Origin of the sequence: Actinomyces sp., from assembly GCF_030524025.1 — a bacterium.
GTDB lineage: Bacteria > Actinomycetota > Actinomycetes > Actinomycetales > Actinomycetaceae > Actinomyces.
Genome location: NZ_JAUNHI010000005.1, coordinates 57672 through 114639, shown reverse-complemented (window position 1 = coordinate 114639; position 56968 = coordinate 57672). Strand labels below are relative to the sequence as shown.

Genomic DNA, 56968 nt, shown 5'->3' with positions numbered 1-56968 from the left:
GGCCGGCCCACACATCGACTCCTCCAACGACCCGGGCGGGCCCCCCGGCCCGGGCGGGGGGGGCTGGCCCCCGCCACCCCCCCCCCGCCCCCCCCCGCGGCCGGGTCACGGACCCTCGGCCTGTAGCAGTGCGTCAGGCTCGTGCTGCTGGCTCTGCGCCACAACCTGACCCAGGCGCTGCTGGCCGAGACCCTCAACGTCTCCCAGCCCACCGTCTCACGGGCCATCAGCACCTACACCCCCCTGGTCGCCCAGGCCCTGGAGACCAGCGTCCCCACCGTCGAGGACCTCGACCCATCCACCACCCTGGTCATCGCCTCCACCGTCCTGGCCTGCTGGGACTGAAAGGCCCACCCCGGGCTGTGGTCGAGCAAGAACCGCAGGGCCGGCCTGAACGTCCAGGTCACCTGCACCCTGTCCGGGCCCCTGGCCTGGGTGTGAGACCCCCTGCCCGGCAGCCTCCACGACGCCACCCCCATCACAGCCGTTCTCGGACTCATATTCACTACACCCCATGAATAACCCTCAGGATATATGGTGTGGCCGAGTCGACTACTATCGCTGCAGATGCTCCGTCCGCCACTTCTGCGCCCTCGCAGCCTGTGCGAACTCTGGAACGCCGCAGCGAGAAAGGCCGCTGAGCAACTCATCGAGGGCCCACGCCGGTTTGTGTGCCGAACGGGCCTGGCGACTCAGCGCGGTCATCACATTGGCCGGATCCAGATCGAGTTGATGAAGGAGGAAGACGTCAGGGCTTTGGACTTCAAGGTCGTATTGTGCGAGCACGTCTGCAGGATAGTCCTTGAGATTTGCAGTGACAACCACGTCAGCACGTCCAGTCACTGCCGCCTCGACAACGTGCCGGTCGCCAAGATCGGGAAGATCAATAGCGGCCATCAGGTACTCCCACCCACTGACGGACGCGTCGGGAAAAGCTTCGTCCATTGCTGCGACGCGACGTCGGGCAGCTCCGGTCGGCAGGTCAGGATGAACCGCCTCGATCGCGTGAGCCACCTCGGTAAGAATCTGCGCACTCCATAGAGGACGATAAAGACCGGCTTCAGCTATTCTCAGCAGAGTCTCGGCAAGGGTCACTGGGACGAGTACGCATGCATCCAGAATAGCGGAGAAGCGCGTCATGTTCAGTCACCCTTGCGCGCGCGACGCAAGGCCACTGTGTAATCCACGGACGGGTCGTCGTACAGTCCGAGGTCGACCGACTCGCGCGTCATCGCATCCAGTGCGTCACTGCGCTCTTGAGCGGACTGCTGCTGATACGCGACGATATCAGCGAGTCGAACCCTGCGGTGCCTGCTCGCCGCGGGACGCTCGAAGGGGATTCGCCCGAATTCCAGGAGTTTGACCAGGGTCGGGCGGCTGATGCCAAGGAAGTCCGCAGCCTCCTGGGTGGTCAGCACTTGATCCACTGGCGCTACCGTGATGGCCCTGCCCTGCGACATAGCATGCACAACGTCGATGAGCACCCGGTACGCCTCCGCGGGGAGCCCGACGGTCTGGCCGTCCGGCCCGACGAGCGCAGCCGGTTCCGCGACCTGTTCCAGGAAGCGCGACAGGTCCAACATCGGCTCAAGGTCCTCGGGGGGCAGTGTCGTCTGCATCTGAGATGCCTTCGTTGCCATGCCCCAAGCGTAGCAGAACTTCGAAAAAATCGAAACTTGTCATCGAGTGGGGGACGAGATGATGCGCGTCACCTCGCACCGACCGTCGGACCTACCACTCATGCGCTCGCCGCGGCCGGTCAGAACCGTCAGCCTAGCGACGTCAGCGTCGGCCGGTCGCAGATGACCCCATCCTTGCGGTACGCGATGCCGATGACGGCGTTGGTGGTGGGGTTCCGACCACTACCGGTTCATGAGCACTTCGAGCCACCCGAGCCTCCTCATCACCATCCTGAAAGCCGTGCTGCGCTGCCTGCTCCAGATCGCGTGCACCCACTTCCTGGGACCGGTAGGCGGTCCGCTGACCACAGCAGTCCTCTGGGAGGCCTCCCAACATCGCACCATGAGACGCCGCTACGCACGCATCCTGGACGCGCTCACTAGCTGTGTCTATAGTCCTCCGCACGCCGCCGGACGCCGGCCCCGACAGCGACGTCCTGGTGGACCTCCTCCGCCCGTGCACCGGAAGGCTGAGCGAGGGACTGCGTCGCGCCTTGGGGAGGAAGCCGGACGCCGTCCTGCTCGAGCATCCTCTCCGCGGCCCCGCGCCGCGTTCACTCCTCCCCCGGGCGGGACGCCGGCCCCAGCGCCGCCGCGACCTGGTCGAAGTAGGCATACCGCGACCAGGCGGCGCGGTCGCCGATGATGTACAGGCGCCTTTTGGCGCGGCTCACGGCGACGTTGACAAGGTTGACGGTCTGCGAGGCCCAGGTCTTGGCCCCGGGCTTGTCCGGCGCCCCTCCCAGGACCAGGAACACGACGTCGGCCTCCCGCCCCTGAGCCGTGTGGATCGTGCCTGCGCGCATGCCGGGGTACTTGCGCTCCAAAAAGCGCAGTTCATCGGCAACCGCGCGGAACGGCGAGATCGCGATGATCTCCGACATGTCCAGCCCCTGCTCCCTCCACCACTCGATCCCGCTACACAGCCGGTCCACCTGCGCTCGCTGCAGATGGGTGCCGCTGTCAGTGGCCGGCGTATCGAGCCACTGGCTCCGAAGGAGACGGGGCCCGTCGGGCCCATCGAAGAAGTCGGGATGCTCGGGGTCGTTGACGCGACGCTGGACGCCGCTGACCATCATGCCCCCGTAGGCGAGCTCATTGCACAGCCCGAACATCGGCTCATCACACCGGCGATGGACCGTCAGCGGCGCACTGACCCACACCCGCCGCTCGCCCTGAACCAGGGAGGTGCCGTAGTGCGCGGTGCGGTCGGCCAGGCTCTGCGCCGAGGCCCGCGGCGGGATCCACTCCGCCGACACGCCGAAGGCCGTGGCGATGTCGAGCCGGGCCTTGCTCGGCATCGTCACCACCGGCTGAAGCTGGAGCGGGTCGCCGACGGCGACAACCCGTTGGGCACGCCAGATCGCCCCGACCGCGTACTGCGGGGGCGCTTGCCCCGCCTCGTCGATGAGCAGCCAGCCGAGGACCTGCGGGCCGAGGCCCGCGAACATGCGGCTGACCGAGGCGAAGGTCGTTGAGACCAGCGGGACCACAAGGAAGAAGGTCTGCCAGGCGGCACGGATCTTCTCCGGCGTCAGGTCCCGCGGACAACGACCGGCGACGACGTCGATGGCTGCGCGAAGCCCGTCAAGCATCTTCTCGGCGGCATTGGCCACGAAGTCCTCGTGCAGGCGCAGCGCCGCGATGAACAGCTCGGACCGGGCCTGATCGAGCTCGGCGTCGAGCCACGGGGCCCGCATCTCACGCGCCAACCTCGTCGGACTGTCGTCCGGATAGGCGGCTCCAAGAGCCTCCCGGTCAGCATCGACCCGTCGGCGCAGCTCGGTGATCTCCGCCGCCGTGTGCGCACGCCTGCGGTCAACACCCGCCGCCCGCACAGACAGCTCGTGCACCCTGCGCTCGAGGCACTGGGCCTCGGCGCGCGCCTCCTGGTAGCGCTCCTCGGCCGCCCAGAGCCTTTGCTCCATCGGTGTCAGCCGCGCCCTCCAATCGCGCATGGCGCGCCCCCAGGACAGGAGTGTCTCGAGCACACCGGGCTTGGTCTCGACCTGCCGGTCCCGCAGCCTGCTCGCCTCGGAGCGCTCAGCAGCCGCGCGCTCGAGGGCGGCCGTGGCGGTGCGGTGCACATCCGTGATGGCGGCGGTCTCGGCCACGAGGCGCTGAGCCAGCTGAGCCAACTCATCGCTCTGCCGGCGCGACACCTCCAGCTGCTCCCTGCGATTCTGCGCATCCGCCCGCAGAGCGATGAGCGTGTCGACGCGCTTGTGCGCCCGCCAGAAGTCCGCACAGGCCTCCACCCAGTTGGCAGGCCGCACCACCCCGTCCTTCCACTGCTTGAGGCGCGTCTGCATCCCGCACGACCGTGCTCCCGTCGACCTGTCGTCGTAGTCGAACCAGAACCTCCTGCGGAACGCGTCCCGGTTCCCTCTGTTGCCCAGACGCGCCGCCACGAGCCCCCAGGCCGCGGGCGAGGCTCCCTCCTCGTTCCCGTCGTCCTCGACCTGCGAGACCGCCAGGGTCGCGGAGGCGATATCGGCGAAGTAGTCGACCTTCTGCCTCCACCTTTCGGCGATGGCGTCGCGGGCCGGGACCTCGAGGGTGATGTTCTCGACGGCGGCGTTGTTCGCCGAGGCGACGACCATCTCGAAGCCGGTCAGTTCCTGGCGCAGCTGATGAATGACGCGGCAGTAGCCATCACCGGACCTCCACGTGTACGGAGTACCCACGAAGGCATCGTCGGCGCTGCGCAACGAGGCGAGGCGCCGTGCACGCTCGACGACATTGCCCGCCAGGACATCGCGCAGCATCGTCGTCTTCCCCGTGCCCGGCGGTCCGTTGACACCCATGAGACCACGCGTGCCGGACAGGTCGGTCAACGCCTGGTTAACGGCGAACTGCTGGCGCAGTGCCAGCGTGTGCTCAGGCTTGGAGGGCCATCGCCCCCTGGGCAGTCTCTCGATCCGAACACCGGCATCAGCCGCGGCGTGATCCGTCATGACGTCCGAACGTCGGTCCTTCCGAAGGTCGGCGTCGGGAGCGAGGTAGGCCGCCAGCGCCGGCGGACAGCCGTGGCGCGTCAGGTCTGCCTGCACGGCAGCGAGATCGTCCAGGAAGAAGCTGTTGAGGAAGTCCGTGTCCGCAGCGAGGTCGTCGGCCGGATTCTCGGGGACGATCCTGGACTCGATGACAATGCGCCCGCCGGCAAGCCGGGGATGCCCGGCGATTCCGGAGACCTCATGGGCGATCTGGACGAGTCGTCGCAGGGATGCCTCGTCATGGGCGGGAACCCTCTCGGCATGAGCGGCCTCGCGGCGGTGACCTTCGTCGATATCGATCGCCCACGCGAAGGCCTTATAGGCGATGGAGAACGCAGACGCCCACTGTGGGTCCGGAGTCCTGCCGGTGGCTCTGATCCGTGCGACGGCCCACAGGGCGGAGGACAGCACGGCCGAGCCGGGTATGAGACGCCCGTCGCTGTCGAGCTGGACAGCCGCGCAGGCGCTGCGACCGGCGGGACGCTCGTCGTAGGCATCGGGGTCCTCGGCGAAGGCGCGGTGCAGGTACTGGTAGACCTCCTCAAGCTCGTAGATGCCGAGGTACGCCGTGTGTCGCCAGGTCCAACGTCTTTTTCCTCTCGGCTGCGGCGGACGCAGGACAGTCCATGGGAGGGCCTCCCCCGGCCTCCAGGCGATGACCCGGCGCCCTTCTGACGCCGCCGACCGGCCCGTCAGCGCCGGGACTTTCTGCGGACTGAACAGTTCCAGTGCCCACCAGTACTGCAAGATCCGCTCGCGACTGTCGCTCCGCATGCTCCGAGTCTGCCCTGGTGGGCTCAAGCGCGTGGCGGAATCGAGGAGGTCCGCCGAAGGGGCTCACCTGACCGACGTCCTGGCCGCACGGGCCGGCGGAGGTGTCTTGCACACTATTGTCCTGTGGCACTGGGGGTGAATCCTTGAGATCACACCATTATGATCGTTTTGTACCAGCCGGCGCACGGTCAGAGCCGGTCAGGCCGACGCACCCCATCCCGGCACCAGAGCACCGCACCGCACTGGCCCGCGTGACCGACCAGCCGCGTCACCGCACTGCGGCACACTGGCCCTCGTGACCGAACAGCCGCCCCGCTCCGCCGAGCGCGCGCCCACCGGGCAGCCCGCCCCCGTCGGGCCGCGCACCCCCGCGGCGCATCACCCGGCCGCCGGCCGCGACCTCACCGGTCTCCTGGAGTCCATCGGCGCGCGAGACGGCCGCCTGGTCCACCTCGAGCGCAGCCCCGCCCGCCCCGGCGCCCACGCCCCCTGGCCGACCTGGGCCGACCCCGACCTCGTGAGCGCCTACGGCCGCCTGGGGATCACGGCGCCCTGGACCCACCAGGCCACCGCCGCCGACTCCCTCCACCACGGGCACCACACGGTCCTGGCCACCGGCACCGGCTCAGGCAAGTCGCTGGCCGCCTGGCTGCCGGCTCTCACCGATGTCCTGGCCGCCCAGGCCGACACCGGCGACCGCCGGCGCATCTCGCGCCACGGACGGCGCCCGACGACCCTGTACCTGTCCCCCACCAAGGCCCTGGCCGCCGACCAGGCCGCCGCCCTGAGCCGCCTCATCGACGAGCTCGACTCCGTCCAGCGCGACGCGGGCCTCCCCGCCGGCTCGCGCCGCACCGTACGGGCCGGGACCTGCGACGGGGACACTCCCCTGCCCGAGCGCGACTGGGTGCGCGCGCACGCCGACCTCGTACTGACCAACCCCGACTTCCTCCACTTCTCCCTGCTCCCCGGTCACGAGCGGTGGACGCGCCTCCTGCGCTCGCTGCGCTACGTCGTGGTCGACGAGTGCCACGCCTACCGGGGCGTGCTCGGCGCGCATGTCGCCCTCGTCATCCGCCGCCTGCTGCGCCTGGCACGCCGCCTGCGCCCCGAGGGCCCTGGACCGGTGGTCCTGTGCGCCTCGGCCACCGCGGCCGAGCCGGCGCTGACAGCCGCCCGCCTCATCGGGGTGGAGGCCGATGAGGTCGTAGCGGTCACCGAGGACGGCGCCCCCGCCGGGGAGCGGACCCTCGCGCTGTGGCAGCCCGCCCTGCGCGACCCCTGGGCCGCGCCCGTGCCGCGCGAGCCCGTCGATGACGCGGGCGGCTCGCCCGCCGGCGCACCGCCACCCGGCCCGGACACCGACGACCCGACCGAGGACCCGGCGGCGCGCCGCTCGGCGGTGGTCGAGGCGGCCGAGCTGCTCGTCGACCTGCTCAGCGTGGGCGCCCGGGCGCTCGTCTTCGTGCGCTCCCGGCGCAGCGCCGAGATCGTGGCCGAGCGCGCCCGGCACACCCTGAGCATGTCCCTGCCCGAGCTGGTCGACACGGTGGCCGCCTACCGGGGCGGCTACCTGCCCGAGGAGCGCCGCGCCCTGGAGTCCGACCTGCGCCGCGGCCGCCTGCGCGCCCTGGCCACAACCAACGCCCTCGAGCTCGGCATCGACGTCACGGGCCTGGACGCCGTCGTCATCGCCGGGTGGCCGGGCACCCGGGTGAGCCTGGGCCAGCAGGCCGGGCGCGCCGGACGGGCGGGAAGCCGTGGGGTGGCGGTGCTCATCGCCAGCGACAACCCGCTGGACTCCTACCTCGTCCACCACCCCGAGGAGGTCTTCGCCGCCCCTGAGGCCACCGTCTTCGACCCGGCCAACCCCTACGTCCTGGCCCCGCACCTGTGCGCGGCGGCCGCCGAGTCCCCGCTGCGCGCCGAGGACCTGGGGCTCTTCGGCCTGCCCGACGACTCCCTCCTGGCCGAGCTGGCGTCCCGTGGCGCGCTGCGTCGGCGACCCACCGGCTGGTACTGGAACGCGGCCCTGCCCGGGCGCCCCCAGGACCTGACCTCCCCGCGCGGCGACGGCCCGCCCGACCTGCCGGTCGTCGAGGCGACGACCGGCACGGTGGTCGGGACCGTCAGCGGCGCGGCCGTCGACTCCACCGTCCACGCCGGGGCTGTCTACGTCCACCAGGGCCGGGTCTACCTCGTCGAGGAGCTGACCGAGGAGGCGGCGGTCGTCACCCTGCGGTCGGCCGTCGGCTACCGCACCCGGGCACGGGAGCACACGAGCGTGCGGATCGTCTCGCAGCGTGCCCGCCAGGAGTGGGGCTCAGGCGTGACCTGGTCCTTCGGGTCGGTGGAGGTCACGAGCCAGGTCACCGGCTTCATGAGGATGACGGTGCCGGGCATGGAGGTCGTCTCCCAGCACCCCCTGGACATGCCCGAGCACGTCCTGCCCACGGCCGCCGTGTGGTGGACGGTCCCGGCCTCGGCCTGCCAGGAGGCGGGGGTGACGACGGCGGAGCTGCCCGGTGCGCTGCACGCCGCCGAGCACGCCTCGATCGGGATGCTCCCGCTGCTGGCCACCTGCGACCGGTGGGACATCGGCGGGCTGTCGACGGCCGTCCACCCCCAGACGGGCGGGCCCACCGTCTTCGTCCACGACGGCCACGCCGGCGGGGCGGGGTTCGCCGAGCGGGGGTTCCGGGCCGGCCGGCAGTGGCTGGCGGCGACGCTGGCAGTCATCGAGGGCTGCGACTGCGCCCGCGGTTGCCCGGGCTGCGTGCAGTCGCCCAAGTGCGGCAACAACAACGAGCCGCTGGACAAGGCGGGGGCCGCGGCCGTCCTGCGCCTCCTGCTGACCGCCGCCCCGCAGTAAGCCCGGCCCGGGCTCGGGGCGCCTCGGGCGGGGCCCCCGGGCCACAGCACCGGGCCGCTGCCGCAGCACCGGCCGACGGCGGCGCCGGCCCCGCCCGGCCCCGTCGGGACCCGGCCCCGTTGGGCGCCGCCCCCGTTGCAGGCCGGGCCGGGTACCGGCACCCGCTCCTCCGCGAGCCCCGGCGCCCGGCCCGGGCGGCATCAGACGATCCCCAGCGGCGCCCCGGGGGTGAACCCGGGGAAGACCGTGCCGAGGCCGGCGCCGTCGCCGAGCCTGGCGGACACGACCTCCGACAGGGCCTGGCGGTAGTCCAGCGTGATCGGCACGTCCCCCAGGGACAGGTTGGCCGCCTCGAGGCTCGGCACGGTCCCCAGGACGCGCCCGCCGCGAACACCGCCCCCCATGACGAACATCGTGTTGCCCTGCCCGTGGTCGAGGCCGCCACCGCCGTTCTCAGCGACCCGACGCCCGAACTCACTCATCGTCACCACCGTCGTCGAGGACCACAGTCCCCCCAGGTCCCGGCGGAAGGCCGCCAGCCCCTCGGCGAAGTCACGAGCTCGCCGGGCGAACCACGCCTGGTCGTCGGTGGCCGCCCCCAGGCCCACATGCATGTCCCAGTCGCCGATGTCGATGCAGGCGACCTCGATACCCACGCCCGACTTGGCCATCCGGGCGATCTCGGCCAGGCCCCTGCCCCAGGTCGAGTCGGGGTATCCCGGTCCGGCACTGGGCTGGGAGGCCCTGACCAGCTGGAGCTGCTCGGCGGCATCGAACGTGGCGGCGGCCGTTGCCTGGACCTCGCCCCCCGCACCGCGGTACATCTCGTCAATGGCGGTGCGCACGTGTCCGCGCAGCCGCTCCGAGCCCCACACGGTCAGGTCGAAGGTGTCGATGCTCGAGACGGCCACCGTGTCCAAGACGTTGGTCGTCAGAGAGAACACCGTCGAGCTGCCCACGCTCACGCCCCGGAAGGTGCCGGTGTCGGCCGAGGCCGCCTGGAGGTAGCGCCCCAGCCAGCCGCTGCGCACCGAGGCGGGGGCGGCGCGCTCGACAGCCACCTGGTCGGTGAAGTGCGAGCGGGAGACGTCCGGGGAGCCCGCCCCCTGGATGATGGCGAGCTCGCCGGCGTCCCACAGGGGTTTGAGGGCGCGCATGTGGGTACTCAGCCCCCACGTGCCGTCCAGGGCCAGGGTGCGGCCCGCCGGCACGGCGATCGTCTTGCGGGCCGCGTAGTAGGCGGGGTCGTTGACGGGCACGACAGCCGACAGCCCGTCGAAGCCCCCGCGCATGAACACGCACACGAGCAGCCCCTGCGGGCTCCCGGCGGCCGGCGCGGCGAAGGCGTAGCGCGGCATGGCCGTGGCGGTCAGCAGGGCGCCGAAGCCGGCCGCCGCCCCGGCCAGGACGTGGCGGCGCTTGACGAAGCGAGGGCCGCCGTCGACGTGCTCGACCTCGGTCAGCTCGGGCAGGTCGTACCTCTGGGTGACGTAGGAGTCGGCCTCGCAGCCGCTCATGTGCCGGGTGGTGCCGTCGACGTCGACGAGCATGGCGTCCTGGGCCTCGTCATGGTGGTGGACCGGGGTGACGAGATCCTCGTGGAGGAGGGCCGAGCCCCGGGTGAACCGGGTCTTGGGCGGCCGGGCGCCACCGGTCGAGGCGCGGGTCGAGGCACGGGTCGAGGTGCGGTTGGAGGTGGTGGAAGGGATGGAGGGGTTCATGATCGTTGCTGCTTCTATCGGAGGGAGCCGTAGGGGCTGGCGTAGGTGAGGCGCACGGCCTGCTCGACGTATCCGGACAGGTGGTTGCTCACGACCTTCCAGTCCGCCAGGCCGCCCGACATGGGCATGCCGGCGAGGATGCGGGCGATGGACTCGAGGTGGGAGTCGTCCCACACGTAGCCGGTCAGGTGCCAGGTGATGCGCTCGGCCGTGGTCTTGGCGGAGTCGCCGGCGGTGATGGACAGGGCACGCACCCAGTCGGTGCGGCCCGACTCCTTGGTGTCCCCGGGGACGGCCCGTTGGACCGCGTTCCACATCGTCATCATCCGGCTCGTCGACATCCAGTACTCGGCCGTGTCCGGATAGCCGTCGACGCTCGTGTACATCCGCGGCTGGTGGCCCGCGTCGCGCACGAGCCAGCCGTAGGCGCCCAGGTTCCACACGTCGTTCGCCGAGGCCCTCCCGGGCGGCAGGACCGACTCGACGCCGGCGGCGCGGGCGATCGACATGATGACCTCGGTGGGGCGCTTCCACTTCTTGCCCACCGACTGGTGGAACTCCTTGTGGGTCAGGGCCACCCTGACCGCCGGCGCGATACGGGTGCCGTTGTCCAGGTAGGCCCGGGCGATCGCCGCGATGACCGCGTCGCTGGGGTTGTCGGAGATGAACCGCCGCGCGATGCGCGTGGCGATCCGGGTGGCGGTCGCCTGGTGGGCGCACAGGTACTCGACGCAGCGCTTGAGCAGGTCGGGCCCCTGGGCGGCATCGGTGTTGGGGTCGGAGAACCCCAGGATCTTGACGGTGCCGGTGGCGTGGAGCTTCGGGCTGTACAGGTAGGTGCGGGTCGTCCAGTCCACACCGTGGCCGGTGAGCATGATGGTCGCGCCCTTGACGTCGTCCTCGGTGTAGGCGTCCCGGCCCACCGTGTAGAGCTCGAGGAGCTCACGGCCCAGGTTCTCGTTGGGGGAGTTCTTCGTCGACACGGTGTTGTCGAGCTCGCGCAGGAGCGCCGGATCGGTCAGCGCCGCCAGGAGCAGGTCGGCGTAGCGGCCCAGGGAACGGGTGCGCAGGATCGTGTCCAGTCCGGTCACCATCGACTGGGCCTTGCCCAGCAGGGGGACATAGACCATGTCGGCCATCATCTCGGCCACCGCATCGGCCAGGACCCTGTTGCCGAAGCGGGCCCGCATGAAGATCGAGTTGGCGATCATCGGCGGCGCGAGGTAGGGCTTGCCCCCGGTGGCTGTGGTCAGCGCGGGTCCGGAGACGGCCGCCCAGGGGAAGTGGGTGGCGATGATCTGCTCGGCGCGCGAGTCGTTGACCCGGGAGGGGTTGAGCTGCCAGTCGATCCAGGCGGTCGTGCCCCGGGCCTCGATCTCGGCGGCGATCTCGGCGGTCGCGGCCGTCGAGGCGCGCCGGGCCAGGTGCCAGGCGGGGGTGGTGCGCAGGGTCAGGCCGGGGGCCAGCTCACTGACCGCGGTGACCGTCGCCTGCGGACGCGCCCGGCGGTAGACCGCCAGGGCCCGCGTGGCCGCGAAGCCCGTGGTCGTCGCCTGGCTCACCACGGCCTGACCGCCCAGGCCCAGGGGCGCGACGGCGGCGGCCTCGGGCGTGGACGCGACGGCGGCGCCAAGCCCGGCGGCCGGTGCGAAGGCGGTGCCGTCACCGGCGTCCCATGCCGTGGACGACACGACCGCGGGCACCGACCCGGTGCTCGTCGAGGGGCTCGTCACGGGGCTCGTCGTCGAGCCGTCGGACACGACGGGGGCCTCGGATGGCGCGGTCCCGGTGGTTCCGGGGGCACCCGGGTCGGAGCCTGCCGGCGCCTCCGCGCCCCGGGTGTCGGCGGGGTCAGTGGTGTCAGCGGGGTCGGGGGTGCCGGGGGTAGCGGCGGGGGTATCGGCGGCGGCGTCCATAGACCGCTCCTCCTCGGCGCTCAACACCTCGGAGGCGTCGAGGGCCGCCACCCAGGCCGCACCCTCGGCGTCGAGGACGGCGCCGAGGTCCGGGGCGGTGTCATCGACGTCGCCCTCCTGGGCGCCGGCGACCACCTGTGCGCGCCACGGGGCGACGACGGGTGCCGCACCGGGTGAGTCCGACGGCGCCGCACCGGTCGCCGTGCTCGTCGGCGCCGTCGTGCCCGGTGCGGAGGGCAATGGGTTGGCCGAGGTGGGGCCACCGGGCGCCGAGGCGGTCGGGGTCGGCGCTCCCGGCGCGCCCGATCGTGGCGCGACCGAGCCCCGAGGGCCGTTGCCACCGCGGCGCAACAGCGTCGTGGCGGCGCCGACGGCGCCCAGGCCCAGTGCGAGCAGCGTGGCGCGGCGAGCGCCGAGTGTCGTGGGGACCAGGGGGCGTCCCCGGTCCACCGCGGAGTCCTCGTTGACTCCCTGGTCAGCCGGGTCGATCCCGCCCGGCTCCTCGTCCCATCGCTCGTCGTTGAGCGACCTCGGGACCTGCGAGTTGACAGGCATAGTATCTCCTTATGATCACGGCACACTGTGCAGAGCGAGCCGAGGCTCGCGGTGCCGGCCCGCACGTTAGCGAACGAATCCATGAATTCGCCCCCTTTAATCACTTTGATACGAAATCGGCTCTGACCTGCGAGGATCTCACCTCTCGCGCCCACCTTGCCTTGGACGATGAGGAAATCGGGGGTCATTCTTGCCCCTCGCTCCGGGAGTGAATGTCTTCCGCAGGAAATCTGCTTTCCTGGAATGCCCTGCCCGCCCGCTGTCGTCAGCGATGCTCGCAATCGCTGTTCCCGGCACCACCGTCCCCGCCTCCGGGGTCGGGTGGGGCCGCGGGGCGGAGCCGGGATCAGAGGCGGGGCGGGGCAGGGGTCGAGGCCGGGGCAGGCAGGGGACAGCCTCGACCCTGAGGTCGACGCCCCCTCCCCTCCGCCTCCGGGGCCGGTGGTGCTGGGCCCAGATGCGGGGCCAGGGCCAGCGCCGGCGGTGCTGGGGCTAGGTCCGGGGCCGGTGGTGCTGGGCCTGGAGGCGGGATGGTGACCGCCACCCGCTCCACCCTCCGTTTCCCGGGGTGGCGCGCTCAGCCGGCGCCCGGCACGGCGGCGTCGACCGGGCCAGCCCGGGCCTGGGCACGGGCCTGACGCGGGAAGCCGAGGACCTCCGCCTCGACCGAGACCGCGACGACGACGTCCTCGCCGCGGAAGGTGCAGGCCTCCAGGGCGGCGCCGTTGGCGCGGGCGACGCGGGCGGCCGTCGCGCACGGGTCGGCGGGGGCCAGGACGGAGTGGAGGGCGGTGGCGCCGGCCAGCGCCGCCAGGTCGGCCGCGCTGCGCGCCCGACCCGCGGCCGCCTGGGCCTGGATGATTGCGGCGACCGCGAGCGCCAGGGCGACCAGCACCCCGATGAGCCCCAGGGCGAGGACCGTTCCCGAGCCCCGTTCAGCCTCGGGGTGCCGGGACCCTGCCGCGGCTCGCCTCCCGCCGTCGGCGGTCACGGGCCCGGCTCCGTGTAGGCGCATGCGCGGCTGCGCGCGGTCAGCCCCAGTCCTCCCAACGGACCGGGGACGCGGCGGGAGACGGTCACACAGGTCAGCTCGCCACGCTCGACGCTGACACTGACTCCGGGACTGACGCGCCGGGCAGCGCTTGAGGCCTCGACCGACCCGAGGGCCGCCTGGCGGGCGGCCACCCGGGCGGCGTCGGCGACCCGTAGCTGGGTAATGCCGGCCGACACGGCGGCCAGGACGAGGACGAGGACGAGCACCACCGCCGGCATCGCCACCGCGAGCTCGGCCGTGACCATCCCCTCCTGGGAGGAGCACAGCGTGTGCCGGACTCTGGCACTGCGCTCCCGCCAGGGGTGGGGCGCTCCACGGCACGCGCGCCGGTCGGGGGCGCCTCGCAGCGGCCGGCGGGCTTCGGGCTGACGGGACAGGTGTGTGCACATCGGACCGCCTCAGCCCACGGACAGGGCGGCCTCGATGATGCTCTGCAGCGCCCCGGTCAGGCTGCCCGAGCGGATGATGGCGAGCAGCAGCCCGGCGAAGGCGGCCGCCGCCAGCGTGCCGATCGCGTACTCCGCCGTGGCCATCCCGGCCTCGTCGTCGCGCTGGTGCTCGGCGGACGCGCCGGGCTCCTGAGCACCGGGGCGGGCCAGCGACAGGGCCGTGCGCACGGTGAGCAAGGTGTTCTTCATGGTGTCCTCCTCAGGTGTGGAGGGGCGGCACGGCGTCTTCGCCAGGACCGCCCCGCGGGCACCGTGCCCGCCTGGCCAGGGTGGCCGCGCCGTCGGTTGCCGTGCACCCGGGCCCATCGAGCCCTGTGGATGAGGGGTGCACGAAACGTCTCTGTGGGCAACTTCGGTGTCCTGGTTGCCCCACGCCTCCGCGGGCTGGAGGGATCCGGCCTCTAGACTCGGCAGCCACGCACTCTCCCGCGAGGAAGGACATACTCATGGCACGCAGGCTCGTCGCTGCTCTCTTCTACTCCGTCGACGGGGTGGCCTCTGACCCCTACCTCTTCCAGCACGACTCCTTCGACGACGACCTCGGGCAGTTCATGACCGACACCATCGGGACGATCGACGAGGCGGTCATGGGGCGGGTCACCTACACCGAGTGGGCCTCCTACTGGCCCGGCCACGACGGGCCGGACAAGGGATTCGCCGACTTCATCAACGGTCTGCGCAAGCACGTCGCGTCCCGGACGCTCACGCCCGCTGAGATCACGTGGTCCAACGCCTCTCTTATCGAGGGGGACCTCATCGAGCATGTGCGCGCCCTCAAGGCCGGCGAGGGCGGCGACATCGCCGTCCAGGGCTCGCTCAGCGTCGTGCGCCAGCTCGTCGAGGCCGGGCTGCTCGACGCCCTCACCCTCATCATCCACCCGGCCGTGGCCGGCACGGGTCGGCGCCTGTTCGACGACGCGCAGCCGACTCGTTTGCGGCTCATCGAGGCGACGACGACCGCCAAGGGCAACCTCGTCGTCACCTACGGCCCCTTCGAGGACTGACCGGGCACCGGCGGCGGGTTAGGGAGTCTCACTCTCGGCCCGCTCCAGCGCTGCCACGAGTGCGTCCCGCACGCCCCGGGCGCTCAGCTTCCGCTTCTTGGCGCTCAGGCGACGCAGCGCGCGCTCGCACAGCTCCTCAGCCGAGCACCACTCGGGTGAGACCGCGCGAACATCGGCCATGAGGGCGGTCAGCTCCTCGGGATGAATCTCGGCGATGGAGTCGACGTGGTCCAAGGCGTGGCGACGGTAGGGAGGCGCAACAGCACGGTCATCCATGCTCCGCCACACGAAGTCGTGCTGATCGACGTAGGCGAAGGCCTCACCCAGCACCTCGCGCACGGCCCTCTCCCGGTTGGCCGTCGTGCGTGAGACCCCGAAGGCGCGGCAGACCTTGACGATGAGCCTGCGCCGGGCGATGGGGGACTCGAGCTCGCACACCTCGCGGGCGACCTTGATGACCTGACGGCGAGCCTCCTCGTCGGTCGAGGCCCGGTTGAGCACGTCGGTGGGGTGCACGCCACCGGGCATCCATGGGTTGTAGTCGACCGGTCCCGCCCGGAGCTCCGCTCCGGGGACGGTGGACTGGTCTGCGGCGCCTCCTGGGGCGCTGGCTAGCGGCGTTGCCGGGGCGCTCTCCTCCGACCCTGGCTCCCCGTCCGGCTCGGGCCCACCGACCGCAACCGTCGGCATCGTCTTGCCCTTGGACGCGGCCTTCTGGCCATCGGTCGCTGCCTCCTCGACGGTGGAACCGTTCGGTGAGGCGACCGCTTGGCCGCCGGGGAGGGGCTGTCCTCCGACCGCACGGATGATGCGGTCGAGGACGGCTTGTTCCTGCTGGATCCACTCGGGCATCCAGATGCGTTCGACGCGCCGCCACCCCATAGTCCGCAGGACGTCCACGGGCAGGAGGTCTCGGTCGGTGGCGGTCGGCCGCCGGCTCCACCCCGGACCGTCGAGCAGGACGGCCACACCGGTGTGCTCGGCGGCGCCCTGGAGCGCGACGACGAGGTCGATTGCGAACGAGGAGTGGCCGACTCCGATCCGGACGGTCATCCCGGCGTCGCGCAGCCGCTCGGCGATCTCGTTGCGGTGGAGGTCAACCTCCTCCCAGCGGTTGCGGCGGGCTCGGGGCGGCCTGCCCTTGCGTGCGTGCTCGATGTAGGCGCGTAGGTCCTTGACCCCCTGGTGGGCCGAGCGTTCGGCGTGGAGCTGCTCGGGGTCGAAGCTGGTGAAGACGACGACCTGTTGGCGCGCCCTCGTGATGGCGACGTTGAGCCGCCTCTCTCCGCCGACCCGGTTGAGCGAACCGATGTTGAGTGGAACATCCCCGCGCTCGTTGGCTGAGAAGACGACGGAGAACAGGATGGTGTCCCGCTCCTCACCCTGAACGTTCTCCAGGTTGCGCACGAACAACCCATCGCGGGCCTCCAGTGCCTCACGCACACGCCTCCCGCCGTCGCGGCGCAACAAGGACTCGATGAGCTCGCGCTGCCGGGTGTTCATCGTGATGACCCCCAGGGAGGGTGCCGCCTGCGGGGAGGCCTCGAAGCGTCTCATGACCTCCTTGACGACCTGGTGGGCCTCGACGGGATTGGTCCCCGACCGGAGCCGTGGGTGCTTGGCGCGCTTCTCCGAACCGACGTAGTGGCCCTCGACCCGCCTCAGGCAGATGCCGTGGCCCCCGGGTCCGTCCTGCCCGGGCCCGGACACGGTCAGCGGACTGGGGAAGGACATGAGGGCGCCCTCGTAGTAGTGAGCGTTGGAGAAGGCGATAAGGGCCTCGCTCTGGCTGCGGTAGTGCCAGCTCAGGCGACGACTCCTCACCCCGATCTCCAGGCACCGGTCGAGGATCGAGTCCTGATCACCGGCCCCGGCCGCCTCGATGTCGGCACCGCGGGCCGCAGCAGTGCCCGGGGCCGCGGCGGGCGGCATCTGCTTGGGGTCACCGATGACGACGACCGAGCGTCCGCGTCCCATGGGACCCACTGCTCCGGCCACCGTGATCTGGGAGGCCTCGTCGAAGACGACGATGTCGACGTACTGGCGGTCGGGCGGGAAGTAACGTGCCACCGAGTCCGGGGAGACCAGGAGGCAGGGGGTGTAGGCGGTGATGAGGTCGCCGTAGCGCCCCATGAGTTCCCTGACCGACAGACCCCTGCTGCGACGGCGCAATTCATGTTGAAGCTCCTCGGCCCGGGGGCCGGCGGCGTGGAGCACACGGGCTCGGCGTGCCTGGACGGTCTTGCGGAGCTCGACGGGCAGCGCCTGGCGCAGGCGCTCCTGGGCGCATCGGTAGCCCTCGAGGAGAGCCTCGTGATCGGCGGCGTCGAACTCGTTGAGCCCGCCGACCCGCATGGCGGTCTCCCAGGCGGACCGCGCCTGCGCCTGTGCCGGCCCCCGCTCGTCTTGGTGGGCCAGGAGGGCCTGGCGCGCGCCGTACAACGATCGGCCGTCTGGCCCGGGGTGGTGCAGCGCGCGGCGGTAGTCCTCGAGGCGTTCTCGAAGGGCAGCGAGCTCATCTCGCAGCCCGTCGGGGTTCTCGACCTCAGGGGTCCCAGCCGTGCTCACGACGGGGCACAGCTGGTCGCGGACCTCGGCCGGCCTCATGCCGTTGTCGTGGAGGTCGAGGAGGAGGTCGCCGATGCCCGCGTCCTGAAGGCGGTGGGCGACGACATCGAGCGCCGAGCGCTTCTCTGCGACGAACATGACGGTGCTGCCTGTGGCCAACGCACGGAAGATGAGGTTGGCGACGGTCTGGGACTTGCCGGTTCCCGGCGGTCCTTCAACGACGAGTGTGCGGCCTGCGACGGCGTCGGCAACGACCTGTGCCTGCGTGGCGTCCGCGGGGAGGGGCAGGCTCTCGACAAGGGCGTCGAGGTCTGTCCCCTGCCCCGGGCTGTCCTGCCGGTCTGGCGTGCGGCCCGGGATCTCCGCCGGAGCAGGCGGTGCGCCGCCCGCCTCGGAGGCCTGGTCGCCCATGAGGCGCTCCACCAGGGGGTTGCTCGTGATCGTCTGCCAGGACTCCTCCAGGTCCTGCCACATGCGGAAGGTGGAGAAACGGAACATGCCGAGGTGAACGCTCGGTTCGACGACCGCGTCATGGCCCGAGTTCCGGAGCTGGTCGCGGATGCGCTCGATGGTGGCCTCGATGTCGATGCCGTGCTCGTCGGGCGTGGGCTCGCGCAGTCCGGCGAGCACGATGCCGGTGTCCGCGCTGAAACGCCTGAGCAGCGAGTGGTTGGGCGCCGAGGCGCCCATCTCGTCGAGTCGGAGGCTGTAGTGCTCGCCGGAGGGCTCCAGGGTGACGGGAATGAGGATGAGCGGGGAGTTCAGGCAGCGGCCATTCGTGCGCCACACGAGGGTGCCGACGGTGAGGTAGAGGTTGTTGGCGCCGGTGTTCTCGACCGCGATGCGGGCATCGGCGGCCATGTGCTCCAGGGTCCGCTCGCTTGTCTGGCCGGTTCGGGCCACGCGCACGATCCGGTGTTCAGTCAGGTCTCGGGCGGCGGACTCCGCTCCACCGGGTTCGTCCGATGCGAGCGGCGCCCCCTCCTCGGGGCGCAGCGAGATGAGTTGCCGGTCGTTGACGATGTCCTCGAGCATGCCGACGCACGCCGGCGGAACGCGAAGGACGACGGCATGGCGCGCGGTGCAGTCGATGAGGGGGTTGCGCAAAGACAGGTCGAGCAGGCTCGTTTTCCAGGCCTCGACCGCCCCTGGGACGGTCCGGACCGGCTCATGACTCAGGGACGAGGTGTCGGCCTCCTCACCGGCGGGCCGCGGCGCGCCGGCGGGTTCGTGCCTGAGGTCGTCAAGTGCGCTGGCGGTGAGGGGTCCATGAGGAGATCCCTCCTCGGCGGCCGCAGGCCGGTTGGGGCTCACGGGTCGGGAGGCTCGCCGGTCCTCAGACACTCCGGAACCCGCGGAGGCAATCGCCTCAGGGCCGCGGGGCGGGGTGGGATCAGCTTCGATAACGATGTCGTCGAGGTCGCGTGCCAGAGCCGGCTGGGGCACGACGCCTGCGGACCGTGCATCGATGATCGGCACGACGAGGGACAGCTCGGCCAGGGCGGGCAGGACCAGGTCGCGGACCCGATCCGTAGGTCGCGGGTGCACGGCGCCGGTGGAGCGCGCCGCGATAAGCGGGTCGATGAGCCCCATCTCCCCGTGCTCAACAAGAGCGGTGACCTCGGCAGTGGTGCGTGGAGCGACGGTGGCCGGAGTGCGCAGGTATCCCAGGAAGACGGTGTCGGGGTTGAGCAGGAGCACGGGCGCGGCGCCCAGGCGCTCGAGGAGCCCGGCCAGCAGGACGGCAATGTCCAGGGGGCCCGCCCGACGCTCATCGAGTACCCGGCTCGCCGTGCGCACCAACTGGGCCCGCACCCACGGCTCGCCGGCCTCGATGGTGATCCCACACCGCCGCAGGACCCCGCACGCCGCTTGTGCCACGGCGTCGGCCCGGGCCTTGGGACCGGAGCGACTCACCTTCGGGCGAGCGCCGGCCTGGGCCAGGAGGTCCTCAACCGATTCCTGCCCGGGTTGAACGAAGGTCGCCAGCGCGGCTCCCGCAGAGGCGCGGTTGTCATGGAGCCGCCAGTGACGCGGGGGCAGGACGGTGGGTCCCGGTACCGGAGACAACGAGTGCGTGCCTCGGAGGCCGTGCAGTTCGATCCGCACATGGCTGGGGCCGGTCTGCTCGACCTGCAGCAGGCCCGCGCGGTCGAACTCGAGCTCGGCCGTCACGGCCAGTTCCCGCACCCCAGTGCCGGAGGGCTCCCAGGTGGTGGTCCAGGGGACCGTGATCTCCCGGCCGCCACCATCCTCGACGATGACCACCGTGACGTCGACGGCGCCCACAGGCCTCGCCTCGGAGCCGGGCACCGCATGCGAGGCGTCCCACTCGACTCCTGGCGACTCGGGCGTCCGCAGACGCAGGGCCACGGAAACCGTACCGCCTACCACAGCATCGGCATACCCGAGCACCTCGGGGCATCGCACCTGGACCGACACCGCCCCGAGCGGGTCACGATCAGCGCCCCGACGGGTGTCGAGGGCGTCGATCAGGGGACGTACCTCGGCACGAGCCTCAGGAGCGCCGATGAGTCGAAGCGTCTCGTTGACCGCGACAAGTGCGGCCAACGCATGGTCCGTGTCGAAGGTCCGTCCGTGAACCGCTTCGTTGCGGAAGCGCCGCACCTCGTGCAACTTGCCCACCAAGCCCGGGGGCAGGGGCAGCAGGTACCTCCCGTCGTCACCGCGCTGGGTGAGGATCCGGATCTGGGTCGACAGGTCGGCCAGGTCCGGGATGTCCGGGCACAGGTCGAGCCTGCCTCGCGCCGGATTGTGCCCCCTCGACGCGGCGCCCTGCTGTGCAGGGCCCGTGCGTCGCCGGACTGGACCCGGTCCGGCCGGGCCGCCTGTCAAGAGAGCACGGACATAGGACTCCAGGTGACGCGGCAGGACAACAAGGAGCCCTCGCAGGACGAGGTCGCGATTGTCAAAGGTCATGGGGAAAGTCCGGGACGGGGATGCGGTGAGGTGACCGGGTGGGCGGCCACTCCCAGGCTACAACCTTCCCCCGACACGACGACCATCCCTCTTCCGCGTGCGCCGAACACGCCACGGCGGGCCCGGCGCCCCGGGCGGAACTGAGACTTCCGGGCTCACAGTGACGCGTTCGGCCGGATGAATCGGGCGGGCCGGCGTGACAATGGGGCCATGCTCACGCCGTACTCCCCTCCCGCCCCGCCCCTGACCCGGATGGCCGACGGAACCGTCAAGCAGATCAGCCCCTTCACCGGCACCGAGGTGTGGACCGTACCCGGCCGCGGCAACCGCCCCATCTCCCACCCGGTGGCCGAGGTCCACGACCTCACCCCCGCCGAGCGCACCCGCGCCTGCGCCTTCTGCGCGGCCCACTACACCGAGACGCCGCCGGAGAAGAGCCGTGTCGTCGCGGTCCCGGGGGGCGGTTTCGAGCGGATCGACGCGGTGAGCGCGACTGACCTGTTCAGCACCGTCGCGGAGTTTCGACGCGTGCCCAACCTCTTTGAGATCCTGTCCTACGAGTACTGGCACGCCAACCACGGCTACGAGATCCCCGACGCCGCGCGCGAGCGGATGGAGGCCTATATCGCCGACCCGGTGGGCGCGGCCCACGTCGAGCGGGTGGCGCGCACGAAGCTGCGCGCCTCAGGGCAGGACCCCGCCGGGTGGGACTCGATGGACGAGGCTCACCGGCGCCGCTACCTGGCTGCCTTCTTCGCCGGGGGCCATGACGTCATCATTGCCCGGCGGCACTTCACCGATGATGCCGTCGACACCTCCGGGCTGGCCGGCTCGGGCACGCTGACCCCGGCGGAGCACCGCGCCTACACCCGCCTGGCGGTCGACGCCATGCACGACCTGTACGAGGCCAACCGGTGGGTGCGCTATGTGGCGGTCTTCCAGAACTGGTTGCGGCCGGCGGGCGCCTCCTTCGACCACCTGCACAAACAGCTGGTGGCCATCGACGAGCGCGGCGTGTCCAGCGAGCTCGAGCTCCAGCGCCTGCGGGCCAATCCCAACCTCTACAACGAGATGGCGGTGGACTATGCGGCCTACAACGGGCTGCTTGTGGCCTCCAACGACCGGGCCGTGGCCTTTGCCGGTTTCGGTCACCGTTACCCGACCCTCGAGGTCTACTCCACCTCGCCCACGCCCGAGCCGTGGCTCATGAGCCGCGAGGAGGTCGAGGCCGTCTCCGACCTCGTCCACGCCCTGCACGCGGCGACCGGCGCGGACGTGCCCAGCAATGAGGAGTGGCACCACCGGCCGCTCGGTGTCGACCAGCCGATGCCCTGGCACGTCACCCTCAAGTGGCGGGTCTCGACCCTGGCCGGCTTCGAGGGCGGCACGAAGATCTACCTCAACACGATCGACCCATGGACCCTGCGCGACCGGGTCGTGGCGCGCCTGGAGGACCTGCGGGCCGACCGGCTCATCGCCCCGTGCGCCGTGGGCGAGGAGTGCCCGACCACGCCCAACCGCCTCCTGTACAACCCGGTCCTGACCCGCTGAGGCAGGGGCGCCTCTCAGACCGGTGCGGGCCCCGCGCGTACTGCGCGCCGGGGCCGCCGTCGACCATTTCTCCCCGGGGCCCTCAAAGCCCTCGAAGCGTGGCGGGAGACGCCCGAGCTACAGGCCCAGGGCGCTGCGCTCCTCGGGACCGACCCAGCCGGGACGTCCCTCAAGGGCACGGAACCAGCGGGCCAGGGCGGGCCAGAAGGACACTGAGGGCGCCTCCCCGCCGGGATAGTAGGAGCGGCCGCCGTACTCGTAGGCCTGGACGGTGGTGAACAGGCGGATGTCGGAGCCGGTGGGCTTGTCCCCGCACAGGAACTGGCCGATCGACACGACGGCGGACAGGGGCGGCGCGTCCTGGATGGTCAGGGCCGCCTCGCGGGAGGCCTCCATCTTCGTGGCGCGGGCCAGGAGGGTGTCGATGACGTCGAAGGCCACGAGCACGTCGTTGGCGGCTGCCGCCGCCTCCTCGGTGTTCGTCGAATGGGTGGCCGTGGAGTGGGCGCCGTTGACGTGCTCGCCGATCCACTCGTCCCAGGCGTCGGTGGAGTTGCGGCGCTCGACCGGGTAGAGCTCGGGCGCGCCCGGGCGGTGCAGGGGCCACCAGGCGGTGGCAAGGTCGAACAGGAGGGTGCCGGAGTCGTCGACGACGACCTCGCCGGAGGTCATGTCGACAAGCGCCGGGACCGTCGGGGGCGGGGCGTAGCCGGGCGTGCCCTCGTAGACCTCGGCGATGGAGCGTGCGCCGAGCGCCGGGTCGATCCCGGGCTCCCCGGTGGGGCCGGTCAGCTCCCAGAAGCCGTCGACGCCGCGACCGTAGCACCACGACACGGGGATCGCGTCGACCAGGCCCAGGAGCCTGCGCCCGATGAGGACGCGACGGGACCACGGGCAGGATCCCGAGGCCACCAGGCGGTATCGGCCCGCCTCGACGGGCAGGTCTCCTTCGGCGAAACGGTGCGAGTGGGCGATGGCCATGGGTTGCCTCCCGGGGTGCAGTTGTGAGCGTCACACTTGCTCAGGGCTATGGTCACCCCTCGGAGGCCTTCCCGTCCCGTCATTCACCCCAGGCGAACCGCCCTGGCGTGTCCGACGCCGGAGACTCGTTGCGCCGACGCGCAGATCCCACCCAAGCAGTGAGACGCAGGTCACATGCGCCCTGCCGGGCTCGCCGCACCGTGAGTCGAGTGGTGGCACCCAGGACGACACCCCCGAACGACCCGCACCCTGATCAGAGGATGTCCTCATGTCCTATTCGGCGACGAACTTCGCCACAACGACGGCCTTCATCGACACGTCCTCGGGCGCGAAGGAGTACGAGTCGACCGCCCCGCCCCCCACCGATCCTACGGCGCCTCGACCCGGGGCGGAGACCCGGCCGACCAGTTGAAATCCGCGGGAGACCCCCGTCGCTGATCGATGACACGGCAACGACCCTCGGTCCGAGGGCGCCCGCGTACTGCTGCGCCTTGTAGGTCCTGCTGCGCAGACCCGACACCGAGAACCACGTGACAGCCCCATGTTGGGGGTCGTGCAGCCTTTCCACCGTTGCGCGCACCCGACTGAGCAGTCGAGCGACGTCGTCATCGATGTGTCTCCTCGTCATTGGACTGTGTCCGCATCTCACAATCACATCACAGTCACATCACAGTGACATCACAGTGAATCAGACCTTTTTTCGCGGCAGAGGTGGGAGTTCTCCCCATGGGTCGCGGCACCTCCCGGGCGGTCCACCGGGCCGGTGGACCGCCCGGCCCGCCTCAGTCCTCGAAGGACTCCTCGATATTGGCCACCGTGGCCAGCGCAGGATGGTTCTCCCAGCGGCGGTGCGCGAGCAGCTCCCGCACCCGGGCGATGGCGGCCCGCGCCTGCTCCTTGTCCTCCCGCTCGGCGTGGAGACGCACGAGCAGCGTCAGGGGCCTGGCCGCAGAGTCCCGGTCCTTGGTGCTCATGTATCCGGTGAAGGCGGCCTCGCAGTGGTCCACGGCCTCGGCGTTCTCATCGGTGCGCCACAGGATCCAGGCCATGTCGTCGTGCCAGTCGCCGATCTCGTAGTCCGCCGAGTAGCGGCGGGAGGCCGGCACATCCTCGATGAGCTGACGCGCCCGGGCCATGATCGCGCGGGACTCATCGAGCCGGGCACGGGACATCGCCAAGGTCCTGTCGTCGACGATCGCCCGTGCCGCCCGGCGCAGGAGCCGGGAACGACGCACCTTGCCCCCGTTGTCGCTGACATCCTCCAGGTCGGCCACGCGCTGGAACAGGGCGGCCGCCTGGGTGTTGTCATCGAGGTTGTAGGCGGCGTTCGCGGCGCGGACGAGGAACTCCGAGGCGCGGTCGGTCTCACCGTGGTCCAGGGCGCGCTCGGCCACGGACAGGGCGTTGGAGCGCACGCCCTCCTCCTCGTCGAGGTTGTCCAGGACGCTGACGAGAACCGCACGGAGCCGGTCGGCCACCGTGTCGGGCACGTCGGAGCCCAGCGCCGTCTCGAGGACCTCGGCCGCCTCCAGGGCGCGCCCCGACATGCCGAGCGCGCTGGCCAGGCCGCCGAAGACGCCCCCCGTCAGCGGGGTCATGCCCGTGGCCAGGTAGATGTTGAGGCACTCACGCATCTGCACGACGGTCTCGTCGTGCTCCTCGACCTCTATCGAGCCCATGGCCAGGATGCGCCGCGCACCCACCGCCACGAGGATCGGACAGGGATTGTGCCGGCGCAGGACCTCATCGGCCAGGATGCAGGCCTCGTAGACCTTGCCGCGCGCCAGGTCCAGCTCGGCCTGGGCCAGGTCGAGGAAGTCGTCGAGCTCCCCGCCGGCCGGGTCAACGAGATGGGCGATCAGCCCGCTGATCCGGCGTGCCTGGTCGAGGGACTCCCGGGCGCCGTCGTACTCGTGGAACTCGGGCAGGAGCTCGGCGAGCAGCATCGAGGCGTCGAAGGCGCGCACAAGGTCCTTCTGCCGGCCCTCGGGTGCGGCCAGCAGCCCCTCAGTCACGCCCGCCAGGCGCTCGGCCAGCCCTCCGGCCCGCTCCAGCCGCTCCTGCTTGCCGGCGACCGTCACCCGGTTGGCGAGCTCGTCGGCATTGTGCTCGAGCTTGATGACGCGCAGGTCGTTGGCGACCAGGCCGAGCTCGTCGTCCTCGGGCAGCAGGGCCCTGCGGCGCAGCCGGTGCTCGACAGCGGTCTCGTAGTCCCAGGCGATCTCCGCCGTCGCCGCCAGGATCGCCCAGGCGGTCAGCGCCAGCTCCGGGTCGTCCTGATCGGGGTCGGGCAGCAGGTCGCGGGCGATCGCCTGGCAGCCCACGTACATGGACTCCAGGTTGCCCCCGGGCCGAACCGTCAAGGCATGGATGCGGCGCAGCACCTCGTCGGCGTCGCGCGGAGCCTGTGGCACCCGCAGGTCGACCACCGGGTAGGGGTCGGACTCGGGCTCAGCGGCCGCGGCCTCGGTGGAGGGTTCGGGCGAGCGCTCCGGCTCGGAGCCCCCCAGGATCGAGGGCATGGCGGTGATGCCCTCGAGGAAGGAGGCCGCTTCCTCCTCGTCCTGGACACCGATGCAAATGCCCTCCGGCAGCTCCTCGCCGGTCTCCAGCAGCTCGGTCCCCGCGGCGGCCAGCGCCCCGCGGGCGGCCACCTCCCGGGGGGCGGCCACCGGCTCGGCGCCGAGCCGGTCCTCCAGCCGCTGGGAGACGGTCGTGTTGCCGTTGCGCGCGTCGTAGAGGGAGGCGACCGCACGCGCCCAGGCCTCGACCTCGGCGTGAGCCTGCTCCAGGGTCGTGCCGGCCTCCAGGCCGGGCCCGGGGCACCACACGGAGTCGGCCGGCACGCTGACGCCCAGCGTCTCCTGACCCATGTCGGCGCGCACGGCCTCACGCAGGATGAGGCTCGCACCGGTGAGCAGGCCCATGAGGACCACCGCGGACTCGCACTGGTCGGACATCGGCAGGCTCTCGCGCAGGATCCGCATGCCACGGGTGACACGGCCCGTCAGGGCGAGGTACTCCATGTGACGGCCCATGTCCCCGAGGAACTGGGGGCGCCCCTTGAGGCTGCGGTAGGAGCGCACGTGGGCGTCCCAGGCCGCCTTGGGCCGACCCGAGTGGAGCAGGGCCATGAGGGCCGCCGCCTGCATCGCCGCCGGCTGGATGACGCAGCCGACCTCCTCGTTGAGCACCGGCACGGCCGTGGCCACGGCCAGGTCCCAGTCCCCGTGGCTCGTGGCCCACGTGACCTGGCGCATGGGGTCGCAGCCCTCGCAGTCCGAGGCCGAGTCCCGCGGGGTGGCCCGCCAGGCGGCGAGCTCGGTCTCGGCCTCCTCCTCCAGGCCCAGCATGACGGCGGCGTGGTGGCGCTCGCCGTGGACGACGTGCATCGAGGCGCCCTGGGAGCGGTAGAACTCCTCCAGCCCGGCCTGCAGCTCGCGGAGCTGGGCCACCGAGACGCCCGGGTTGTCCGCCGCCACGTGGATGGCCCACTTGTAGTTCCAGTTCATCTCCTGGATGCGGCTGGCGTCGAACAGGTCGGGACGCTCGGCGTGGCGGTCGAGCAGCCACACGAAGGGGGCGAGCGCCTTCCACTCCTCGTTGCCCTGGTTGTAGGCCTCGGCCAGTGCCAGACGGGTGTCAACGGCCAGCTGCTCGTCCTCCAGGGCGTCGGCCCAGGTCACGGCCTCGGCCACGAGGTTGGAGCGGGCCGGGCCCCACGAGTGGGCCCGGGCCAGGGCGAGGCGCTCGAGCACGTCGTCGTGGGTGGTCACGGTGCGGTCCCTTTCATCATGGTTCGTCGGGGGAGGTACGCGCGGCCAGCGCCGTCACGTACCGGGACGGGAGCCGCTCAGGGGCGGAAGAGAGGCGTCGAGCAGTGAGGTCAGGGCCTGGCTGGCCCAGGCCCGCTCCTTGGGGCCCAGCGGCTGGCGCCCGGCCAGCAGGCACTGGATGTACAGGCCGCGCAGCACCTGGACGACCGTGTCGTCGGGCGCGGCCCCCGCCCTGCCCGTCTTCGTGGCAGTGGCCACGAGCCGGGCGACGAGCGAGCTCGTGCGGTTGAGGACCAGGCGCGGCACGCTCGAGGTGGCGAAGGGGTCGGTCACCCCCAGCACCTCGGCCCACACCCCGGAGGCCGCCTTGCGCGAGCTGCGGGCGGCGACCCGGCCCGCCAGGTCCGGGTCGGGCAGGTAGAGAGCCGGCAGAGTCGCCGGCTCGAAGCGCCGCAGCACGACCTCGCAGTCCTCGGAGTCGATGGCCGCCGCGGCCACCATGAGCAGGTCGACGGCCTCGGCCTCCTCCGCCGGGGAGCAGGGGGTGAAGGCCTCGAGCAGCTCTCCGGGGTCGACCAGGCTGATCCCGGGGTCGGCGCCGGCCAGGTCGGGGCGGGCCAGGAAGGCGCCGAGGACCTCCTCCTCGAAGGAGTAGCCGGCGTTGACCAGGACAAGACCCTGGGAGGAGGCGACGTCGGCCAGCGCCCGGTACTGGTCGACCGTGCGCGTGTAGCGCACCGTGCGCCCCCGGGCGGCCATCTCCGCCAGCTCGGTAAGAGTCCTGCCCCCCTCGGTGGTCTCCACCGGCAGGTGGCGCACGACCAGGCCGAGCATCTGGTCGTCGGCCAGGGCCACCGAGCGCAGGCCCACGGCGTGAGCGGCCACGAACTCGGCGAAGCGGGCCGGGGCCAGGCGGGCGGTACGCTCCAACCAGGAGCGCACGGCGTCGCCCACGGCCTCGCGGGTGGACTCCAGCAGGTCGTCGTCCATGAGCTGCTCGCGCGAGGCGGTCAGACGCAGGTGGTCGGAGTTGGCCACCACCCGCACGAAGTAGGCCCACGGCGGGGCCAGGTCCTCGGCCGAGCGGGACACGAGCATCCGCTTGACATAGGCGGTGTGGTGGGCGGTCGCCGTCGGGTGGGCCTGGGCAACGACGACGGCCACGCCCTGGAGGCCCGAGACGGGCACCGCCAGGTCGATGAGGTCGAAGGGCTGGGCCCCCAGCTCCTCGACGCACCAGTCGCGCGCCTCGTGACGGCTCATCTCCCAGGGCCCGCAGGCCCCGCCGTGATAGGTCACGCCGTCGGCGGCGCGCACCTCGACGTCGATGGGCAGCAGCGAGCCGAACTCATCGACCAGGGAGCGCACGGTCTCGGCCTCGAGCCAGGGCTCTCCCGGCAGGGAGCGCAACTCGATGACTGTGCCGGGCTCGGCCAGGGAGCGCCCGGAATCGGACACCGGCTCGACCGAGTAGGTCCCGTCGGTGCGGCCCACCCAGCTCGCCGTCGTGCCGGGCGCATCGGGCCGGGCCGACAGGGAGCGCACGACGATCTCGGGGCTGACCATGAAGCACGACAGCAACCCGATGCCGAACTGGCCCAGGTAGTCGCCGCGCGCCAGCCCGAGCTCGTCGCGCTTGGAGGACGCGCCGATGGTCGACAGCAGGCTCGAGGCCTCCGCCAGGGTCAGACCGATGCCGGTGTCGCGGCAGGACAGGGTGCCCTCCCCCACCGTGAGGACGACGCGCCGTGCGCAGCCCGGCTCGATCGCCTGACGGGCCGCGACGGCGTCGACGGCGTTCTGCAGCAGCTCTCGCACGTAGACGCGAGGGCCGGAGTAGAGGTGCCGGGACAGCAGGTCGACCATGCCGCGCAGGTCGACCTGGAATGCCGACTGTCCCGGCACCGCGGTGTCAGTGCTCACGGGGTTGCGCCACCCATCACTCGTCGTCCTCGTCGTCGGCCGGCTCGATGCCCAGCGTCTCGCCGATCTCCTCGAAGGTGCGCAGCACGATATGCGCCGCCGTGTCGAGCAGGTCCTCGAGCTGCTCGTCGTTGAGGCCCTCGGTGATCGAGGCCACGATGTCGGCCGAGAGCTGGGCGCCGTCCTCGTCGGTGAAGGTGCTCAGGGTCGGCATGACCTGGGAGGTGTTGATCTCGTTGACGAGCTCGCGCAGCTGGGCGCGGGTGGCCTCGTCGTCGGCCAGGTTGGTGTAGAAACGGGCGTGGACCTGAAGCATCGTGGTCTCCGGGATGGCGACGACGTAGCCGTACTCCCCGAAGCCGCTGATGATCGCCTCACCGGACTCGTGCCGGTCGTAGTTGAGGTCGTTCTTGTCGAACCAGGCGGCGATGCGCTCGACGGTGACCTTCGGGGTCTGCCCCGCTGCGGGCTTGTTCCACCACGCCATGTCAGTCCTCCTCCGTCCAAGTGACCAGGGCCGGGTAGCTCTCCTCGACCTCCGCGTAGAAACTGAGCACCGTGGCGAAGGCCATGCCCAGGAAGTCGCCCAGCTGGGCATCGCTCATGCCCTCGGTGGTCACCGCGCTCATGTCAGCGCTGAGCATGGGGCCGTCGTCGGTCATGCACACCGCCGCGCGGGGCCCGTACTTGCTGTGGTTGTGCTCGTCGACCTCGACGCGCAGCGCGGCCGCCTCGGCCTCACCCAGGTCGCCCCGCCAGGTCGTGGCGACCGACAGGAAGTCGCCCCCGCGGTCGATGATGCTCACCATGCAGTTCTCGAAGCCGGTCAGGACATCGCCGTCCTCGTCCAGCTCGTAGTTGAGGTCCTCGCTCTTGAGCCAGGCCTCCACTCTGGCGATCGTGACCTTCGGCTGTGCGCTCATCGCATCTCCTCTCGTCCTCGCCGCCGGCCGGAGCTCGTGAGCCACCCGGCGGCGTGCGGCGGCATCGCCGCCCGGACGATGCTGACACATGGCGCAGCCGACGACATAACGGATGGGGCGCTCGATGGGGAGGCCGCCCCATCGGGTCCACGCATGCGACCTCACCGGCTGCGCCACGACCCCGCGAGATCGGGACTTATGACACCTCGAGATCGGTAGATATGACACTCGAGGTGCCATATCTACCGATCTCGGCGAGGGGGCGGGTCCGGGTGAGTCACCGGACGAGGGCCGTGCGGGCGGCGTCGAGGTGCAGCGCGATCTCCTCGCCCACCACGCCGCGTGGCGCCCCCTGGTCCAACCGGGCGGTGACAACAACGCCGCCCATGTCGGCGTCGACGAACCGTTCGCCGCGGCGCGTGCGCACCGCGGTCACGCGGGCAAGTGGCGCTGCGGGACGCCCGCCGGGCTCGCAGGCGGTCAGGGCGCCGGGAGCCAGGGCCAGCAGCCTCCCCGCACCTGAACGGGTCCCGGCGCTCGCCCACGCCTCGCCCCAACCGAGCGCGAGCACCTCGTCGCGCCCCAGCAGGGGCCCGAAGCCGAGGAAGCGCGCCACATAGGCGCTGCGCGGGTCGGACCACAGGCCGTCGGGGGTGTCGAGACGCGCCAACCGGCCGGCCTCCATCACGCCGATCCTGTCGGCCACCGTCATCGCCTCGTCCTGGTCATGGGTGACGTAGAGGGCGGTCGTGCCCTGCTCGCGCAGGATGGCGCGCACGTCGACCGCGAGCTGCTCGCGCAGCGCCCGGTCCAGGGCGCTGAGGGGCTCGTCGAGCAGGAGCAGGCGGGGGCGGGGGGCCAGCGCCCTGGCCAGGGCCACCCGTTGGGCCTGCCCGCCCGACAAGGTCGTGATCGCGCGCCCTTCGAAGCCCGGCAGCCCGACCAGGCCGAGCATCCGTTCGACCATCGCCGCCCTGGCAGCGCGCGGCATCCCGGCCAGGCCGTAGGCGACATTGCCCCCGACATCCCGGAAGGGGAAGAGCTGACCATCTTGGAACATGAGGCCGAAGCCGCGCCGGTGTACCGGGACGCTCACGACGTCGCGCCCGGCCCAGCGCACCTGACCGGCGGCCACGTCCTCCAGGCCGGCGACGGCGCGCAGCAGGGAGGACTTGCCCGAGCCAGAGGCGCCCAGGAGGGCGACGACCTCGCCGTCGGCCACGTCGAGGTCGACCGCGTCGACGGCGGTCGTCCCGGGGTAGACGACGGTCAGCCCGCGCAGGCTCAGTCCCTCACTCATCGCTCCTCCTCATCCTCGGGGCCCGTCGGGCCGGGTCGAGCCCGGTGTCGTGCCGCCGGGCGGCGTCGGGTGCGGGGGCCGGCGGCCTCGTCGGACCCACCGCTGGTCGGCGTCGTCGGCCGGGACCGTCGGGGTGGGCCGCCGGACGGTTCCACGCGGTCTGCAGCCACTCGCAGGCCAGCATGATCCCCGCGGCCCCCAGGGCCAGGACGACGCCCGCGGCCAGTCCCATGCCCTGGTTCTGCGCCCCCGGGGAGCCGATGAGCCGGTAGACGACCACCGGCAGGGTCGGCGTCTGGGGGCGGGCCAGGAAGGACGTCGCCCCGAACTCCCCCAGGCTCGTGGCCAGGGCGAGGCCGGCGGCCAGCCCTCCGGCGCGCAGGAGGTGCGGCCCGTCGACGGTGGCCAGGACCCGGCCGGGCCCGGCGCCCAGGGCGGCGGCCACCTCCCGCTGCCGCGGGTCGATGGCGCGCAGGGCAGGCAGGAGGGTGCGCACGACCAGCGGCACCGCGACCACAGCCTGGGCCAGCGGCAGGATCCACCACGAGCGGGTCAGCGCCAGCGGGGGGCGTGTGAGGGTGATGAGGAAGCCGAAACCGACCGTCACCGCCGAGACGCCCAACGGGAGCATGAACACCGAGTCGACCAGTTCCAGACAGCGGGCGAGCAGCGGCGACCGCGGGGCGCGGGAGACGAGGAGGCTGACCGCCCCGCCGATCAGGAGCGCGATGGCGGCGGCGACCAGGGCCACGCGCAGGGAGTTGGCGGCCGCCTCCCAGACCGTGACGACAAGGGCGTTGCGCCCTCCGGTGGTCGACAGGTCGGTGTAGTTGGCGACCGTCCACCGCCCGGCGCGGCGCAGCGAGCGCGCCACGAGCATGGCCACCGGCCCGGCCAGCAGGATGAGGACGGTGGCCAGCGTCAGGGCGAGCGCCGGCAGGTCCCCTCGGCGCAGGGGCGTGGCGGGCACGTCGACCCGCAGCGCCAGCCGCACCTGGCCCGCGCGCCGGGCGCGCTCGGTGGTCCACAGGCCGACGGCGACGACGCCGAGCTGGACGAGGCTGAGGACGGCGGCCGCCCGCAGGTCGAGGTACTGGGCGGTCAGCGTGTAGATCTCGGTCTCGATGGTCCCGGCTCCCGTGCCGCCCAGGACGAGGACCACCCCGTAGGCGGTGGCGCAGAACAGGAAGGTCAGGGCCCCCGCCGAGGCGATGGCGGGGGTGAGGCTGGGCAGGGTGACGGTGAGGAAGGCCCGCCACGGGGAGGCCCCCAGGGCCCGGGCGGCCTCGACGGCGCGCGGGTCGAGGCGGGACCACATCGTGCCGACGGTGCGCACGACCAACCCGTAGTTGAAGAAGGCCAGGGCGGCCACGACCACGACCGTCGAACCGTCGAGGCTGAGCCCCAGGAACCTGCCGCCCAGGAGCCCGCCGGTCGTGACGAGTGCGTGGAAGGCCAGACCGACGACGACGCTGGGCAGGACGAAGGGCACGATGACCAGGCCCCGCAGCAGGTCGCGGCCCGGGAAGGCACGCCGGTAGAGGATGGCAGCCCCGGGAACGCCCAGGATGAGGCACACGGCGGTGCCCGCGGTGGCCTGAAGGAGGGTCTGACCGACGACGCGTCGGGTCCTCGGGCGGGTGAGGACCTCGACGGCGCCGGACAGGTCGAGGGCGCCGTCGGGGGCCAGGCCGCGCAGGACGAGGGTGGTGACCGGCCAGGCGAAGAGAACAGCGAGGAAGACGAGGGGCAGCCCGGCCGCCAGCGCCCAGCCGACCCGCTGGCCGGTCGAGGCGCGGGGCCCGGCGGGCCGGCGTCGAGCGGACCCGTGTCGAGCGGACCGGTGTCTGGCGGCACCGGAACCGTTGGGGCCACCGCCGGGGCGACCGCCGTCGTCGTCGGCACGCCCGCCGTCCCGGCGGCCGCCGTCGTCGGGGGCACTCACGCCCCGACGGCCTCGGACCAGGTCGCCAGCCAGGACTCTCGGTTGGTGGCGATCGCGGCGGCGTCAACGACGATCGGCTGCTGCGAGGGGGCGCCGAAGCGCTCGATGTCCTCGGGCACCGGCGCCTCGGGGTTGACGGGGTACATGTACATGTTCTCGGGGATAGCGGTCTGCACCTCGGTCGACAGCATCCACTCGACGAAGGCCCGGCCGCCCTCGGGGTTGGCGGCGCCCGCCAGGACGCCGGCGTACTCGACCTGCCGGGTGGCCGTGGAGTGCAGAGCGGCGGTGGTCGAGACCGTGCCGTCCTCGGTCAGGGTCGAGGCCGGGGAGGACGAGTAGGACACGACGACCGGGTAGGCGCCGCCCTCGCCGCCGGCCGTGAAATCGGTGTAGTAGGCATCCGACCAGCCCTCGTCGATCCGGGTGCCGTTAGCCACGAGGCCCTTCCAGTACTCGGCGAAGCCCGCCACCCCGAAGTGCCCGATCGTGGCCAGCAGGAAGGACATGCCGGTGGAGGAGGTGGTCGGGTTGATGGCCACGAAGAAGTTCGCGTACTCGGGTTTGAGCAGGTCCTCGAAGCTCGCGGGCGGGGTGAGGCCGGACACCGAGAACCAGGCGGTGTCGACATTGACGCACACCTCGCCGAAGTCGATGGGGGCCAGGGCCGGGGTGCCGTCGACGACGTACTGGTCGGCGCCCTCGGGCAGGGTGACCTCGGCCGAGCCGTCGATGACGCCCTCGGTGAGGACCCGTGAGGCGAAGGAGTTGTCGACGCCGAAGACGGCGTCACCCAAGGGGGCGTCCTTGGTCAGGACGAGCTTGTTGACGAGCTCGCCGCCGTCACCCGAGGCGACGATCGACAGCGTGAGGCCGGTGTCCTGCTCGAAGGCGGCGATGAGATCCTCCGGCAGGGTGAAGGAGTCGTGGGTGACGACGGTGACGGTGTCCTTCGAGCCGCCCGAGGAGCCGCAGGCGGCCAGCGCCAGTCCTGCGGCGGTGGCCCCCGCCCCGACCAGGAGGCTGCGGCGGCTGAGCGCCGGGAATGCCAGCGGCCGGCCGGGGCGCGTGCGCCGAGCCGTCGGCGGGCTGAGTGCCGGGAGCCGGAGGGCGGGCGGGCTCGTGCGGTGCGTGCCCGACGTCGTTGGACGGGAGTGTGCCGGGCTCCGCCCGGTCAGCGAGATGGTCATCATTCCTCCTGGTCAGCGGAGGGCCCGGGGCGCTCCCGGGGAGACTCGACTTCCTTCGCCGGTGCTAGCCGGATCAGGTTCGAGGGTCTGCGGTCTCCCGCACTCTCAGCGCGTGTCCCGGCCGCCGTGCGGCGCCCCGGGGTCTGCGCTCCCCTGTCGTGCGGGGCCAGTGTAGCCGGAGTGGGCCCGGCGCCCCCGGTCAAGTCCCTGCACTCTGGCGCCGTCGGCACTCCGGGCGCCACCGATCTCGGGGTGTCATATGTCCCGAACTCGAGGTGCCATATGTCCCGATCTCGGGATGTGGGGGCGGTGGTGCATGATCGTGCCGTACGCATGACGCTGCCCGGCCCCGACGGCCGGCCCCCTACAGAATCGGAGATGCCATGCCCACCAAGAACCTCGCCTGGACCGCCACCTCGGCGCTGACCATGGTCGCCGCCGGCTTCGTCGCCGACAAGATCGTCTCCACCGGGTGGAAGGCGGTCACCGGTAGGGCCACGCCCAAGGACCAGGACGAGCTGCTCACCGCCGGGATCGCGGAGGTCGTTGTCTTCGCCGTCGTCTCCGGCGCGCTCATCTCGCTGACCCGCGAGCTCGCGCTGCGCCAGGCCGCGACTTGGTACGACCGCAGTGCGCTGAGCGCCCGCTTCGGCGCGCGCGGGGCGATCAAGGCGTAGCCCGCGGCCGCGGGCCCGGCGTGCGTCTCGCGGTCCCGACCCGCACCCCACCCGGGCTCACCGCGCGCCCCGCCCGACGCCTCCCGAAGCCCCGCGACCACCAGCGCCGCCTCATCGGGCCACTCGTCTAGGCTGGCGCCATGAGCCCGCTCGCGATCGTGCACGCCGTCTGCGTCGTTATCGTCGTGCTCACCACTGTGGTGGGCGTTGCCGTCTTCGCGCGCGCCTGTTGCACGATCGTCAACCGCATGCGGGTGGGACGGCCGGCGCCCCAGCGGGTGCGCCCGGTGGCGCGCCGCGTGTGGCTGTCCCTGTCCTCGACCCTCAACCACTCCGCCTTCAAGAACCGGCCGTGGATCCGGGTCGCCCACTGGCTGGTCATGGTCAGCTTCCCGCTGCTGTTCCTCACCCTGGTCACCGGGTACGGCCAGGTGCTGGGCGATTCCTTCTTCGAGCTGCCGTGGCTGGGCCACCAGGCGTGGTGGGCCTGGATCGTCGAGATCATCGCCTGGACGAGCCTGGCCGGCATCCTGGGGCTGGTCGCCGTGCGCCGTCGCCTGACCCGCCGCGGCGCGGCGCAGCCCCCCTTCCCCCCGTCCGAGCCGGGACCCAGGAGCCCGCGCACGCCCCGCTTCTCCGGCTCGACCGCCTGGCAGGCGCACTTTGTCGAGGGCGTGGTGGCCGGTGTCGTCGCCTGCGTCCTGGCGCTGCGGATGCTGGAGCACGCCCAGCTGGCCGTCTCCGGGGACCCGGGGGCCCGCGCCCTGGCCGACTGGACGCACTTCCCGCTGACCGCCTGGACCGGTCCGCTCCTGGAGCCCCTGGGGGCCGAATCGCTGGCCATCGCCATCACGGTCGTAGCCACGGTCAAGGTCGTCATCTCGATGACCTGGTTCGTCGTCGTCGGCCTCCAGCCCTCCATGGGCGTGGCCTGGCACCGCTTCCTGGCCTTCGTCACCATCTACGCGCGCCGCGAGACCGACGGCTCCAAGGCGCTGGGCCCCCTCCAGCCCCTCGTCTTCGACGGGCCCGAGGGGCCAACGACACTGTCTGCCCAAAGCCTCGATGACCTGGAGGCGGCGATGGAGTCCGCCGAGGAGGACGGCACCGAGCTGCGTCTGGGGGTCAGCCGGATCGAGGACTTCACGTGGAAGGGCCTGCTCGACTTCTCCACCTGCACCGAGTGCGGGCGCTGCCAGGACCTGTGCCCGGCGTGGAACACCGGCAAGCCGCTGAGCCCCAAGCTCCTCGTCATGGCGCTGCGCGACCACCACGCCGCGGCCGCCCCCTACCTGCGCGCCGCCCAGGCGCTGGGTGTCGAGCCCGAGGAGGTCACCGACGAGGAGCTCACCACCCGGCGTGCCGCCGGGCCCGTGGGCCGGCTCGTGGGGATGCGCGACGGGCTCGCCCTGGGCGCCTCGGCGGGGCAGGCCCCCGGTAGCGCGCACACCGCCGACGTCCTCGGCGCGCTCCTGGCGGCCCAGGCCGCCCCCTCGGATACCGGCGTCGCCACGCGTCCGGCGCCCCTGGCCGGGGAGGTCATTCCCCCCGAGGTCCTGTGGTCCTGCACGACCTGCGGGGCCTGCGTCGACCAGTGCCCCGTCGACATCGAGCACGTCGACCACCTCGTCGACATCCGCCGCGAGCAGGTCCTCATGGCCTCGGCCTTCCCCAAGGAGCTGGGCCAGATGTTCCGCAAGATGGAGTCCAAGGGCAATCCCTGGGGGCTGGCGCCGCGCAAGCGCATGGAGTGGGCCAAGGGCCTCGACATCGAGGTGCCGGTCGTCGGTGTCGACGTCGAGTCGGCCGAGGAGGTCGACTACCTGCTGTGGGTGGGCTGCGCCGGCGCCTATGAGGACCGGGCCAAGAAGACGACCCGGGCGGTGGCCGAGCTGCTGGACACCGCCGGGGTGAGCTTCGCGGTGCTCGGCGACGCCGAGACCTGCACCGGGGACCCGGCCCGGCGCGCCGGCAACGAGATCCTCTTCCAGACCCTGGCCGCCCAGAACATCGAGACCCTCGACGAGGCCGGGGTGCGGCGGATCGTCGTGACCTGCGCACACTGCTTCAACACCCTGGCCCGCGAGTACCCGCAGGTCGGCGGCCACTACGAGGTCCTCCACCACACCCAGCTGCTCAACACCCTCGTGCGCGAGGGCCGGCTGCGGCCCGTCGCGCCGCCGGCCGGGGCCGTCCCTTCGCCGCAGCCGACGGTGGGGGCGGCAGGCGCGGCGCCGACCGTCACCTACCACGACGCCTGCTACCTGGGGCGCCACAACCAGGTCTACACGGCCCCGCGCGAGCTGCTCGAGGCCACGGGCGCCACCGCCGTCGAGATGCCGCGCAGCCGCGAACGCGCCCTGTGCTGCGGCGGGGGTGGGGCGCGGGCCTTCATGGAGGAGTCGATCGGCACCCGCATCGCCGTCGAGCGCGCCCGTGAGGCGGTGGGCACCGGCGCACAGGTCGTGGCCACGGCCTGCCCCTTCTGCACGACCATGCTCTCCGACGGCGTGGCCGGCCAGGACAGCCAGGTGCGGGTCACCGACGTGGCCACCCTCATGCTCGAGGCGGTCAAGCGCGGGCAGGACTGAGGCGCCCGGCACAGCCCCCGGCGATGGCGGGGCGCGAGCGGGCCTGGGTGCCTGCGGCCCGCCACCGCCGGAGCGGGTCAGGCCGTGACCTTCTGGAGCACGAGATCATGCTCCGGGCAGGCATCCCGGTGCCGGCAGCGCAGATCACCTCCGCTCCCCGCGACACCGACCACGGCGAGGACTACCGTGGGCCGGTCACCCCATCCCGCTGTCGCAAGGAGCCCGCCGTGCCCGAGTCCGGCCTGCGCGTCTACGCCTCGCTGCTAGGCATGCCGCATGTCGCCCGTTCCGCCGTCTTCGGCGTCGTCGGGCAGTTCCCGCTGCCGCTGCTGGGGATGGGACTGCTTATCGGCATCCGCGACGGCTACGGCTCCTACACACTGGCCGGCACCGTCTCCGCCGTCATGGCCCTGACCTCCGCGGTGACCGGGCCGGTGGTGGGTCGGCTCATCGACGCACACGGGCAGCGGCGGGTCGGGCTACCGGTGGCGGCACTGTGGATCACCTCGATCATCCTCATGAGCGCGGCCCTGGCCTGGCGCCTGCCCCCGGGGGCCGTCATCGCCGCGGGCGTCCTGCTGGGAACCTCGGTGCCCTTCTCCTCGATGCTGCGAGCCCGCTGGCGCCACGTCCTGGCCGACCGCCCCGGTCAGCTCAACTCGGCGCTGTCACTGACCTCCATTCTGGAGGAGATGATGTGGGTCATCGGCAACCCCCTGGCGACGATCCTGGCCACGAGCGTGGCGATGCTCGCGCCCCTGGCCGCGGCCGCGGCGGCAATCGTCCTGGCCATCATCGGGTTCCTCCTCGACTCCAGCATCGAGCCTGCGGCATCCGGCCGCACGCGCCGACGGCGCCGGCTGACCGGCCAGGTCACAGGGGCGCCGGTGCGGATGTTCACCGTCGGCTACGTCTCCCTGCTGGCGATCACCGTCGCCTACGGGGCCCTCATCGCCGCCACGAACGTGTCCGTCGTCGCCCTGGCCACCGAGCTGGGCCGGTCGGGCACAGCGGGCTTGGTCATCGCCTGCTTCTCCGGGGCCTCGATGCTCGGCGCCTTGGGCTACGGGGCGCGGGCCTGGAGATCACCGCTGTGGGTGCGCTTCTACGTGGGCATGGTTGTCGTCATGGCCGGTTCCTCGGCGCTGCTGTGGGTCGACTCCCTCGAGCAGGCAGCGGTGGTCCTGGCCGTGGCCGGCCTGGCGCAGGCACCGACAGTGGTCAACGTCAACCAGCTCCTCATCCTCATGACTCCCGCCTCCCGCTTCACCGAGGCCATGGCGCTGCTCGGAGCCATGTTCGTGATCGGGATGGCGGTCTCCAACCTGGTGACGGGAAGGATGGTCGACCTCATGGGCTCCCAGGGCGGCTTCCTCAGCCTCGTGGTCTTCGCCTCGACGGCACTGGCCATCGGGTTGGGGTCGGCCCGCCCGATCCGCGCCGCGACGGCCCGCATGATCCCCGACGTCGACGACCTGCTCGAGATCGACGGTTCCCGGGGCGAGCCCGCCTGAGCAGTCGTCCCCGCCCGCGGCGGCGCCGCTGGGGCCGCGTTCGTACCTTCGGTGGCGAGACCTCACCCTGCGCCCCCGCACCCCCACCGCCTTCGTACCTTCGGTCCTGCGACCGCACCTTGAAAGTGCGAACACAGCGCACAAGGTACGAACCGGACAACGACGCGGGACTTGACCGGACCGCCACCCGGCGGCCGCCGCTGCGTGTCGCCGCCGGTGCGTAGGCTCGCACCATGGATTTCCAGGACTCGCCGTCGCTCTTTGAGGCGGCTGCTGGGGCGCCGGTCGACGATCCGACGCGTCCCCTGGCGGATCGGCTCCGCCCGCAGCGGCTGGAGGACGTCGTCGGCCAGGGCCACCTGCTCGCCCCGGACGCGCCGCTGGGCCGCATGATCGACGCCGGTCGGCTGTTCTCGATCATCCTGTGGGGCCCGCCGGGTTGCGGCAAGACGACCATCGCACGCCTGCTGGCGGCGCGCACCGGAATGGACTTCGAGTCGGTGTCGGCGACCTTCTCAGGCGTGGCCGAACTCCGCAAGGTCTTCGCCGCCGCCGCCCGTGGACGCGAGATCGGCCGGGGCACGCTCCTGTTCGTCGACGAGATCCACCGCTTCAACCGCGCCCAGCAGGACTCCTTCCTGCCTTATGTCGAGGACGGCACGGTCGTGCTCGTCGGCGCCACAACGGAGAACCCCAGCTTCGAGCTCAACGGGGCGCTGCTGTCCCGCTGCCAGGTCATGGTCCTTCACCGCCTGGACGAGGCGGCCTTGGGCGAGCTGATGGACCGGGCTGAGGCTCTCGTCGGGCACCGGCTGCCCCTGACCGGCCCCGCTCGCTCGCGGCTCATCGACATGGCCGACGGCGACGGCCGCTACCTGCTGGGCATGGTCGAGCAGGTCCTGTCCTACGCCGCCGACGGGGAGCGGCCGCGCCCCGGTCTCATCGACGTTGAGGACCTGGTGGCTGTCGTCACGTCGCGAGCCCCGCTGTACGACAAGTCCGGGGAGGAGCACTACAACCTCATCTCGGCGCTCCACAAGTCACTGCGGGGCAGCGACCCGGACGCGGCGCTGTACTGGCTGGCCCGCATGCTCGAGGGCGGGGAGGACCCGCTGTATGTGGCCCGGCGGGTGGTGCGCTTCGCCAGCGAGGATGTCGGGATGGCCGACCCCGGCGCGTTGCAGATCACGCTGGCCGCCTGGGAGGCCTACGAGCGGCTCGGCTCCCCCGAGGGCGAGCTCGCCATCGCGCAGGCGGTCGTCCACCTCGCCACGGCACCGAAGTCGGTGGCTCTGTACCGGGCGCTGAGCCGGGCCAGGGCGGCCGCCGCTCGCACGGGTTCGCTCGCCCCGCCGGCGCATATCCTCAACGCCCCGACCCGCCTCATGAAGGAGCTCGGCTATGGCCGGGGCTACCAGTATGACCCGGATGCCGCCGACGGCTTCTCCGGGGCGGACTACTTTCCGCAGGGCTACCCGCCGCCCGGTCAGCGCGAGCGCTTCTATGAGCCGACCACCCATGGCCACGAGCGGCGCATCTCCGAGCGCCTCGCCCACTGGGAGTCCCTGCGCCGGGCCCGGGCAGCGGACTCAGGGGGGACGCACCAGGCGGACTCACCTTCTGCCGAGGTCTGAGGCGCACAGTTGGGGGACGGCTTTACCCGCCCCCCAACGCGTTCGTACCTTGCGTGCCGTGACCACACCCCGAGAGTGCGAACACGGCGCAGAAGATACGAACCAGAGGACGGCAGGACCGGACGAGACCGGCCCGCGCAGCGCCGTCAGAAGACGATGTCGTCGGCGATGCCCGGCCCCATCTGCTGGGCGAAGACCGCGGCGAACTCCTTCTGCTTGGCCTGCTGGAGGGTGATGAGCTGGCTGGCGTTGCGCAGGTCCTGCATCCACTGCACGCCCGCGCCGGCCACCTGGGTGCTCGTCACCTGGTAGTTGGACTCCAGATAGCCGCTGGGGTCGACACCGGCCTCCTGCGCCGCCGCCATGACCGCGGCGCACTCGACGTAGAAGTCCCGGTCGGTCTTGAGCCGTGAGGCCTGCGACCCGGCGGCCGGGTCCCCGCCCGCCGCGGCCGCCGCGCCCGTGGGGTCGGCGTAGAAGGTGGCCAGGGACTCGTTCATCGTCATGTGGATGGACAGGACCCGTTCGATCGCCTCGAAGGCGAGGTCCTCGGAAGGGCCTGCCTGGAGGCGCGCCCCGATGTACTCCTGCACGAGGGAGACCATCGCCTCGAGCGTCGAGTAGACGTCGGAGTTGGCCATGACAAGGGTGCGCGCCCCCCGGAAGTCGCCGAGCTGGGCCTGGGCGGTGTTGGCCGCCTCGATGTTCTGCTTCCACTGGGTGACGGCGGCGTTGGCCCCCGCCACGTCCCCCGCATCGACGGCGGAGACCGGGGCGATGTGGCCGTCGCGCACCGGCGCCCAGATGTTGTACCAGGTGTCGGCGTACTGGAAGGCGGCGGGGTCGAGCCCGGCCGGGGGCTGGGGACGGCGGATGTCGCGGGCGTCCTCGTCGAAGAGCTCCAGCTCGTAGGAGTAAGGGAAGGCGTGGTGGATCCAGTCGACCTCCTCCACGCCGCGCACGGCGTTGCTCATCCGGCGCGCCGCCCCGCCCAGCCCGCGGGCGGCCGAGGCCAGGCCGCGGCCGGAGACGCGGACCTCGACGCCGACCTCGCCCTCGCCGGCCTCCTCGCTGAACTCGACCTCTGTCGAGCCGGCGACCTGGGAGGCGGCGTCGGTGGCCTTCTTGAACATCTTTCCGAACATGGGTTGCCCTCTCAAGTTGTCCTTTCAATGGGTTGTGTTGGGTGGAACGGTCTGCGCGGACGGCAGCCCGAGTCAGTGAATGACGATCGGCTTGCCGTACTCGTCGGCGAGGTCGTTGAGGGTGGCAGCGTGCTCCAAGTAGGGCCGGATGAGCGCCTCGGTGTAGGTGTCGTTGGCCACCGCGGCGGCGACCTCGCAGCCGGGGCGGGCGAAGGCGGGCACCATGCCGCGCACGAGGTCGGCCGCCCGCGGCTGACCCTGGGCGCGCAGCTGGCCGATCGCCCCGGCCAGCTCGGCCAGCGCCCCGTAGTAGGCCAGGCGCACCTGCTGGAAGTCCCACGGCACGTTGTTGGGGTAGAACTTGAGGTTGACGGAGTCGTCCGGGTGGTCCTTGTGCTCGCTGAGGGCGTCGAGGGTCGCGGCGAACTTCTTGGCGGCGACCATCGGCACGAGGGCCTCGAGCTCGGCCTGCTCGACGGCCTTGGAGCGGGCGAGGTTGGCCAGCCACTCCGGGAAGAGGACCTGGGGGTCCTCGAAGCCGACCTCGTAGGCCTGCTGGTAGGGGCGGGCCTTGGCCTCGGCGATCGACTCGGCGGCGATGACAGCGCTCTGCATCGTCTCGGAGGGGGTGAAGGTCACCTGGGTGCCACAGCCCTGGCAGGGCAGGTAGACCGAGACCGTGTAGAGCTCGGGGACCGGCACGGGCGCCGAGCACTGGGGGCAGGTGAAGCGGCTGGCCAGGGACTTCCACTCGGCGACGGCGGCGTCCCAAGTGGCCTGGGCGTCGTCGTCGGCTAGATCGTCGAAGACGTGCTCGGCCCGCCAGGTCATCTTCTCCGCCCAGGCCTCCATCCGCTCTTCCAGGGCGGCGTACCCCTGCTCGACGTCGTCGTCCTCCATGTCCTCGAACCTGGCGAAGTGCTCCTCGAAGGCCGCCTCCGCCTTGGCGACCAGGGTCATCAGCTGGGCGGTGATGCCCGAGTGGAAAGCGGCGAAGGACCGGCGGAACTCCTCGGGGTCCGAGCGCTTCATGTCGCGGGCGGTGGCCAGGGCCTCGGCGCCGACATCCTGGCCGCGCTGCTCGAGCTTGCCCAGGAAGACGTCCATGCGGGCGCGCAGGGCTTCGAACTGGTTGAAGGTGTTGCTCATGGGTGGGTTCTCCTCCCGGCCCTGTGGTGCGGGGCCACTGGAATCAGTGGTGTGGGGTTGGACGCTCAGGGCTCGCGCCGGGCGGTCGGACCGGCCAGGGGCGCGATGAAGACGTAGCCGCAGTACCGGCACTCGGCCACGCCGTGAGCCTCCGACCGTCCGGCACCGCAGCCGGGGCAGACCTTGGTCTCCGTGCTCACCTCGGTGTCGCGGGCGTGCTCGATGTACTCGTTGACCTCGTCGGGCAGGGTCACCAAGGCGATCGTGAACTGGGTGACGCTCACCCCCAGGTCCTCGAAGTATGGGGCGACTGCGGGCGCCAGGCGGGCGTTGACCGCCGAGAGGTTGGCTGAGACATCCATGACCGACAAGCCCTGGGTGGCGAGGATCTCACCGAACTTCGCGGCGATGAAGTCGCGCAGCTGGACCTCGAGGTCACGGATGGTGAGCACCGGGTAGGCGCCGGCAGGTGGATGCCCGAGGCCTGGCCGCGGGACAGGACCAGCGCCGCCTGGTTCTCGCGCACGACGAGCTGGGCACCGTTCTTGATGCGGCCGTCCGGGTCGGGGTAGCGCCACAGGACGAGCTGGGGGTCGGGGTCGAGGCACTCGACGATCTCGATCCAGGGCAGAGCCACGGGCAGTCTCCTTACGTGTCCTGATCGGGACGCCGCACACCTGTTGTGCATCGCCGTCGGGAACGTGCTGTCACATCGCCTGGGAGCGGCACCGGAGTAAACATAACGGAGACGTATATCCCTGGACGACTCGAACGGGCAGTTCAACACGGGGAGCGCTCCCCATGGCCTCCCCATGCGGGCTCCGTGGCGCGAGGTACGGCCGCCGCCGGCCCACTGCCGGGCGGCGGCCACGCACGGGCGGGGTCACTCCCGCCGCCGGGCGGCCAGGGCCAGCGCCGCCCAGCACACGAGCCCCGACACCAACGCCCCCGCCAGGATCGGCGCGATCCCGGCGACGTCGAGGCCACCGGCGGTGCTGATCGCGATCGACCCCAGGCTCAGGGCGCGGGTGACAAGCGCCGCGGGCCACACCGTCGAGGCGGGGTTGGCGGTGGCCACGAGCATGAAGGCGACGACGACCTGCCCCAGGCACACCGCCACCGGACCGGCGAAGGAGCGCATGCGCATCGACAGGAGCGACTGCACCCCGATGAGGGGCAGGCAGGCCAGGACGAAGACGGCCCCCTGGGCGAGGAGCTCGAGCGGCATCCGCCACCCCAGTCCGAGCACCATCCCGGCTATCCAGGTCATGGCCAGCAGCACGAGCTCCATGACGATGACCGGTGCCAGGACGGCTGCCGCCTTGGCCAGCACGATGGCGACGGTCGAGTGGGGCGTCGTGCGCATCATGTTCCACGAGGTCCCCCGGTGCTCGACCCGCCAGGTCGCGGACACGAGCAGGGCCACCGCCATGGGGGCGAAGATGAGGCTGTAGAACACCGTGACCTGGGAGGCCAGCGACTCCCAGCCCCAGGAGAGCACCCCCTGGTTGCCCCAGTAGTTGACCGCGCCCGCGATGACGGTGAGCAGGGGGATGACGACGGCGACCACCGGCACGGCGCTGCGCCGCAGCTTGCTCACCTCGACCCCGACCAGGGCCGGGCCACGGCCGGAAGGGCGCCTGCCGGGGCGCGCCTGGGCACGGGCGCCCGAGGCCCGCAGCACGGAGTCGTGGCCCTGCCCGGCCCGCCCGGCGCCACGACGACGGCGCTCCGGTCCGCCGTTGGCTCGCGAGATCCCCAGGGCGATCCCGCGCTCCTCGATGCGGTCCAAACGTGCGGTGACCACCGTGAACAGGCTGACGGCGGCCAGGACGAGCATGCCGAAGAACGGCCAGCCGGGCGTGACTAGGACGATCTGGTTGTCGTGCATGGCGATGGGCGAGATGACCGCGTAGTACCCCCAGGGCAGGAGCCGGGCGAGCCAGGCCGGCGCCAGGAGCAGGTAGACGGCGACGAAGGAGCCCAGCAGGCCCGCCGCCATCGAGACGAGCTGGTTGGGGACGACCGCGGACAGCCAGGCGTGGCCCGCGACCATGATCATCTGGAGCACCGCGAAGGACACGGTCCACGACACCCAGGCACCGACCGGGACGGGTGCCGCGATCCCCACCGCGGTGCCCACTGCGATAAGGGCGAGGCTCTGGATGACGATCGCCGGCACGATGAGCAGGGCCAGGGCGGCGACTTTGGCACGCAGGAGCCTGCCGGGGGTCAGTCCCACCCCCGCGGCCAGGTTCCACCCGGACCCGGAGTGCTCGATGTCAGTGAGGTGGCCCGCCATGATGGCGGCGCTCAGGGGGCCGGTCAGCGCCCCGGCCATCATCGTGCACGACAGGAGGAGGGCGGCCCACAGGTCGGAGTCCGGATCGGCCCATGAGGCACGGGCGGAGGCCGAGAACAGTGCGCTCGCCGCCAGAACCGTCGTCGTCGCGGTGACGGCGAGGAGGATGGGCACGACGCGCAGCCGCCGCATCTTGGCCAGCTCTAACCCAATGGCCTGACGCATGGGGAAGCGCGCTAGCGGCGGCTGCTCCCCCTGGACGATCTGAGCGATCTGCGGCGGCTGCTCCACCGGCGCAGGCCGCGCCCCCGCCGCCTCACTCGAGGCGTCTGGCGCCACGGGGGTCCAGGGCTCGGAGGCGGCCTGGTGAGGACTGCTCATCACAGCGCACCTCCTCGGCCGGTGAGGTCCATGAAGACCTCCTCGAGGCTGCGCGGCTCGCGGCGCAACTCGTGGACGGGGACGCCGGCATAGGCCAGGCGGCGGACCAGCTCGGCTGCGGCGTCGACCCCCAGGCCGGGGACCCTCAGCCCGTCGGCGCACGCCGTGACGGGCCCGGCCCCCAGGCCGGCCAGGAGGTCGGGGGTGATCGCCGAGGCATCCGGCGTGACGAGGACGAGGTCGGGCACGGAGCGCTCCATGAGGGCGGCGCGGGTGCCCTGGAAGACGAGTCGTCCGGCGGACAGCACCCCCAGGACCGAGGCCATCCGGTCGACCTCATCGAGCAGGTGGCTGGAGATCATGACGCTCACGCCTTGGCCGGCGAGGGCGACCAGAAGGCTGCGGATCTCCTCGATCCCCGCGGGGTCCAGACCGTTGGTGGGCTCGTCGAGGACGAGCAGGCGCGGCTCGCGGGCCAGGGCGATGGCTACGCCCAGGCGCTGCTTCATGCCCAGGGAGTAGGTGCGCACAAGCCGATCGCGGTGCTCGGTCAAGCGCACGAGTCCGAGCGCCCGGTCGATCTGGGCATCGCTCAGCCCCAGCATCCTCTGGACAATCCTCATGTTCTGCATGCCGGTGAGGTGGCCGTAACCGGGGGGATTCTCGATAAGGGAGCCGGTCATCGCCATGAGCCCCGAGCGGGTGGCGGGGGTCAGTGGCCGGCCCATGACGGCGATCGAGCCACGGGTGGGGGACAGCAGCCCGAGGATCATCTTCATGGTCGTCGACTTGCCCGAGCCGTTGGGGCCCAGGAAGCCGTAGACGGTGCCGCGCGGGACCGCCAGGTTCAGGGAGTCGACGACGGTGCGCCCACCGTGCCGGTCGGCGAAAGTCTTCGTCAGGTCGTGGGTGGCCACCGCCAGGTCGAGGGTTGTCCGGTCGGAGCCCGCGGGGCCGGGCTCCGACCGCCATGCGCTCGCATCGGTAGGAGGACTCGCCGGGCTCATGGCCGGCAGTGCTGAGGTGCTCATGGCCCCAGGCTCCTGGGCACCGTCGGCGCGGCTCATCGAACCCGGGTCTGGACCTGACCCGAGATGCCGCCTGCGGGCGTCATACCCGGGTATGACGCCCGCAGGCGCTCCCCGCCCCTACGGTGGCGCCATGCGCTCCCTCCCCCTGCCGGCGGTGCCCGACGTCATCGCCGCCGCCCTCATCTCCGTGGGGGCCTGGCTGTCCGCGCCCCAGGCCGCCGCCTGGCTGCCCGCCTCGACCGTGACCCCCGTGTGGGCGGCACTCATCGTCGTCGCCGCGCTGGCCGTGCTCGCCCGCTCACGGGCGCCCCTGACTGTCGTCGTCGTCCTCGGCCTGGTCCTGGCCGTCCACCTCGCCGCCTTCGCCCAGCCCAGCGTCATGATGCTGGTCCTGGCGGCCCTGGCGGCGTGGACGACCCAGTCCCGCCTGTCCTCGCCCTGGCGGTGGCTGGTCCTGGCGGCCCTCTACCTCGGGGCCCTCCCCGCGATCGCCCGCGTGCTGCCGTGGATAAGCGTTGAGGCCCGCACCCCGCTGCAGGGCTTCATCATCCTAGTCACCGCCTGGAGCATCCTGACAACGGCCGCCCTGGCCGGAGCCGCCCGGCGCCGGGCGCGCGAGCGGGTCGAGCAGGCGATCGAGCGCGCCGAGATGCTCCAGGCGCAGCAGGACACCGAGCGGCGCCTGGCCGTCTCCCGCGAGCGCACCCGGATCGCACGAGACGTCCACGACCTGCTCGGGCACTCCCTGGCGGTCATCGGGATGCAGGCCGCCGGGGCCCAGGCGGTGCTGCGCACCGACCCGGACGCGGCGCAGGAGGCCCTGGCCGTCATCGGCGGCACGGCCCGCCGCAGCGTCGAGGAGGTCCGGGCGCTCATCGACGTCCTGCGCGAGGACGCCCCCGGGGAGGACGGACACCTCGGGGCCGCACCCGGGACCGAGCCGGTCCCCCAGGCCCGGCACACCCGGCAGGGCGTGGGGCCGACGACGGCGGACGCCCCGGTCCAGAGCCTCGCCGCCCAGCAGGTCCCGGCGGGGACCGCGGCTCCGGCGCGCCCGGGGCTCGACGAGCTGCCCGCCCTCGTGTCGACCTTCCGTGACGCCGGGATGGAGGTCGGCCTCGGTCTCGAGGTGAGCGCGGCGGCGCCCGAGGAGGCGGGCCGGGTCCTCCACGAGGTCGTGCGCGAGGCCCTGACCAACGTGGCCCGCCACGCCCCGGGCAGTCCCGCCCGCGTCGAGGCCCGGGCGACCAGCACCCGCCTTGAGGTGGAGGTGAGCAACGGGGCCCCGGCCGCCGACAGCGCCGCCCCCGCAGCCACCGCGCCGGTGGTCACCGCGCCGGGCCGAATCGCTTCCGCCACCGCGGCACACGCGGCGCCCGCCGGTGCCGTCCCACCCCAGCCCCGGCGCGGCTACGGGTTGGAGTCGATGAGCGGACGGGTCAAGGCCATCGGCGGGTGCCTCATCGCGGGCCCTCGGGAGGGCGGGTCCGGCTGGCGGGTCCTGGCCGCGGTCCCGGCGGGGGCGGGGTCATGATCCGGGTGGGGATGGCCGATGACGAGCCTCTGTTCAGCGCGGGGCTCGCCATGCTGCTGGGCGCCCAGGAGGGCATCGAGGTCGTGTGGCGGGCCGCCGACGGCGCGCAGGCCGTGCGCCTCAACGCCTCGGATCCCGTCGACGTCCTGCTCCTGGACGTGCAGATGCCGGGCATGGACGGTCTGAGCGCCACCCGGGCGCTGATCGAGGCGGGGGCGCGCGGACGCATCGTCATCCTGACGACCTTCGACACCGACGGCTACGTCCTGGGGGCCATCGAGGCCGGAGCCTGCGGGTTCCTCCTCAAGTCGACGCCCCCCGACGAGCTCGTCGCCGCCATCCGCACCGTGCACCGGGGGGACTCGGTGGTCTCCCCCGGGCCGACCCGCCGGCTCGTAGCCGCGCTGCACTCCGCCGCGCTCGACGGGCGGGCCACCGCCTCCGGCCACGGCCCGCCGGGCTCGCGGAGCGGGACGGCGGGGCCGGGGCCCAGAACCGAGGAGGGCGCCCGCCGTCCCGCAGTGGCGGGGCCGGGCAGCTGGGCAGAGGAGACCGGCGCGACTGGCCTGGCCGAGGTGACCGAGCGGGAGCACGAGGTGCTCGTGCTCATCGCCAAGGGCCTGACCAACCAGGAGATCTGCGACCGCCTGTGGCTGTCGATGCCGACGGTCAAGACCCACGTGTCCCACCTGCTGGCCAAGACCGGTTCACGCGACCGGGTCCAGCTGGTCCTCCTGGCGCTGCGCACCGGCGTCGTCGCTTTGGAGGACCTGCTCGCCGACGCCCGCTGAGGCGGCGCCGCCCGGGCCCGGACGGCCATCCCGGCGACCGCCGGTCAGCGCTCGACGAGGACGGCCACGGTGCGGGCGGGGACGGTCACCGTTCCGGTGCCAGCGTCGAAGGTCGTGCCCCGAACCACGGGGTCCGACCCGGCCTCCTGGACCTCGCTCAGCTCGAAGTAGCGTCCGACCAGCGCCTCGACCCGCTGCTCAACGGCATGGGGCGTGGCGTTGAGGACGACGAGGACCCCGTCGAGGGCGGGGTCGATATCGGCCTCCCCAGCGCCGTCGTCGACGACCATGACGACCACTCCCGGGGTGGCCTCCGGCCCGGCGCAGGGGAAGGACACGCGCTCGCGGATGAGGGCCGCCGACCCCAGGGACAGCAGCGGCGTGGAGTGACGCAGGCGCAGCAGGTCGAGCGCCGCCTCCCGGGCGGTGGCGATGTCCTGGGGGGTGGGCCGCAGCTCGTCGTGCCGGAGGAGGTCGGCCTGGATGACCCAGGCCTCGAAGTTGCGCTGGGCGGGGGGCAGGCCGCGGCCCCAGCCGTTGTCCCGGCCGCTCCAGTCGATGGCGTTGTAGTGGTCCCCGGAGTCGTAGGAGTCGGTGTCGAGGGACTTCGAGCGCAGCAGCTCGGCGCCGGCCGCCCAGAAGCACGGGGACTGCCCGAGGGCGGGTACGGCCAGGCACAGCGTGTTCATCCGCACCCGGTCGGCCATCGAGGTCGTCAGGGGAAGCTTGTAGGCCAGGACGTCGAAGAGCGTCTCGTCGTCGTGGGCGCACACGTAGTTGACCGAGTCCACCGGCTCCAGCCCGTAGGCGGCCACGGCGTTACCGTAGTGGAACTCCTCGCCCAGGCGCCGGGCGCCGTCGGAGCCGCGCAGCTCCATGAGCCGCAGGTTGCCGGCCAGCCCCAGGCACACCAACTCGGTGCGCCAGGCGAGGTCGTTGCGGACTTCCCGCTCGGAGCGGTCATCGGCCCCGTTGGGGTCTGTCAGGGCCCCGGTGCCGAAGCCCTGGCCGATGCGCAGGTCGACGTCGAAGTGGTCGCCGCCGTGGACGGCGTCGCGGAGCCGGTCGTTGAAGGTGCCGATGCCCAGGCCGCCCACCTGGCCCTGGACGGCCTGGCGGAACAGGGCGTTGTCCGCGACCTCACCCATGTTCCAGCCCTCGCCGTAGAGCAGGATCCGGTGCCCCACGGCGTCGTCGCTGATGTCGTCGAGGGCGGCCTGGAGGCGGGCCATCGTGTCGACCGAGTGGTAGCCCATGAGGTCGAAGCGGAATCCGTCGACCCGGTAGTCGACCACCCAGGACACGCAGGCGTCGATCATGAGCCTTTCGGCCATGAGCCGCTCGGTGGCGACGTTGTTGCAGCAGGTGGACATCTCGATGGCCCCGACCGCGTCGAGACGGTGGTAGTAGCCGGGAACGACCTTGTCGAGCACGGAGTGCTCCTCCTGCCCCGCCCCGGCCGTGTGGTTGAAGACCTGGTCGAGGACCACCTGGAGGCCCATGCCGTGCAACGCGCCGACCATCTCGCGGAACTCCACGACGCGCGCCCCGCCGTCCTGGTGGCCGGCGCGGGCGTAGGAGCCCTCGGGGGCCATCCAGTGGAGGGGGTCGTAGCCCCAGTTGTAGGCGTCCCGGTCGGCCACCGCCGCCACGGCCGCCTGCGGGCGGCGGGAGAAGGGGGAGGCGTCGGTGGGGACGGCGGGGACCCTCTGGTTGGCGCGCTCCTCGGGCACCGAGGAGAAGTCGAAGGTCGGCAGGAGGTGGAGGGTGTCGATCCCGGCCGAGGTCAGGGCCCGCAGGTGTCGGGTGCCGTCGGAATCGATGGTGAAGGCCGAGTAGGTCCCCCGCATCCGGGCGGGGACGGACTGGTCCACCGCGGAGAAGTCCCGCACGTGCAGCTCGTAGATGGCCCGGGCGGAGTCCGAGACGACCACCGGGTTGAGGTTGGAGCGCCACGACGAGGGCCGCAGGTCCCTGCGGTCCAGGTCGACAGCCACCGAGCGGCGCGAGTCGACGGTCAGGGCCCGCGAGTACGGGTCGGTGACGACATTGAGCTCGACCCGGCCGGTCGAGGGCACGAAGACGCGCACCTCCCACAGGTACTGGCTGCCGGCCCCCACCCCGGCGGCCCCGGCGCGCTCGGCGTCGACCTCCCAGCGGCCGTCGGGCCGACGGGTCGCGGGCACGCGCACCGGCTCGCCCTCCACGAGGGGCACCGAGCCGGTGGGGTCGGGTGTCGGCCAGGCCAGCAGGGTGGCGGCGCGGGCGGTCGGCGCCCACAGGGCGAAGGAGGGGCGTGCCTCGGGCGTGCCAGGGTCCTGCCAGGTCACCCCCAGCGGCGCCGAGCCGTCGCGGGAGGCCGCCTCCCCGTAAAGATGGTCGATGACCAGGCCGATCTGAACACCGGTGATGGCCGTGATCCAGCCGCCGGTCGAGGCGGTCGTGCGTTGGACGACGGCGAGCTGGCCCATGAGCAGGGCCTCGACGTCCTCACGGCTGAGGCGCTGGCCGTTGTCCTCCACCGACAGGGCGATGTAACCGCGCAGCGCCGGGTAGGCGGTCATCGCCGGCTCCCCCAGCTCGTCCTCAAGCAGACCCCGGACAGTCAAGGGGATCTCCATGACGTAGGCGCCGCGCTCGAGCATCCCCTCGACCACCCGCGCACCGCCATCGGGGGCGGCGACCAGCCCGAAGGTGACCGGGAGGTCCGCGAGCGCCTGGCACTCCTGGCCGGAGCGCAGCTCCTCGGAGGCGACCGCGGCGGGCAGCAGCTCGGGCGGCCAGGCGAGGATCGTCTCGGTCACCCAGTGGGCGCGCAACTCCCCGGCGCCAGGCAGGTCGTGGCGCACCGGGGCGTCGTGGTGGGCGTAGTCCTCGCCGCAGGTTCGCGAACTGGTCGTCATCGGATCGCCTTCCTCATTCCTGTCACCAGCCTGTCACGGCGGGCGCCGGGGCACCAGGACCCAAAGGGACTATCCGCCACCAGACGATTCGGCCTTCTCCACCGAGGCGGCCGGGCCGGGCGGAGTCGTCCCCACCCACCCTCGCCTGTGATGCACATAACAGCGAAGGTGTGACAGGGTGGGTCAAGCCCGGCCCGCACGGCGGCCGCTGTGACGCACGAGGCGCGGGCCAGCAACGGGGCGCCGGGTCGTGGTACCCGGCGCCCCGTGAGATCCGGCCGCCTCAGGACCGGCGACGGATGGCGGTAATCCTGCCCGCCACCAGCGATCCGGCCGCCAGCAGCAGCGGCACCGCCGGCGGGCCGGTGCGCGCCAGGCCACCGGCCCGAGTCGAGCTGCCCGACGGGGCCGGCGGCGCACTGACCCCCACCTGCACGGTCACCGTCGCGCCGTCGCTCGCAGCCGGATCGGCACCCGTCGTGGGGCCGGTGCCCGAGCCGGACGTCGAGCCGGCCGTGACGCTCGGTTCGCCAGTGGCCGTGGCCGTCGCGCTCGGATCGGCTGACGGGCTGGCCGTCACGCTCGGTTCGGCACTGGCCGTTGCGCTCGGTTCCGTTGTCGGCGTGGCCGTTGGCGGGGTCGAGCCGATCTCATGCCACACCCGGTGGCTGACCGGGTCGTAGAAGAAGGTGACCGTTCCGCCGGAGGTCGTGTAGCTGATGTTGGGGCCATCGGCCACGCCGTCGGCGCCGTAGTTGACCTCCCAGCTGCCCCCGATGGCGACCTTGTACTCGTAGGTGCCCGCGGGCAGGTCGAAGGACCCGGAGTACAGGCCAGTCGCAGGATCGAGGCTGAGGGCCGCGGCGGCACAGTCCGGCTGCCAGTCGCCAGGGCAGCCCATCGCCGTGTTGTGGCTTCCCGGGACAGTCACCCCGGCGGCGGGGTCGGTGGCGGGCGCCGTGCCGCTCAGGTTGGCGCCGACAACGGCCAGGGCGGAGTCGGCCACCCGGTTGCCCGCCGCGTCCGTGGTCACCGCGCGCAGCTCGATGACCGTCCCCGTGGGCAGGCCGGTCACGTCGGCGAAGACCCGCGGGCTCGTGTCCTCGGCCGTGCCCAGGGTGGTCCACTCCTGGGTGCCGAGCTCGCGGTAGGAGAACGTGGTCTCCGCCCACCGGTGGGGGGTGGTGGTGGCCGCCACCTCGGCGGTCGCCCCGCTCAGGGCGGCCCCCTCGGCGTTGGTCAGGGTCACCGTCGGCGAACCGGCCGCCACGGTGCGGTCGGCGACGAGGACCACCGCACCCAGGGCCGGGACGGTCAGCGTGACCGAGCCCTGGGCGTCGGCGGTGACCGGGGCGTGGTCGCCGTACAGCGACGAGTAGGTGGCGCCGGGGGTGAGCGTGGTCAGGGTGACGGTGCGCTCCTCGTCGGCGTTGTTGAGGGCCACGAGGTGCTCGATCTTCTCGTCCCGGTCGACCCGGGCGAAGGTGTAGACCCCGGCGCCGTCCTCGGCGTAGAGCTCGACCTGGGAGCCGGTGGACAGGGCCGGGTGCGCGGCGCGCAGGGCCGCCAGCCGCGAGATGTGCTGGTAGAGCGGCGAGGAGGTGTCGTAGCGGTCGGTGGCGCCGGCCGTCGCGCCGTCGACCAGCGGCTGGTCGGCGTACTCGGCGACCTGCGTGGCGAACATGTCCTGGCGCGCGTTCTTGTCCGAGCCATCGCCCGCGCCGGCGAAGCCCTGCTCGTCCCCGTAGTAGACGACCGGCTGGCCGCGGGTGAGGAACATGAGCGAGTGGGCCAGCTGGTCGCGGCGCAGCGTCTCCTGCCCGCCCGTGCCGCCCGCCAGGAGGTAGCCGACGCGCCCCATGTCGTGGTTGCCCAGGAAGGTGGGCAGGCCGGCGGCGCTCGTCGTGGGGGTCGTGTAGTAGTCGTCTGTGGCGAACATGCCCGACAGTCCCTGGGCGGAGTACCCCTTGGCGAAGCCCACCGCGGCGGACTGGAAGGCGAAGTCGAGGGTGGCGTCCATGCCGGTGGTGCGCACGTAGGGGCTCAGCTTGCGCGCGTCGGCGTCGTAGACCTCACCGAAGGTGAAGAAGTCGGGGTTGGTGGCGGCGGCGTGCTCGTCGACCGTCGCGGTCCAGGACTGCCAGAACTCCATGTTGACGTGCTTGACCGTGTCGATGCGGAAGCCGTCGACACCGAAGTCCATCCAGCTGGTGTAAATGTCCTCGAAGGCGGCCACGACCCGCGGGTCCTCGGTCATGAGGTCGTCGAGACCCACGAAGTCGCCCATGGTGACCGACTCCCCCGTCCACGTCGAGTCGCCCCGGTTGTGGTAGAGGGACACGTCGTTGAGGACATCGGGGGTGACCTCACCGGTGCGCACCGGGGTGTAGGGGAAGGAGGTCGCCGGGTCGAGCGTCGGGAAGTCGGGAGAGCCGGCCGCCGCCGAGATGTCGACGACGTTGCCGGCGGCGTCCGTGTAGGGGGCGGTGGCCGTGTCGACGTAGGAGTACTGACCCTCGGCGTAGTCGATGAGGTCGGCGGTGTGGTTGGTGATGATGTCGAGGTAGAGCTTCATCCCCCTGGCGTGGAGGGCGTCGCGCAGGGCGGCCAGCGACTCGTTGCCGCCCAGGTGCGGGTCGATGCTTGTGAAGTCGGTGGTCCAGTATCCGTGATAGCCGGCCGAGGCGTTCTCGCCGGTGCCCTGGACAGGCCTGTTGGTGAAGGAGGGGGTCAGCCAGATGGCGGTGGTGCCCAGGGACTGGATGTAGTCGAGGTGCTCGATGATCCCGGCGATGTCCCCGCCGTGGTAGTAGCCCTTGTTCGTGGGGTCCAGGCCGGTGACCTCGGGCCCGCCGACCAGGCCACCGGCGTCATTGGAGGGGTCGCCGTTGGCGAAACGGTCGGTCAGGACGAAGTAGAAGGTCTCATCCGTGCCCTGGCGGACCGGGTCGGCCACGAGCGCGGCGTCCGACGCCGGGTCGTAGTCGCCCGCCAGGGAGGGGCTGCTCACCGCGACGCGGTGGGACTCGGCGTCCCAGCTGAGGGTCAGCTCGGAGTCCACGGCCAGGCGCAGGGGGATGTTGGCTCCGTCCTGGACGCCGTCGGCGCCATAGGACACGGCCCAGCCCCCATCGAGGGCCACCTTGAACTCCCAGGAGCCCGCGGGCACCACCGTCGTCATCGTGTACCGGCCATCGGCGTCGGGGTCGGTCATGGCGGTGGCGGCACAGGCCGGGTCCCAGTCCTCGGCGCAGCCCAGCTCGCTCTGGAGGCTGCCGACGAGGGTGACCGAGGCGGGGGCCGCCGCGGCCATCGGGGCGGCGACCTGCACCGTCAGGGGCAGGACGACGGCCAGCACCGCCAGGATCGCCAGGCGGTGGCGCGCGGCCCCGCCCCGTGGGCTCCGGGGACTTCGGGGGCATTGGGGGCTCCGCTGGGGCTGCAAGAACTGAAAACGCACCATGACTCCTTCGTCCGTGGCGTGCGGTGCGGGGCAGAAGACCCCCTTCGGTTCAGGGAGAATGCCCCGCAGGATCAAGCGAGATCAAGACAAGATCGGGGATGAGACGTAGGTTACGCGATGGTGACGGCGCCTGCAAGGGCTGCAAGACTGCGGCGGCCGCCCCTGATCGCCGCAGCCGGGGACGGCCGGGGCTCGCGGCTCAGGGGAGCAGACCCCGCAGGTAGGTCTCGACGAGCCAGTCCTCCCAGCCGGGCGTGAGCTCCTCGACCACGTCGGGCAGCGGGCGGGAGATCTGCGCCAGGCCGATCTGAAAGCGGGCGATGTCGACCTCCTGGCGCACCAGCCCGTCCGCCTTGGCCCGAGACAGGGCCTCGTTGAGCTTGACGAGGCCCTGCTCCCGGAACTCCAGGAGCCACGGGCTGTCGGCGAGGAGCTCGGAGTGCTCGGCGATCTGCGGGATGATCTTGCCCAGCCGCATGCCCACGACCTCGGCGACGAAGGCGCGCCAGGCCTCTGCGGAGTCCTGCGTGGGACCGGCGTCCTCGCGGGTGGCTACGTAGGTGTCCACAGCGGCGGACATGGTCGCGTACACGTACTCGGCGACGCCACGCAGGAGGCCGATCCGGTCGGGGAAGTGCCGATAGAGGGTGCCGATGCCGACCCCCGCCCGTGCGGCGACCGTGCGCTGGGGGACGTCCAGGCCGATGTCGGCGAACAGCGCTACCGCGGCCTTGATGATGGCCTCTCTGTTCGCGACGGCGTCTGCGCGCACGGCTCTCTCCTGTCTGCCAGTCGATCCCATGCGGAGCCTAGCGCGGCAGCCGGGGCGTCCCGTGCCGTCCGGGACACGCGTGCCGGCGCTCACCTTGCACCCACACAAACGGAGCGATACGCTCCGCGTTGTTCCGGAGCAAACCACTCCACTTAGAGAAACGGACCAGACCATGCCTTCCTCCACGGAGACCTCGGCGCGCGGGACACGCACCCTCCTCGCCGCGGTCATCGGTATCCCCGCCGTCATCGTCCTCATGCTGCTCGCCTTCCTCGCCCCGGCGATCAACTCCGGCGCCTCCGACCTGCCGCTGGCCGTCTCCGCGCCAGAGGCGGCTCAGGAGCAGCTGAGCACCGCCCTGGAGACTGCCGCCCCCGGCGCTTTCGAGATCACCGTCGTTGAGGACGCCGCTGCCGTGACCGAGGCAGTCACGCAGCGCGAGGCGGTCGGCGGCATCATCGTGAGCGATCAGGGCACCGAGGTGGTCACCGCCTCGGGCGCGGGCAGCCCGTACTCGGCCCTGCTCACCAAGCTGGCCACGGGGCTCCTGGGCCAGCAGGCCCAGGCCGCGCAGTCCGCTGCACAGGCGGACCAGGCGGCGCAGGCCCAGGCCGCGCAGGCCGCGCAGGCCGCCCAGGCGCAGGTGCCGACCGTGACCGTCACCGACGTCGCGCCCTTGACCGCCGAGGACCCCATGGGCGTGGGCCTCAGCTCGTTGGGGCTGCCGCTCGTCTTCGGGGGCATGGCCTCCAGCGTCCTGCTGTCGGTCGTCGTCAAGGCATCCTGGTGGAAGCGCGCCCTGGCCGCCGTCACCATGGCCGGGCTCGGGTCCCTTCTCGCCGTCCTGGTTCTCCAGACCTGGTTCGGCGCGATCGCCGGCTCCTTCGCCATGACCTGGCTCGGGCTCGCTCTGGGCATCAGCGCGATCTCGCTGACCATCCTCGGGCTGCAGTCGGTCATGGGC

37 protein-coding genes, 1 pseudogene and 1 riboswitch (1 of these 39 running past the window's edge) are annotated in these 56968 nt (G+C 72.0%); of the genes and pseudogenes, 12 read left to right on the top strand and 26 right to left on the bottom strand.

The window, feature by feature from the left end:
- Positions 1-141: 141 nt before the first annotated feature.
- Entirely contained in the window at positions 142-345 is a 204-nt protein-coding gene (locus tag Q4C85_RS03935; protein ID WP_303139788.1) for a transposase family protein, read from the top strand.
- Between the two features lie 210 nt (positions 346-555).
- Here the strand turns inward: Q4C85_RS03935 and Q4C85_RS03930 are convergent, their stop codons facing one another.
- The 3 genes from Q4C85_RS03930 to Q4C85_RS03920 all read right to left on the bottom strand — a co-directional run bounded on the left by Q4C85_RS03930 (position 556) and on the right by Q4C85_RS03920 (position 5449).
- Complete coding sequence (locus Q4C85_RS03930) at positions 556-1140, bottom strand: PIN domain-containing protein (protein ID WP_303139785.1); 585 nt, start codon at positions 1138-1140, stop codon at positions 556-558.
- Between the two features lie 2 nt (positions 1141-1142).
- On the bottom strand, positions 1143-1640 hold the full coding sequence (locus Q4C85_RS03925) for an excisionase family DNA-binding protein (RefSeq protein ID WP_303139782.1): 498 nt from the start codon (positions 1638-1640) through the stop codon (positions 1143-1145).
- 593 nt (positions 1641-2233) lie between these two features.
- Entirely contained in the window at positions 2234-5449 is a 3216-nt protein-coding gene (locus Q4C85_RS03920) for a DEAD/DEAH box helicase (RefSeq protein ID WP_303139779.1), read from the bottom strand.
- A 412-nt stretch (positions 5450-5861) separates the two neighbouring features.
- Here Q4C85_RS03920 and Q4C85_RS03915 point away from each other — a divergent pair, with 412 nt between their 5' ends.
- Positions 5862-8321, top strand: coding sequence for a DEAD/DEAH box helicase (locus Q4C85_RS03915; protein ID WP_303139792.1), 2460 nt, complete (start codon positions 5862-5864; stop codon positions 8319-8321).
- A 200-nt stretch (positions 8322-8521) separates the two neighbouring features.
- On the opposite strand, the gene Q4C85_RS03910 is transcribed toward Q4C85_RS03915, so the two are convergent.
- From Q4C85_RS03910 to Q4C85_RS03890, 5 genes are all read right to left on the bottom strand, one after another.
- Positions 8522-10042 (bottom strand): DUF1501 domain-containing protein, encoded by a 1521-nt coding sequence (locus Q4C85_RS03910; RefSeq protein WP_303139777.1) that lies wholly within the window; start codon positions 10040-10042, stop codon positions 8522-8524.
- A gap of 14 nt (positions 10043-10056) precedes the next feature.
- Positions 10057-12513 (bottom strand): DUF1800 family protein, encoded by a 2457-nt coding sequence (locus tag Q4C85_RS03905; RefSeq protein WP_303139772.1) that lies wholly within the window; start codon positions 12511-12513, stop codon positions 10057-10059.
- Positions 12514-13090: 577 nt separating this feature from the next.
- A complete protein-coding gene (locus tag Q4C85_RS03900) occupies positions 13091-13504 on the bottom strand; it encodes an Rv3654c family TadE-like protein (RefSeq protein ID WP_303139769.1) in 414 nt (137 codons plus the stop codon).
- Complete coding sequence (locus Q4C85_RS03895) at positions 13501-13812, bottom strand: TadE family type IV pilus minor pilin (protein WP_303139766.1); 312 nt, start codon at positions 13810-13812, stop codon at positions 13501-13503. Before Q4C85_RS03895 ends, Q4C85_RS03900 begins: the two co-directional genes overlap by 4 nt.
- 153 nt (positions 13813-13965) lie before the next feature.
- Entirely contained in the window at positions 13966-14205 is a 240-nt protein-coding gene (locus tag Q4C85_RS03890; RefSeq protein ID WP_303139763.1) for a DUF4244 domain-containing protein, read from the bottom strand.
- Between the two features lie 257 nt (positions 14206-14462).
- Here Q4C85_RS03890 and Q4C85_RS03885 point away from each other — a divergent pair, with 257 nt between their 5' ends.
- Complete coding sequence (locus tag Q4C85_RS03885; RefSeq protein ID WP_303139760.1) at positions 14463-15020, top strand: dihydrofolate reductase family protein; 558 nt, start codon at positions 14463-14465, stop codon at positions 15018-15020.
- Positions 15021-15038: 18 nt separating this feature from the next.
- Here Q4C85_RS03885 and Q4C85_RS03880 read toward each other — a convergent pair whose 3' ends face one another.
- A complete protein-coding gene (locus tag Q4C85_RS03880) occupies positions 15039-20528 on the bottom strand; it encodes a DUF3320 domain-containing protein (protein ID WP_303139757.1) in 5490 nt (1829 codons plus the stop codon).
- A 210-nt stretch (positions 20529-20738) separates the two neighbouring features.
- Between Q4C85_RS03880 and Q4C85_RS03875 the strand changes: the two genes are divergently transcribed.
- The gene (locus tag Q4C85_RS03875; RefSeq protein WP_303139754.1) at positions 20739-22079 is read left to right on the top strand and encodes a DUF4921 family protein; all 1341 of its coding nucleotides are present in this window, start codon (positions 20739-20741) and stop codon (positions 22077-22079) included.
- Between the two features lie 117 nt (positions 22080-22196).
- Here Q4C85_RS03875 and Q4C85_RS03870 read toward each other — a convergent pair whose 3' ends face one another.
- A complete protein-coding gene (locus Q4C85_RS03870; RefSeq protein WP_303139751.1) occupies positions 22197-23060 on the bottom strand; it encodes a glutathione S-transferase C-terminal domain-containing protein in 864 nt (287 codons plus the stop codon).
- A gap of 268 nt (positions 23061-23328) precedes the next feature.
- On the opposite strand from Q4C85_RS03870, the gene Q4C85_RS03865 reads away from it, so the two are divergent.
- On the top strand, positions 23329-23472 hold the full coding sequence (locus tag Q4C85_RS03865; RefSeq protein ID WP_303139749.1) for a hypothetical protein: 144 nt from the start codon (positions 23329-23331) through the stop codon (positions 23470-23472).
- A gap of 370 nt (positions 23473-23842) precedes the next feature.
- Here Q4C85_RS03865 and Q4C85_RS03860 read toward each other — a convergent pair whose 3' ends face one another.
- From Q4C85_RS03860 to Q4C85_RS03830, 7 genes are all read right to left on the bottom strand, one after another.
- Positions 23843-26836, bottom strand: a complete 2994-nt coding sequence (locus Q4C85_RS03860; RefSeq protein ID WP_303139747.1) for a kinase — start codon at positions 26834-26836, stop codon at positions 23843-23845.
- A 54-nt stretch (positions 26837-26890) separates the two neighbouring features.
- On the bottom strand, positions 26891-28759 hold the full coding sequence (locus Q4C85_RS03855; RefSeq protein ID WP_303139745.1) for an HSP90 family protein: 1869 nt from the start codon (positions 28757-28759) through the stop codon (positions 26891-26893).
- Positions 28760-28775: 16 nt separating this feature from the next.
- Positions 28776-29246, bottom strand: coding sequence for a YbjN domain-containing protein (locus Q4C85_RS03850; protein WP_303139743.1), 471 nt, complete (start codon positions 29244-29246; stop codon positions 28776-28778).
- A 1-nt stretch (position 29247) separates the two neighbouring features.
- Positions 29248-29682, bottom strand: coding sequence for a YbjN domain-containing protein (locus tag Q4C85_RS03845; protein ID WP_303139740.1), 435 nt, complete (start codon positions 29680-29682; stop codon positions 29248-29250).
- A gap of 277 nt (positions 29683-29959) precedes the next feature.
- Complete coding sequence (locus Q4C85_RS03840) at positions 29960-30982, bottom strand: ABC transporter ATP-binding protein (RefSeq protein WP_303139738.1); 1023 nt, start codon at positions 30980-30982, stop codon at positions 29960-29962.
- A complete protein-coding gene (locus Q4C85_RS03835) occupies positions 30975-32927 on the bottom strand; it encodes an iron ABC transporter permease (protein WP_303139737.1) in 1953 nt (650 codons plus the stop codon). Before Q4C85_RS03835 ends, Q4C85_RS03840 begins: the two co-directional genes overlap by 8 nt.
- Complete coding sequence (locus Q4C85_RS03830) at positions 32924-34117, bottom strand: thiamine ABC transporter substrate-binding protein (RefSeq protein ID WP_303139735.1); 1194 nt, start codon at positions 34115-34117, stop codon at positions 32924-32926. Before Q4C85_RS03830 ends, Q4C85_RS03835 begins: the two co-directional genes overlap by 4 nt.
- Before the next feature lie 33 nt (positions 34118-34150).
- Positions 34151-34282, bottom strand: a riboswitch (TPP riboswitch).
- Between the two features lie 218 nt (positions 34283-34500).
- Here Q4C85_RS03830 and Q4C85_RS03825 point away from each other — a divergent pair.
- The 4 genes from Q4C85_RS03825 to Q4C85_RS03810 all read left to right on the top strand — a co-directional run bounded on the left by Q4C85_RS03825 (position 34501) and on the right by Q4C85_RS03810 (position 40533).
- Positions 34501-34794 (top strand): DUF4235 domain-containing protein, encoded by a 294-nt coding sequence (locus tag Q4C85_RS03825; RefSeq protein WP_303139732.1) that lies wholly within the window; start codon positions 34501-34503, stop codon positions 34792-34794.
- Between the two features lie 140 nt (positions 34795-34934).
- Positions 34935-37385: a (Fe-S)-binding protein gene (locus tag Q4C85_RS03820; RefSeq protein ID WP_303139729.1), complete on the top strand. Its 2451-nt coding sequence runs from the start codon at positions 34935-34937 to the stop codon at positions 37383-37385.
- 107 nt (positions 37386-37492) lie between these two features.
- The gene (locus tag Q4C85_RS03815) at positions 37493-38899 is read left to right on the top strand and encodes an MFS transporter (protein ID WP_303139727.1); all 1407 of its coding nucleotides are present in this window, start codon (positions 37493-37495) and stop codon (positions 38897-38899) included.
- Positions 38900-39132: 233 nt separating this feature from the next.
- Positions 39133-40533 carry a replication-associated recombination protein A gene (locus Q4C85_RS03810; protein ID WP_303139724.1) on the top strand — a complete coding sequence of 467 codons (1401 nt, stop codon included), beginning with the start codon at positions 39133-39135 and terminating at the stop codon, positions 40531-40533.
- 146 nt (positions 40534-40679) lie between these two features.
- On the opposite strand, the gene Q4C85_RS03805 is transcribed toward Q4C85_RS03810, so the two are convergent.
- The 6 genes and pseudogenes from Q4C85_RS03805 to Q4C85_RS03785 all read right to left on the bottom strand — a co-directional run bounded on the left by Q4C85_RS03805 (position 40680) and on the right by Q4C85_RS03785 (position 46541).
- Positions 40680-41678: a DUF6620 family protein gene (locus tag Q4C85_RS03805; RefSeq protein ID WP_303139722.1), complete on the bottom strand. Its 999-nt coding sequence runs from the start codon at positions 41676-41678 to the stop codon at positions 40680-40682.
- Between the two features lie 72 nt (positions 41679-41750).
- Positions 41751-42827 carry a hypothetical protein gene (locus Q4C85_RS03800; protein ID WP_303139720.1) on the bottom strand — a complete coding sequence of 359 codons (1077 nt, stop codon included), beginning with the start codon at positions 42825-42827 and terminating at the stop codon, positions 41751-41753.
- 65 nt (positions 42828-42892) lie between these two features.
- Positions 42893-43279, bottom strand: coding sequence for an SPFH domain-containing protein (locus Q4C85_RS03795; RefSeq protein ID WP_303139717.1), 387 nt, complete (start codon positions 43277-43279; stop codon positions 42893-42895).
- Between the two features lie 23 nt (positions 43280-43302).
- Positions 43303-43515: pseudogene (locus Q4C85_RS11735) on the bottom strand (SPFH domain-containing protein); the annotation flags it as partial.
- Positions 43516-43710: 195 nt separating this feature from the next.
- Positions 43711-45510, bottom strand: a complete 1800-nt coding sequence (locus Q4C85_RS03790; protein ID WP_303139714.1) for an ABC transporter permease — start codon at positions 45508-45510, stop codon at positions 43711-43713.
- Positions 45510-46541: an ABC transporter ATP-binding protein gene (locus tag Q4C85_RS03785; RefSeq protein ID WP_303139711.1), complete on the bottom strand. Its 1032-nt coding sequence runs from the start codon at positions 46539-46541 to the stop codon at positions 45510-45512. The genes Q4C85_RS03790 and Q4C85_RS03785 overlap by 1 nt, the downstream gene beginning before the upstream one ends.
- A 130-nt stretch (positions 46542-46671) precedes the next feature.
- On the opposite strand from Q4C85_RS03785, the gene Q4C85_RS03780 reads away from it, so the two are divergent.
- Together Q4C85_RS03780 and Q4C85_RS03775 are read left to right on the top strand one after the other, a co-directional pair.
- Entirely contained in the window at positions 46672-48075 is a 1404-nt protein-coding gene (locus tag Q4C85_RS03780) for a sensor histidine kinase (protein ID WP_303139707.1), read from the top strand.
- The gene (locus tag Q4C85_RS03775; RefSeq protein WP_303139705.1) at positions 48072-48866 is read left to right on the top strand and encodes a response regulator transcription factor; all 795 of its coding nucleotides are present in this window, start codon (positions 48072-48074) and stop codon (positions 48864-48866) included. The genes Q4C85_RS03780 and Q4C85_RS03775 overlap by 4 nt, the downstream gene beginning before the upstream one ends.
- 44 nt (positions 48867-48910) lie before the next feature.
- Here Q4C85_RS03775 and pulA read toward each other — a convergent pair whose 3' ends face one another.
- From pulA to Q4C85_RS03760, 3 genes are all read right to left on the bottom strand, one after another.
- Complete coding sequence (pulA, locus tag Q4C85_RS03770; protein WP_303139702.1) at positions 48911-51769, bottom strand: pullulanase-type alpha-1,6-glucosidase; 2859 nt, start codon at positions 51767-51769, stop codon at positions 48911-48913.
- Positions 51770-52052: 283 nt separating this feature from the next.
- On the bottom strand, positions 52053-55127 hold the full coding sequence (locus tag Q4C85_RS03765) for an alpha-amylase family glycosyl hydrolase (RefSeq protein ID WP_303139699.1): 3075 nt from the start codon (positions 55125-55127) through the stop codon (positions 52053-52055).
- A 304-nt stretch (positions 55128-55431) separates the two neighbouring features.
- The gene (locus tag Q4C85_RS03760; protein ID WP_303139696.1) at positions 55432-56004 is read right to left on the bottom strand and encodes a TetR/AcrR family transcriptional regulator; all 573 of its coding nucleotides are present in this window, start codon (positions 56002-56004) and stop codon (positions 55432-55434) included.
- A 172-nt stretch (positions 56005-56176) separates the two neighbouring features.
- On the opposite strand from Q4C85_RS03760, the gene Q4C85_RS03755 reads away from it, so the two are divergent.
- A protein-coding gene (locus Q4C85_RS03755) for an ABC transporter permease (RefSeq protein ID WP_303139694.1) crosses the window boundary here: on the top strand, positions 56177-56968 show its 5' portion. The gene runs 270 nt beyond the window's last position; 792 of the gene's 1062 nt are visible here — the first part of the coding sequence; it begins with the start codon at positions 56177-56179; its stop codon lies beyond the right edge, outside the window.

Bases quoted from the DNA above. Each gene is read 5' to 3' on its own strand.
- Q4C85_RS03805 (WP_303139722.1), bottom strand. From the start codon at position 41,678: ATGTTCGGAAAGATGTTCAAGAAGGCCACCGACGCCGCCTCCCAGGTC.
- Q4C85_RS03895 (WP_303139766.1), bottom strand. From the start codon at position 13,812: ATGGTCACGGCCGAGCTCGCGGTGGCGATGCCGGCGGTGGTGCTCGTC.
- Q4C85_RS03920 (WP_303139779.1), bottom strand. From the start codon at position 5,449: ATGCGGAGCGACAGTCGCGAGCGGATCTTGCAGTACTGGTGGGCACTG.
- Q4C85_RS03780 (WP_303139707.1), top strand. From the start codon at position 46,672: ATGCGCTCCCTCCCCCTGCCGGCGGTGCCCGACGTCATCGCCGCCGCC.
- Q4C85_RS03785 (WP_303139711.1), bottom strand. From the start codon at position 46,541: ATGAGCACCTCAGCACTGCCGGCCATGAGCCCGGCGAGTCCTCCTACC.
- Q4C85_RS03910 (WP_303139777.1), bottom strand. From the start codon at position 10,042: ATGAACCCCTCCATCCCTTCCACCACCTCCAACCGCACCTCGACCCGT.
- Q4C85_RS03810 (WP_303139724.1), top strand. From the start codon at position 39,133: ATGGATTTCCAGGACTCGCCGTCGCTCTTTGAGGCGGCTGCTGGGGCG.
- Q4C85_RS03840 (WP_303139738.1), bottom strand. From the start codon at position 30,982: ATGAGTGAGGGACTGAGCCTGCGCGGGCTGACCGTCGTCTACCCCGGG.
- Q4C85_RS03775 (WP_303139705.1), top strand. From the start codon at position 48,072: ATGATCCGGGTGGGGATGGCCGATGACGAGCCTCTGTTCAGCGCGGGG.
- Q4C85_RS03885 (WP_303139760.1), top strand. From the start codon at position 14,463: ATGGCACGCAGGCTCGTCGCTGCTCTCTTCTACTCCGTCGACGGGGTG.
- Q4C85_RS03865 (WP_303139749.1), top strand. From the start codon at position 23,329: ATGTCCTATTCGGCGACGAACTTCGCCACAACGACGGCCTTCATCGAC.
- Q4C85_RS03800 (WP_303139720.1), bottom strand. From the start codon at position 42,827: ATGAGCAACACCTTCAACCAGTTCGAAGCCCTGCGCGCCCGCATGGAC.
- pulA (WP_303139702.1), bottom strand. From the start codon at position 51,769: ATGACGACCAGTTCGCGAACCTGCGGCGAGGACTACGCCCACCACGAC.
- Q4C85_RS03930 (WP_303139785.1), bottom strand. From the start codon at position 1,140: ATGACGCGCTTCTCCGCTATTCTGGATGCATGCGTACTCGTCCCAGTG.
- Q4C85_RS03790 (WP_303139714.1), bottom strand. From the start codon at position 45,510: ATGAGCAGTCCTCACCAGGCCGCCTCCGAGCCCTGGACCCCCGTGGCG.
- Q4C85_RS03820 (WP_303139729.1), top strand. From the start codon at position 34,935: ATGAGCCCGCTCGCGATCGTGCACGCCGTCTGCGTCGTTATCGTCGTG.
- Q4C85_RS03870 (WP_303139751.1), bottom strand. From the start codon at position 23,060: ATGGCCATCGCCCACTCGCACCGTTTCGCCGAAGGAGACCTGCCCGTC.
- Q4C85_RS03825 (WP_303139732.1), top strand. From the start codon at position 34,501: ATGCCCACCAAGAACCTCGCCTGGACCGCCACCTCGGCGCTGACCATG.
- Q4C85_RS03875 (WP_303139754.1), top strand. From the start codon at position 20,739: ATGCTCACGCCGTACTCCCCTCCCGCCCCGCCCCTGACCCGGATGGCC.
- Q4C85_RS03880 (WP_303139757.1), bottom strand. From the start codon at position 20,528: ATGACCTTTGACAATCGCGACCTCGTCCTGCGAGGGCTCCTTGTTGTC.
- Q4C85_RS03890 (WP_303139763.1), bottom strand. From the start codon at position 14,205: ATGAAGAACACCTTGCTCACCGTGCGCACGGCCCTGTCGCTGGCCCGC.
- Q4C85_RS03815 (WP_303139727.1), top strand. From the start codon at position 37,493: ATGCTCCGGGCAGGCATCCCGGTGCCGGCAGCGCAGATCACCTCCGCT.
- Q4C85_RS03905 (WP_303139772.1), bottom strand. From the start codon at position 12,513: ATGCCTGTCAACTCGCAGGTCCCGAGGTCGCTCAACGACGAGCGATGG.
- Q4C85_RS03830 (WP_303139735.1), bottom strand. From the start codon at position 34,117: ATGACCATCTCGCTGACCGGGCGGAGCCCGGCACACTCCCGTCCAACG.
- Q4C85_RS03925 (WP_303139782.1), bottom strand. From the start codon at position 1,640: ATGGCAACGAAGGCATCTCAGATGCAGACGACACTGCCCCCCGAGGAC.
- Q4C85_RS03845 (WP_303139740.1), bottom strand. From the start codon at position 29,682: ATGAGCGCACAGCCGAAGGTCACGATCGCCAGAGTGGAGGCCTGGCTC.
- Q4C85_RS03850 (WP_303139743.1), bottom strand. From the start codon at position 29,246: ATGGCGTGGTGGAACAAGCCCGCAGCGGGGCAGACCCCGAAGGTCACC.